General features: G+C 46.9%; 47 protein-coding genes (2 of these 47 running past the window's edge). 32 read left to right on the top strand and 15 right to left on the bottom strand.

Going from position 1 to position 57,671, the window contains the following annotated elements:
• The 6 genes from MHH93_RS05485 to infC form a co-directional block, all read left to right on the top strand.
• Nucleotides 1-1,629 carry the 3' portion of an LTA synthase family protein gene (locus tag MHH93_RS05485; protein WP_500053146.1) on the top strand. 309 nt of this gene lie to the left of the window's left edge, so 1,629 of the gene's 1,938 nt are visible here — the last part of the coding sequence; the start codon falls outside the window, past its left edge; it ends in the stop codon at nt 1,627-1,629.
• 247 nt (nt 1,630-1,876) lie between these two features.
• Nucleotides 1,877-2,884, top strand: coding sequence for an LLM class flavin-dependent oxidoreductase (locus tag MHH93_RS05480; RefSeq protein ID WP_500053145.1), 1,008 nt, complete (start codon nt 1,877-1,879; stop codon nt 2,882-2,884).
• 99 nt (nt 2,885-2,983) lie between these two features.
• Complete coding sequence (locus tag MHH93_RS05475) at nt 2,984-3,736, top strand: metallophosphoesterase family protein (protein ID WP_500053144.1); 753 nt, start codon at nt 2,984-2,986, stop codon at nt 3,734-3,736.
• Nucleotides 3,737-3,837: 101 nt separating this feature from the next.
• Nucleotides 3,838-4,161, top strand: coding sequence for a (2Fe-2S) ferredoxin domain-containing protein (locus MHH93_RS05470; RefSeq protein ID WP_500053143.1), 324 nt, complete (start codon nt 3,838-3,840; stop codon nt 4,159-4,161).
• A gap of 169 nt (nt 4,162-4,330) precedes the next feature.
• Nucleotides 4,331-5,263, top strand: coding sequence for a manganese-dependent inorganic pyrophosphatase (locus MHH93_RS05465; RefSeq protein WP_500053142.1), 933 nt, complete (start codon nt 4,331-4,333; stop codon nt 5,261-5,263).
• A gap of 118 nt (nt 5,264-5,381) precedes the next feature.
• A complete protein-coding gene (gene infC, locus MHH93_RS05460; protein WP_500053141.1) occupies nt 5,382-5,873 on the top strand; it encodes a translation initiation factor IF-3 in 492 nt (163 codons plus the stop codon).
• Between the two features lie 186 nt (nt 5,874-6,059).
• Here infC and tgl read toward each other — a convergent pair whose 3' ends face one another.
• Nucleotides 6,060-6,884: a spore coat transglutaminase TGL gene (gene tgl, locus MHH93_RS05455; RefSeq protein WP_500053140.1), complete on the bottom strand. Its 825-nt coding sequence runs from the start codon at nt 6,882-6,884 to the stop codon at nt 6,060-6,062.
• A 279-nt stretch (nt 6,885-7,163) separates the two neighbouring features.
• Here tgl and MHH93_RS05450 point away from each other — a divergent pair, with 279 nt between their 5' ends.
• A complete protein-coding gene (locus MHH93_RS05450) occupies nt 7,164-9,911 on the top strand; it encodes a PAS domain-containing hybrid sensor histidine kinase/response regulator (RefSeq protein ID WP_500053139.1) in 2,748 nt (915 codons plus the stop codon).
• An 83-nt stretch (nt 9,912-9,994) separates the two neighbouring features.
• Here MHH93_RS05450 and MHH93_RS05445 read toward each other — a convergent pair whose 3' ends face one another.
• Together MHH93_RS05445 and MHH93_RS05440 are read right to left on the bottom strand one after the other, a co-directional pair.
• A complete protein-coding gene (locus MHH93_RS05445; RefSeq protein WP_017688899.1) occupies nt 9,995-10,207 on the bottom strand; it encodes a cation:proton antiporter regulatory subunit in 213 nt (70 codons plus the stop codon).
• Between the two features lie 118 nt (nt 10,208-10,325).
• A complete protein-coding gene (locus MHH93_RS05440; RefSeq protein ID WP_500053138.1) occupies nt 10,326-11,078 on the bottom strand; it encodes an LPXTG cell wall anchor domain-containing protein in 753 nt (250 codons plus the stop codon).
• Between the two features lie 603 nt (nt 11,079-11,681).
• Here MHH93_RS05440 and MHH93_RS05435 point away from each other — a divergent pair.
• From MHH93_RS05435 to MHH93_RS05365, 15 genes are all read left to right on the top strand, one after another.
• Nucleotides 11,682-13,376 carry a M3 family oligoendopeptidase gene (locus tag MHH93_RS05435; protein ID WP_500053137.1) on the top strand — a complete coding sequence of 565 codons (1,695 nt, stop codon included), beginning with the start codon at nt 11,682-11,684 and terminating at the stop codon, nt 13,374-13,376.
• A 245-nt stretch (nt 13,377-13,621) separates the two neighbouring features.
• Complete coding sequence (locus tag MHH93_RS05430; RefSeq protein ID WP_500053136.1) at nt 13,622-14,773, top strand: iron-containing alcohol dehydrogenase; 1,152 nt, start codon at nt 13,622-13,624, stop codon at nt 14,771-14,773.
• A 577-nt stretch (nt 14,774-15,350) separates the two neighbouring features.
• Nucleotides 15,351-16,520, top strand: a complete 1,170-nt coding sequence (locus MHH93_RS05425; RefSeq protein ID WP_500053336.1) for a glucose-1-phosphate adenylyltransferase — start codon at nt 15,351-15,353, stop codon at nt 16,518-16,520.
• A gap of 26 nt (nt 16,521-16,546) precedes the next feature.
• Nucleotides 16,547-17,650 (top strand): glucose-1-phosphate adenylyltransferase subunit GlgD, encoded by a 1,104-nt coding sequence (gene glgD, locus MHH93_RS05420; RefSeq protein ID WP_500053135.1) that lies wholly within the window; start codon nt 16,547-16,549, stop codon nt 17,648-17,650.
• A 313-nt stretch (nt 17,651-17,963) separates the two neighbouring features.
• Nucleotides 17,964-20,396: a glycogen/starch/alpha-glucan phosphorylase gene (locus tag MHH93_RS05415; RefSeq protein WP_500053134.1), complete on the top strand. Its 2,433-nt coding sequence runs from the start codon at nt 17,964-17,966 to the stop codon at nt 20,394-20,396.
• 266 nt (nt 20,397-20,662) lie between these two features.
• The gene (locus MHH93_RS05410; RefSeq protein WP_500053133.1) at nt 20,663-21,532 is read left to right on the top strand and encodes an AraC family transcriptional regulator; all 870 of its coding nucleotides are present in this window, start codon (nt 20,663-20,665) and stop codon (nt 21,530-21,532) included.
• Between the two features lie 41 nt (nt 21,533-21,573).
• The gene (locus MHH93_RS05405; protein ID WP_500053132.1) at nt 21,574-22,032 is read left to right on the top strand and encodes a VanZ family protein; all 459 of its coding nucleotides are present in this window, start codon (nt 21,574-21,576) and stop codon (nt 22,030-22,032) included.
• A gap of 366 nt (nt 22,033-22,398) precedes the next feature.
• Nucleotides 22,399-24,090, top strand: a complete 1,692-nt coding sequence (locus MHH93_RS05400; protein WP_500053131.1) for a glycoside hydrolase family 13 protein — start codon at nt 22,399-22,401, stop codon at nt 24,088-24,090.
• A 98-nt stretch (nt 24,091-24,188) separates the two neighbouring features.
• A complete protein-coding gene (locus tag MHH93_RS05395; RefSeq protein WP_017688878.1) occupies nt 24,189-24,881 on the top strand; it encodes a metal-dependent hydrolase in 693 nt (230 codons plus the stop codon).
• A gap of 239 nt (nt 24,882-25,120) precedes the next feature.
• The gene (gene dctA, locus MHH93_RS05390) at nt 25,121-26,476 is read left to right on the top strand and encodes a C4-dicarboxylate transporter DctA (RefSeq protein WP_145147170.1); all 1,356 of its coding nucleotides are present in this window, start codon (nt 25,121-25,123) and stop codon (nt 26,474-26,476) included.
• Between the two features lie 386 nt (nt 26,477-26,862).
• Nucleotides 26,863-28,584 (top strand): alpha,alpha-phosphotrehalase, encoded by a 1,722-nt coding sequence (gene treC / locus MHH93_RS05385; RefSeq protein WP_500053130.1) that lies wholly within the window; start codon nt 26,863-26,865, stop codon nt 28,582-28,584.
• A gap of 28 nt (nt 28,585-28,612) precedes the next feature.
• Nucleotides 28,613-30,631 carry a PTS system trehalose-specific EIIBC component gene (gene treP, locus MHH93_RS05380; protein ID WP_500053129.1) on the top strand — a complete coding sequence of 673 codons (2,019 nt, stop codon included), beginning with the start codon at nt 28,613-28,615 and terminating at the stop codon, nt 30,629-30,631.
• Between the two features lie 437 nt (nt 30,632-31,068).
• Nucleotides 31,069-31,920, top strand: a complete 852-nt coding sequence (locus MHH93_RS05375; RefSeq protein WP_500053128.1) for a chemotaxis protein — start codon at nt 31,069-31,071, stop codon at nt 31,918-31,920.
• A gap of 92 nt (nt 31,921-32,012) precedes the next feature.
• A complete protein-coding gene (locus tag MHH93_RS05370) occupies nt 32,013-32,291 on the top strand; it encodes a YkgJ family cysteine cluster protein (RefSeq protein WP_500053127.1) in 279 nt (92 codons plus the stop codon).
• Nucleotides 32,292-32,366: 75 nt separating this feature from the next.
• Nucleotides 32,367-32,570: a hypothetical protein gene (locus MHH93_RS05365; protein WP_215075203.1), complete on the top strand. Its 204-nt coding sequence runs from the start codon at nt 32,367-32,369 to the stop codon at nt 32,568-32,570.
• A gap of 132 nt (nt 32,571-32,702) precedes the next feature.
• On the opposite strand, the gene MHH93_RS05360 is transcribed toward MHH93_RS05365, so the two are convergent.
• The 3 genes from MHH93_RS05360 to MHH93_RS05350 form a co-directional block, all read right to left on the bottom strand.
• Nucleotides 32,703-33,815, bottom strand: coding sequence for an AbrB family transcriptional regulator (locus MHH93_RS05360; RefSeq protein WP_500053125.1), 1,113 nt, complete (start codon nt 33,813-33,815; stop codon nt 32,703-32,705).
• A gap of 153 nt (nt 33,816-33,968) precedes the next feature.
• A complete protein-coding gene (locus MHH93_RS05355; RefSeq protein WP_500053124.1) occupies nt 33,969-35,276 on the bottom strand; it encodes an MFS transporter in 1,308 nt (435 codons plus the stop codon).
• 93 nt (nt 35,277-35,369) lie between these two features.
• The gene (locus tag MHH93_RS05350; protein ID WP_500053122.1) at nt 35,370-36,059 is read right to left on the bottom strand and encodes an O-methyltransferase; all 690 of its coding nucleotides are present in this window, start codon (nt 36,057-36,059) and stop codon (nt 35,370-35,372) included.
• A gap of 140 nt (nt 36,060-36,199) precedes the next feature.
• On the opposite strand from MHH93_RS05350, the gene MHH93_RS05345 reads away from it, so the two are divergent.
• Nucleotides 36,200-37,096 carry a LysR family transcriptional regulator gene (locus MHH93_RS05345; RefSeq protein WP_500053121.1) on the top strand — a complete coding sequence of 299 codons (897 nt, stop codon included), beginning with the start codon at nt 36,200-36,202 and terminating at the stop codon, nt 37,094-37,096.
• Nucleotides 37,097-37,157: 61 nt separating this feature from the next.
• Here MHH93_RS05345 and MHH93_RS05340 read toward each other — a convergent pair whose 3' ends face one another.
• Together MHH93_RS05340 and MHH93_RS05335 are read right to left on the bottom strand one after the other, a co-directional pair.
• Entirely contained in the window at nt 37,158-37,880 is a 723-nt protein-coding gene (locus MHH93_RS05340; RefSeq protein WP_500053120.1) for a YoaK family protein, read from the bottom strand.
• An 82-nt stretch (nt 37,881-37,962) separates the two neighbouring features.
• Nucleotides 37,963-38,763 carry an alpha/beta hydrolase family protein gene (locus MHH93_RS05335; RefSeq protein ID WP_500053119.1) on the bottom strand — a complete coding sequence of 267 codons (801 nt, stop codon included), beginning with the start codon at nt 38,761-38,763 and terminating at the stop codon, nt 37,963-37,965.
• Between the two features lie 263 nt (nt 38,764-39,026).
• Between MHH93_RS05335 and MHH93_RS05330 the strand changes: the two genes are divergently transcribed.
• Together MHH93_RS05330 and MHH93_RS05325 are read left to right on the top strand one after the other, a co-directional pair.
• The gene (locus MHH93_RS05330) at nt 39,027-39,770 is read left to right on the top strand and encodes a GTP pyrophosphokinase (protein ID WP_036608962.1); all 744 of its coding nucleotides are present in this window, start codon (nt 39,027-39,029) and stop codon (nt 39,768-39,770) included.
• Between the two features lie 6 nt (nt 39,771-39,776).
• Complete coding sequence (locus MHH93_RS05325) at nt 39,777-41,006, top strand: multidrug effflux MFS transporter (protein ID WP_500053118.1); 1,230 nt, start codon at nt 39,777-39,779, stop codon at nt 41,004-41,006.
• A gap of 144 nt (nt 41,007-41,150) precedes the next feature.
• Here MHH93_RS05325 and MHH93_RS05320 read toward each other — a convergent pair whose 3' ends face one another.
• On the bottom strand, nt 41,151-41,801 hold the full coding sequence (locus tag MHH93_RS05320; RefSeq protein WP_500053117.1) for a hypothetical protein: 651 nt from the start codon (nt 41,799-41,801) through the stop codon (nt 41,151-41,153).
• 452 nt (nt 41,802-42,253) lie between these two features.
• Here MHH93_RS05320 and MHH93_RS05315 point away from each other — a divergent pair, with 452 nt between their 5' ends.
• The 6 genes from MHH93_RS05315 (at nt 42,254) to MHH93_RS05290 (ending at nt 50,142) form a co-directional block, all read left to right on the top strand.
• A complete protein-coding gene (locus MHH93_RS05315; RefSeq protein ID WP_500053116.1) occupies nt 42,254-43,246 on the top strand; it encodes an iron-hydroxamate ABC transporter substrate-binding protein in 993 nt (330 codons plus the stop codon).
• Between the two features lie 168 nt (nt 43,247-43,414).
• Nucleotides 43,415-44,035 carry a flavin reductase family protein gene (locus MHH93_RS05310; protein WP_500053115.1) on the top strand — a complete coding sequence of 207 codons (621 nt, stop codon included), beginning with the start codon at nt 43,415-43,417 and terminating at the stop codon, nt 44,033-44,035.
• A gap of 233 nt (nt 44,036-44,268) precedes the next feature.
• Nucleotides 44,269-45,423 (top strand): type III polyketide synthase, encoded by a 1,155-nt coding sequence (locus MHH93_RS05305; RefSeq protein ID WP_500053114.1) that lies wholly within the window; start codon nt 44,269-44,271, stop codon nt 45,421-45,423.
• Nucleotides 45,424-45,464: 41 nt separating this feature from the next.
• On the top strand, nt 45,465-47,711 hold the full coding sequence (locus MHH93_RS05300) for an MMPL family transporter (RefSeq protein WP_500053113.1): 2,247 nt from the start codon (nt 45,465-45,467) through the stop codon (nt 47,709-47,711).
• A 187-nt stretch (nt 47,712-47,898) separates the two neighbouring features.
• Nucleotides 47,899-48,918: a dienelactone hydrolase family protein gene (locus MHH93_RS05295; RefSeq protein WP_500053112.1), complete on the top strand. Its 1,020-nt coding sequence runs from the start codon at nt 47,899-47,901 to the stop codon at nt 48,916-48,918.
• A 51-nt stretch (nt 48,919-48,969) separates the two neighbouring features.
• A complete protein-coding gene (locus MHH93_RS05290; protein ID WP_500053111.1) occupies nt 48,970-50,142 on the top strand; it encodes a rhamnogalacturonan acetylesterase in 1,173 nt (390 codons plus the stop codon).
• A 135-nt stretch (nt 50,143-50,277) separates the two neighbouring features.
• Here MHH93_RS05290 and mnhG read toward each other — a convergent pair whose 3' ends face one another.
• The 6 genes from mnhG to MHH93_RS05260 are packed head-to-tail and all read right to left on the bottom strand — an operon-like array spanning nt 50,278 to nt 56,186.
• A complete protein-coding gene (gene mnhG / locus MHH93_RS05285; protein ID WP_076249568.1) occupies nt 50,278-50,670 on the bottom strand; it encodes a monovalent cation/H(+) antiporter subunit G in 393 nt (130 codons plus the stop codon).
• Nucleotides 50,654-50,938 (bottom strand): Na(+)/H(+) antiporter subunit F1, encoded by a 285-nt coding sequence (locus MHH93_RS05280; protein ID WP_017688855.1) that lies wholly within the window; start codon nt 50,936-50,938, stop codon nt 50,654-50,656. Before MHH93_RS05280 ends, mnhG begins: the two co-directional genes overlap by 17 nt.
• On the bottom strand, nt 50,938-51,414 hold the full coding sequence (locus tag MHH93_RS05275) for a Na+/H+ antiporter subunit E (protein ID WP_500053110.1): 477 nt from the start codon (nt 51,412-51,414) through the stop codon (nt 50,938-50,940). Before MHH93_RS05275 ends, MHH93_RS05280 begins: the two co-directional genes overlap by 1 nt.
• A 6-nt stretch (nt 51,415-51,420) precedes the next feature.
• The gene (locus MHH93_RS05270) at nt 51,421-52,899 is read right to left on the bottom strand and encodes a Na+/H+ antiporter subunit D (RefSeq protein ID WP_500053109.1); all 1,479 of its coding nucleotides are present in this window, start codon (nt 52,897-52,899) and stop codon (nt 51,421-51,423) included.
• Nucleotides 52,892-53,230, bottom strand: coding sequence for a Na(+)/H(+) antiporter subunit C (locus MHH93_RS05265; RefSeq protein ID WP_036670645.1), 339 nt, complete (start codon nt 53,228-53,230; stop codon nt 52,892-52,894). The genes MHH93_RS05270 and MHH93_RS05265 overlap by 8 nt, the downstream gene beginning before the upstream one ends.
• Before the next feature lies 1 nt (nt 53,231).
• On the bottom strand, nt 53,232-56,186 hold the full coding sequence (locus MHH93_RS05260) for a Na+/H+ antiporter subunit A (protein ID WP_500053335.1): 2,955 nt from the start codon (nt 56,184-56,186) through the stop codon (nt 53,232-53,234).
• A 459-nt stretch (nt 56,187-56,645) separates the two neighbouring features.
• On the opposite strand from MHH93_RS05260, the gene MHH93_RS05255 reads away from it, so the two are divergent.
• Nucleotides 56,646-57,671, top strand: the 5' portion of a protein-coding gene (locus tag MHH93_RS05255) for a PDC sensor domain-containing protein (protein ID WP_500053108.1). The gene runs 615 nt beyond the window's last position; 1,026 of the gene's 1,641 nt are visible here — the first part of the coding sequence; the start codon lies at nt 56,646-56,648; its stop codon lies off the right edge, out of view.

The following is a 57,671-nucleotide window of genomic DNA, read 5'->3' as shown; positions in this document are numbered from 1 at the left end:
CAAGTTGCGCAAGTACGGGGCAGTATCGGACCGCTGGTACGACCGGAGCACTTTCTGTTTTTTGCAGACATCGTATTGGCATTGCCAATTTGGTTGATGATTCGCAGACGTGCTGGTGGCCGTAACCACAGCAGTTATCGCGATAGCGGTTTGACGTTCGGCAGAATTCGCAGACGTTACTGGGGCAAGCTCGGCGTTGCGCTTACCGCTGCATTCTGCATCGTGCTGTCAGGCAGTTTTATTGTCAAAGGTGAAACGATTGATAACGAATTAGTTCGTGCTGAGAATCTCGGTTTCCTGAACTATCAAGTATCGTCGGCCATTCTGACGAGCAAAGAGAATGAGGCCATTGCGAATGGCAACATTAACGAAACCATTTCCAAGATCAATGAGCTGGTTAGCCGGTATCCGTATCAGGATAAGCCAAGAGACGGCACAGCCGTGAAGGCCAAATATTTTGGTCAAGCGAAGGGCAGCAATCTGATTGTATTGCAATTGGAGTCCTTTCAGAATTTCCCGATTAATGCTTCATTGGATGGTCAGGAGTTAACGCCGGTATTGAATAATCTGGCCAAAGAAAGCTATTATTTCTCTCATTTCTTCCAACAGATCGGACAGGGAAATACTTCGGACGCTGAGTTCATGTCCAACACGTCTATCTATCCAACCGGAGTTGTTCCCATGTCAGCAGGGTACAGTGACCGTGAACTGCCGAGTCTTCCCAAGTTATTAGGAAAAGAGGGATATGAGTCCGAGACGTACCACGTCAATGACGTCACCTTCTGGAACCGGAACAAAATGTATCCGGCACTCGGATTCACTCGTTATTTCGACAAGCCCAGCTTCGAGAATGACAGATTCAATGACTTTGGACCATCGGATGAAGAGTTGTACCGTGTAGGTGTGGAAAAAATGACTGCGCATCAGGCTGCAAACCAGCCATTCTATGCTCAGTTCATTACGGCATCAAGTCACTCGCCGTTTACGGTTCCCGCTGATCGTGCACGAATCGCGATTCCAGCGACCATCACAAATAAACTGCTTCACGACTATCTGCAAGCAATCAACTATACCGACTATGCCATCGGTCAACTCATTAATGAATTGAAGGCGAATGGATTGTGGGATAACACAACCTTAGTGCTCTACGGGGACCACTTCGGTCTGCCTGCTGACGAAGAGATTACACAGCAGATTCAGGCTAATCTGGGCGTCCCTTATGACGGTAAAGTAAGTCGATTCAACATTCCGTTAATGATTCACACACCGAAACAGACCAAAGGGCAAGTCATTGAGCAGCCAGGCGGTCAGCTGGATATGCTGCCAACCATTATGAATTTAATGGGCGTTTCGCTCCAGGATGAGAAGTTCACTGCTTTCGGGCACGATTTGCTCAACATGGATCATAATGCCTTCGGAATCCGGTATTACTTGCCGACGGGGTCATTTGTCAACAATGACATCATGTTTATTCCGGGTGCAGGGTTTGATGATGGAACAGCTTACTCACTCAAAACGTATGAGCCGGTAACGGATTTGGAACCTTATCGTGCCGACTATGAACATGTGCTCAGCCTGATGAAACTATCTGACGAGTATGTGAAGTTGTTACCGAAACGTGCGCCATAACTGAGTTTTTCTGCAAGAGATTAGATCTCAACGCTAGATCCAAACGTCACCAGTTCATAACTGGTGGCGTTTTTTGCATGTTTCTCGCACAACTGTGGTAACAAAAGAGGATAACTAAAGTTTGAAACTGTAATAATTAATGTTACAATGGAACAAGCAAGAATGAAGTGAGTCATAGCGTGCAACATCCGCAAGAACTCATATTCACAGAACTCATGAACCTAACAGACGAGAGGATTGAATATATATGAAACTGAGTGTACTCGAACATGGACATATCAATGAAGGCCGAAGTGTACAGGATACGTTGCAGGAAACGGTGAAACTCGCACAACATGCGGATCAATTGGGATACTCCCGTTTCTGGATGTCGGAACATCACGGAAGCGGTGCGTTGTCTTTCTCCAGTCCTGAAGTGATGATTGCACATGTAGCTGCACATACGGATCGGATTCGGGTAGGTTCCGGCGGTGTCATGCTGCCTCATTATAGTGCCTACAAGGTTGCGGAGAATTTCCGTCTGCTGGAAGCTCTGCATCCGGGGCGGATTGACCTTGGGATTGGCAGAGCACCAGGCGGCATGCCGATTGCCAGCAGAGCGCTGAACGAAGGCAAATCATCGAATGTACAATTCTTCCCACAGCAGATTGCAGATCTGGGTGGATACTTCCACGAGCAATTGCCTGAGGATCATCGGTTCGCCTCTCTTGTAGCCGGACCATCGGTTCCAACCGTTCCTGAAGTATGGTTGCTGGGTTCCAGTTCCGAGGGTGCGAGAATTGCTGCGGCGCAAGGGACATCGTATGCGTTTGCCCAATTCTTCGGAACACCAGGCGGTGAAGAAGCGATGAAGCATTACCGCAGACATTTCAAGCCGTCCATCCTGAATGACAAACCACATTCCATGATCGCTGTCTCGGCATTCTGCGCGGAGACAGAGGAAGAAGCAGCTGACCTCGCGCGCAGCAACGAACTTTTCTTCTTGCGTCTCGGACGAGGTCTTGAACAAAGTTCATTCCCATCCCTGGAGACGGTGAACAACTATCCATTCACAGCGATGGAGATGGAACAGATCCGTCAACGCCGTTCTTTTTCCATCGTGGGTACACCGGATCAGGTGAAAGATAAAATTACCGCAATGGCTGAACGGCATGAAGCAGATGAAGTTATTATCGCGTCAGCGGTTCATTCGTTTGAAGCACGGCTGCGCTCATTCGGCTTGATTGCAGAAGCCTTTGGACTCAAGCAGGACTAATGGTGGGCAAGCGGGAATAACTACTCTGAACAGACTGGAATCTTGGTCTTGCAAGGTTCCGGTTATACTCTTGCGTGATCAGGGAGAGGAGAGATTCACATGCGCAGATGTGTGATTAGTGATATTCATGGCTGCTACGATGAATTTAATGCACTGCTTAAGCTTGCAGACTATAATCCTTTGCAGGATGAATTGATTTTGCTGGGTGATTATGTGGATCGCGGTCCAAGCAGCAAACAGGTCATCGAACAGATTATGCAGCTTCAGCAACAGCACCATATTATGGTGATCAAAGGCAATCACGATGCCATGATGGTTAAAGCGCTAACCCAGGATGTAGAGCAATATGATCAACACTGGATTCGTAATGGCGGATTACAGACGATGGCCAGTTATCTGGATCTGGAGCTTACTTATGATGAGCAACAGATCGATTGGGAAGCTTATGCTGAAGCCAAACAGTGGATACGTAGACACTATGAACATCATCTTCGTTTTCTGGATCAGCTTCCGCTGGTGTACGAAATTCCGGGGTATATTTTTGTGCATGCCGGAATCAACCCGGATATCGAGGATTGGAGAAGCCAGTCTGAGCGGGACTTCATTTGGATTCGGGAATCATTCTATTCCAGACCAACGTCGATTAGAGAGACGGTCGTATTTGGACACACACCCGTGAAGCATTTGCATGACGAGACAGGCATTTGGTTTGACCCAAGCGGAGACAAAATCGGCATTGATGGTGGCTGTGCCTATGGAGCACAATTGAACCTGCTGGAGATTAGCGAGGCGGGCAGTCTACAGACCTTTTTTGTACGGCAAGGGCAGAGCGCGGAAGAGCCCGAGATTTAATATTTTCGTTGCGTATCAGGAATTCATATGCTAATTTATAAGGTTGTACGATGGAATAAATAGGATACATATCATATCGACTTGAGGGGAATGAACCAAGTTTGGCTATCTATAATCTGGATCAACTGCAACATCACATTTTACTCTGTAATGGTGGAACATGCATGCGTAACGATGGGGAAGAAGTAACTCAGGCGGTACGTGACGAGATTGTTAAACAGCAGGCGGGAGGATTCATCCATACGACTCGTACCAAATGTAATGGTCAGTGTGACAATGCATGCGTGACGATTGTGTATCCACAGGGTGACTGGTATGGCCAAATGACACCGGATTCAGGCAGAGCGCTGGTACAGGCCTTGTGTGAAGGCGAAAAATTGGAGAAACACCTGATTGCTAATGTGGCCAAGACCTCTGTGAATTAGAATTACAGGGAGGATATTATTTTTTCTAAGATGACTTACCTGAGAATGATTTGCAATTAATTCGCTGTAACGGGATTGGAATTAAGCCTTATTAGCGCTATAATCAGTAGGGTATGATTAAAATATGACATGTATTATTCTAAATGACAATTGACGGAGGGCTATAAATATGGAAAAAGCGTTAATCTTCGGTCACAAAAATCCCGACACGGATACGATCTGTTCAGCGATTGCCTATGCAGATTTGAAAACAAAATTGGGTCAGGACGTTGAAGCTGTTCGTCTCGGCGAAGTCAATGGTGAAACCCAGTTTGCACTGGATCAATTCAAAATCGCAGCACCACGTCTGATTAAAACAGCTGCAAATGAAGTGAACAAGGTTATTCTGGTTGACCACAACGAGCGTCAGCAAAGTGTAAGCGATATTGAGGAAGTGACTGTCGTTGAAGTTATCGACCATCACCGTATTGCTAACTTTGAGACAAGCGGACCTGTGTATTTCCGTGCAGAGCCTGTAGGTTGTACAGCAACCATTTTGAATAAAATGTACAAAGAAAACGGCATCGAAGTGAGTGCGCCGATTGCTGGTCTGATGCTGTCTGCTATTATTTCTGATTCCTTGTTGTTCAAATCCCCGACTTGTACAGATCAGGATGTAGCCGCTGCGCGTGAACTGGCTGCCATTGCTGGTGTAGATGCAGACAGCTATGGTCTGGACATGCTGAAAGCCGGCGCGGATCTGAGCCAAAAAACAATTGCTGAGCTGATCTCCCTGGATGCCAAAGAATTCGTAATGGGTCAATCCAAAGTGGAAATTGCACAGGTTAACGCAGTTGACGTGAATGATGTGCTCGTGAAGCAACCTGAGCTTGAAGCAGCTATTGAAGCAATTATTTCAAGTAAAGGTCTCGACCTGTTCGTATTTGTCGTAACAGACATTCTGAACAACGATTCCGTTGCTCTGGCATATGGTACATCCACCAAAGCTGTGGAGAAAGCCTACAATGTGACGCTGTCTGATAGCAGAGCACTTTTGAAAGGCGTAGTATCACGCAAATCACAAATTGTACCGGTTCTGACGGAAGCATTCAACACGCTATAAATCGGACGGATTGGCGTATTCGTACGCTGATATGTATTACAAATCGTAGCAACACCATCCTAGCCTGCTCTGATCCGTAAATGGTCAGGCAGGCTTTTGATGTAGAGGAGGAAGAATCATGATCAAAAATGAAAAAATCAAAGCAGCCGAAGTGCAGCTTACCGGATTGAACGGTGAAGATCTGGGCGTGATGTCCACGCAGGAAGCTCTTCAACTTGCGAAGCAGCATAAAGTAGATCTGGTGTGCTTATCCTTGATGACAAGTCCGCCGCCATGCAAGCTGATTGGCGCGGGAGCAGCCAAAGCGGAAGCGCAGCAGGCGAAGAAAAAAGCGAGTAAATCCCCTGATAAACGGAAAGTAAAAGAAATTCGATTGAACCTTGCGATGGAGGATCATGACCGGGATACCAAGCAGTCTCAGGCGGAACGCATCCTGAAGAAGGGTGATTCGGTAAAACTCGTCATCCAGGTGCATGGAGCCAAAGAGGGCGCTGCTGGCAAGGAATGGGCAGAGCAACTGAGCAAATCGCTGGCTGAATTCGGTAGTAAAACGACGGGTGTTCAGGTAAGTGGTAAACAGGTTGTTGTGCAACTGGACCCGAACGCGTAAATTTCCAGAAGATTATTGAGGTAGCACATGGGTAATGCCAATGTGGATGCAGTAATGATTATTTGAATGTGAGGAAAGCCCAATGAGATGGCAGGCTAACTGCTGCTTTCACTGGGCTTTTTTATCATTATTCGGGGATGCAGAACTAATCGAGTTCAAAGCACAAGATGGCTCTGTTCCAGTAATTCAGCTGCGTAAATAACGACTGCCACCAAGGCGTACATATAACTGTCCGGGTAATACAGGCGTAGAACCAGCGGCTACATTATTCTCGCTGTTCTTGGCGAATCGAGATAAATAAAAGAAGTCCGGATAGATCACCATATCCATTAAGTATGCGGAGACCCGGCTACCTGGAGCGCGAAACTGATTCAGTGTACGTATAATATCTTCACCGCGTGCAATACCAATGCCATGTCCGTAATACCAGTTCTCGCGCAGCATAATCGTATTCTCTCCCTGCCATTCGGGAGTTTCGGGAGAAACATCCGGATTTTTAAAATACAGCACATCTCCTGGAAGTGCGGTTTCACTACCATTTTTTTCAGTCAATCGCAGGTCGCTGTCATAATGCCAGTCAAAGAGTAACAGATTTCGAAACAGCGAATTAAAAGCATCTTCGCGAATGCTTCCCAGCACGCCACCATACAGAACAATGACAGTGGCTGTTGCACATTCAAAGGCATATAAGTGCCCATTCCTCCAGATATCCCGGATTCCGTCGGCGGGTGTCACGTTCGATTTCAACTCGAACCCACCCTCTGCATTACGATTCCAGTAAGCAGGATTACATCTGGATTTTTCAAAGGATGCAAAACTGACGCCGCTTCGATCCAGTCCTTCTGCTGCATCCACGAGCGAGCCTCTCAAATCCCATTCAAATCGAAGATGATCCATGGATTGGTAAACATATCTCGTTGGACGATTCTGAAGTTGCTGTAACCAATACCATTCAAAATCAGACCAGTCCGAGCGGTTCAGCAGGGCAGGTTGATTTGCAACAATGATCATAATTCATAACCTCCGTTCCTATTCGAATATTCAACATTGTATAATCAGGGGAGCACGAGTATTGTGTAGTATATGACGTGATGTGTTCGAATTGGTATGTACACATTGAACGTTCTCAGCTTCCAAGATTAAAAATGCAATTCATAAGGACATTTTGTCTTTTTGTCTGATCTCGTTTATAAATCATGGCATTTGGGGTAGTACTCTATAGATGAAGTTATGTTCAGGTGGATATATTCATACGGAATACATTCAGATTCTCATAAAGGAGGACATGTAATGTCGAAATCCATTACAGAGAGCCGATCTCTGTTCGAACAATTGTATACGCACGCACCAATCGGCATTGCTGTCGCATCGCATGTAAATGGACGTTGGTTGCAGCTTAATCCTGCTTTTTGCGAGATGCTTGCTTACAGCGAAGATGAACTGATCGATACTTCGGTCGTACATATGATCCATGAAGAAGATCTGCACATGGAAGAATTCCGCAGCAAGTTCTGGGAAATGACCCATGATACACGCCAGATGTACGAGACGGAGTTTCGTTTGAAACGAAAAGACGGTTCATTGTTATGGGCAACGATCAGAGCTTGCATCGTCAGGGATGAAACGAATGGCGAGCCTTTATATCTGTTGGTACAAGCCGCTGATATTACCAAACAAAAGGAGGCAGAGGAACGCCTTATTATACAGCGTAAGCAATTGGAAGAGAGCAGTCGCATTTCCCGTCTGCTGGCGGAGTCATCACTGGATCTGATTGCAATACATGATGCCGATTCTAGTCGTACATTTAAATATGTATCGAATGCATGTAAGAGCATGCTCGGCTATGAGTTGGAAGAAGTCGTAGGTAAGCCGGGAACATTCGTTATCTATCCAGAGGATGTTCCTTTGGTTGAAGCTTACGTGGAAGAGCAGAGAAAGGGTCTGGCTCCCAAACGGATCAGTTATCGTCTTTTGCATAAGGACGGATCTACGGTGTGGGCAGATACCATCACACATTATGTTTATGACAGTGCAGGTGAACTGATAGAGCTCGTCGCTGTAACCCGGGATATCACAGCCAGCCAGCAACAACAGCTAAGCATGCAGGAGTACAGATCGTTATTCGACTGTAATCCCCTGGGTGTGGCTTCTCTTGATCTGGAAGGCAATCTGCTGAAAGCCAATGTGGGTCAGGAACAATTGACAGGACACACCAAGGATGAGCTGCTGAGTCGATCTTTTGATCACCTCATTGATCCTGTGGATCTGGAGAAGACTCGACATCATTTTGAGGAAACGGTGAAGGGCACCGCACAGAGCTACGAGATAGGCTTAATTCACAAAAATGGGCAGCGAATTGAAACAAATGTGATTAATGTTCCTATTATACTTGAGGACAAAGTTGTTGGAGTCTACGGGATTACCAGTGACATTACAGAGTCCAAACGTTACGTCGAGGAAATCGAGAACCTTAGTTATGAACGGGCATTGATTTTGAATGGCATGTCTGAGGGGGTTATCGGACTGGACCTCGAGGGGAATCTGAACTTTGCCAATCCGGCCGCTGCGGAGATCATGAACTTCTGTCCAAGTGAAATGAACGGCAAACCCCTTGAACAGATGATGATCCAAATGCAGAGCGAAGGCATCCCTTATCCATCCAAGGATACACCTATTCTGCAGGCTGTTCGTGAGGGACGACGTCTGCCGCGTACCGAATCTGTTTTTTGGAGGCAGGATGGGTCCAGTTTCCTGGCGGAGTTCCAATTGAAGCCGATTATGGATCAGGGTAGAACCCGAGGGGCAGTTTTGGTTTTCCGTGATATGACATCTGTGAAGGACATCATACGTGCCAAGGAAGCAGCAGAGCATGCAGACCGAGCGAAGTCCGAGTTTCTAGCTATTATGAGTCATGAGCTTCGTACACCATTGAATGGCATCATGGGCATGGCCCATCTATTAATGGAAACCGAGCTGGATGATGAACAGAAAGGCTTTGCGGAAATCATGATTGATAGCGGCGAATCTCTTTTGTACATTTTGAATGAAATCCTGGATTTCAGCAAAATCGAAGCAGGCAAAATGGATCTTGAGCGCGCACCTGTAGATATTAAGGCGATGCTGGGTGGAGTGATCGAGCTGTTTGCACTAAAGGCCTCAGAGAAAAATATTGAACTTTATTATGAAGTGTCGGATCATATTCCTGAGCGCGTTCAAGGGGATGAGACACGTATCCGGCAGATTTTGATTAATCTGGTGGGTAACGCTGTTAAATTCACAGAGCATGGCCGTATTAAGGTTAGCGTAGGAGCTGATTTCTCAGATGAGCACGGTCGGGACAACCTGATGTTGACCTTTAAGGTGAGAGATACGGGAATCGGTATTCCAATAGAAAAGCAGCATGAGCTGTTCCAATCCTTCTCACAGCTTGATCCAGCCATCAATCGCAAATTTGGCGGGACAGGTCTGGGGCTTGCGATCAGCAAGAAACTGGTGGAGTTGATGGGCGGAGCAATAGGGGTACAGAGCGAGATCGGTGAGGGGGCTGAATTCCAGTTCACCCTCTTAGTTGAGCGGTGGCTAGAGGAAAGCAGCGACTCCATCGAAATCACCACCAATGATGAACAGCAATTGGATCGAGTTAGTCTTGCCCGTGACATCAAAATTTTGATTGCTGAAGATCAAGCGGTCAACAGTCATCTGTTGGAGGAAATGCTACGCAAATTTGGCGGGGTATGTGACATCGTTGAGAATGGTGCACAGGCCATTGATTTCTTGAACAAGGTTCAATACGATTTGGTGTTTATGGATATTCAAATGCCCGTTATGGATGGGATTGAAGCGACCTGTCGAATCAGACAGACGCACCCGGAAATACCGGTTATTGCAGCGATTACAGCTTTTGCAGGCGCCGGTGACCGTGAGGAGTGTCTGAAATGCGGGATGCAAGACTTTATTAGCAAACCTTTCCATTCCACGGAGATTAGCCGCGTACTAAATACATGGGTTCCATATATTCGCTCTCAAAAGGTAACGTAACAGATAAATAACCTGTACCTTGAAATTCAAGGCACAGGTTATTCTGTCATTTGCTCAAATTAGCAGGCACCTGAGAATGAGAATCAGGACCAGCCTCCGATTAAACCGGAGAGGGTTACGCATTCGTCATCTTCCAAATCTGCAATCAGAGTGAGTTCTTCGTTATCTTGTGGATCAACGGAGAATAATTCACGGCGTCCGTCTTCATGTACAATAATGACTAACTGATGGCCGCCCTTTGTATCAAACTGGTACTTAACTCCGATACCAGGTAGTGGGCATTCGCGGATATTCATGAAACCTGTCACCTCTTTAGCTTTGCTTAATAAAAAATTAACCGTTCACACAGTACGGATGTATTCTACTATCCATAACACCGTTTGGCAAGTCACAAATAAAATTGGTGTGAAAGAATTAATCTTTTCCGCGATCTGTGCCTGCACTATGGCGCTGTCTGGCCCGTCTGCGGCGAACAAAAAACCAAATGAGAAGAGCTGCGATTAATAATAGGCCAATGACTGCAATGATGATGTTCCGGATATTGGGAACCTGTACAGTCAGATCCAGTTTATTCATCTGGAGGGGGGAAACGTGCCAAATGAGCGTTTTTCCGCCATCCTCTACCTGATCTGCATTGGATTCGGCTGCCTTGATGGGCAAAGACAGTTTGAAGTCAAAGTTAACATCTTTTAACAAGAGGTTTTTAAGAAAGTTAGGCACCTTGTTAATCTGATTTTTGATCTCACCATCGGGCATGGACTCCATGAGGTCGGCTTCTGCTGTAATATGCATCTTGGAAGTGAAGAAGCCAGGCGTACTGGTTTGTTCAACCTTGATTCCTTCTGGTAAATCGGATGTGTCAAAGCTGGTCGTATTGCTTTTTTCATAATGGGTTGTCGCTGTGAGTTGCTGCTGATCTCCCTGTTCAGAGACTTCAGCCTGGAAGTTATTTCGATTGAGCGCATCTGCGATCAGAGGCATGAGATTGTCTTGTCCAATCTTTCCAAGAGCAGAGTTCTTGACGTTGAGATTGAGATCCAGATCCGTTGATCCATCCATATTCACCGTAAGATGGGCTTCTCCATCCGCACAGGCGGATAAAACAGATAACATAAGGGCAAGTAAAACAATAAGAAATAGCTGACGTAAGGGGATGCGAGTCGACATGTCTTTCAACCTTTCTGCGTAAAAATCCAGATTCCATTTCATAGAAATATAGTATACACCGTAAGCATGGCAGATGAAACTTTGAACCGTTCAATGAGGAAAGTATGATTAAGTGTGCTTGGGGAAATAATCTATATATTAAAATTAAAGATTTCGTATTTTTGTCAATGTTCGGTCAATTCAAACGGCGCTTCACCGTGTACACTAGTAGTAGTGTGATGAATATACGGGAGCAGGGAGGTTACATTCATGACATATATCATTATTATGGCTGTTATTATGGTCGTGGGCATGGTCGGAATGGGCTGGTTCTATCAGATTATGGATAAAGACCAAAGCTAGTATTTTCTAAATGTGAAAAGAAATGACAACCTATAAGCTGGCTTCGCTAACGCGAGGCGGGCTTATTTGTGTAGGGAAATTTTCGAGACAGTGACCTCACATTAGCGCGTAATATATGTAACTATTCATGTTGTACAATTTGACCGATGGACAAATATTTTTCGTAAAGATGGGATTTTTTAGCTGCTCTTTTGTATAATAGGGGGTAGTTTCACTCGGGATACTCCCGAAATTCTGCCAAACAGGAAAGGGTGTACATAAATGAAATTTAGTGAGTATACGTATACACGTCCGAATCTGGAACTTATCAAGACATCTTTCCATGAGCTATTGACCAGTTTTGAAGCTGCGGCAACGGTTGAGGAACAGAGTGGGGTTATGGATCAGATTAACGCGCTGCGCAGTGATTTTGAGACGCAAGCCCAATTGGTCTATATCCGTCATTCCATTGATACCAATGATGAATTTTACAAGGCAGAGAACGAATTTCTGGATGAGAATGCACCGGTTGTGCAGGAATATATTACGGATTTTTACCGTGCACTGGTTAACTCGAAATTCCGCAATGAATTGGAACAAAAATGGGGTTCACAGCTGTTCCAGCTGGCGGATCTTTCACTGAAAACATTCAGCCCGGAAATTATTGAAGAACTCCAGAAGGAGAACAAACTTTCCACCGAATATAATCAGTTGATCGCTTCGGCCAAAATTCCATTCGAAGGTGAAGAGCGCACGTTGCCACAGCTTCATCCATTTGAACTATCCACGGATCGCTCCATGCGGGAGCGTGCTTCGGAAGCCAGATATACGTTCATGGCTGAACATGAGGCTGAATTCGATCGCATTTACGATGAGCTGGTTAAAGTACGTACACAGATCGCGAAGAAACTGGGCTATCCAAGCTACGTGGAACTCGGCTATGATCGCATGAACCGTACGGATTACAACGCAGAGATGGTAGCCAACTTCCGGGCACAAGTTCGTGATTATATTGTACCTGTAGCGACCAAGCTCAGAGAGCGCCAGCGTAATCGGATTGATGTGGATACGCTGTATTACTATGATCAGGGTTTCAGCTTCAAGACGGGTAACCCGACACCGAAGGGTGATGCGGACTGGATTATTAATAATGGTAAGAAAATGTACGCTGAATTATCACCAGAGACGGATGCATTTTTCCAGATGATGACCGAGAACGAACTTATGGATCTGGTCAGCAAAAAAGGCAAACAGGGCGGCGGATATTGTACATTCCTGAACGATTACAAAGTGCCGTTTATCTTCTCCAACTTCAACGGTACATCGGGTGATATTGATGTATTGACACATGAAGCAGGTCATGCTTTCCAAGTGTATGAGAGCCGTGATTTTGCAGTGCCTGAGTACAACTGGCCGACGTATGAATCGGCTGAGATTCATTCCATGAGCATGGAGTTCTTCACATGGCCGTGGATGCAGTTGTTCTTTGAGGAAGATACGGACAAGTATAAGTTCGATCACTTGTCTTCCGGTCTGTTGTTCATTCCTTATGGCGTAGCCGTGGATGAATTCCAGCATTTTGTGTATGCGAATCCGGATGCAACACCAGCGGAGCGCAAACAGGCATGGCGCAACATTGAGAAGACCTATCTGCCACACATCAATTACAAAGACAATGCGTATCTGGAGCAAGGTGGCTTCTGGCATAAACAGGGTCACATTTTCTCATCGCCGTTCTATTACATTGACTATACGCTTGCTCAAATCTGTGCATTCCAGTTCTGGAAACGCAGCAATGAGGACATGAAGTCCGCATGGGCCGACTATCTGACATTGTGCAAAGCGGGAGGAAGCCTATCCTTCACCGGATTGGTGGAACTGGCTGGATTGAACTCACCATTTGAGGACGGTTGTGTTTCCTCAGTAATTGGCGATATTGAGGCATGGCTTGATGGGGTGAACGATAAGGCTCTGTAAGCCTCTGTAAGGATGCTTTTAGTGAAAGTACCTTTGGTAAGATATAAGTAGTGGATATAGCTTTAACATCGATAGGAGAGACGGCTCGGATACCTTTGGGTGTCTGGGGCGTCTTTTTCATTACAGGTAAAAATCAACCTCAGTGTAACATTTATCGTGTTCATTGTGATTTATTTCACTATATCTGAAAACGGATTCAGTTACAATGTAGATAGTAAATCAGGGCTTACAGGAGGCTGGTTCAAATGGCAACACATGCATATTATGTTCCGCCCGTGAACTTGATGGGTAGAGGGTGTTTACAGGAAGCAGGCCAGATGATCGAACAGATGGGTATTCGCAAAGCACTCGTGGTAAGTGATCGTTACTTGATTACTTCAGGTGTTGCAGAGCAGGTACTGTCTATATTAAGAAAATCAGGGTTAGACTATGTTGTATATGATGAGGTTCAGCCTAATCCAACATGTCAGAATGTACATGACGGACTTCGAGTATTCCAGGATCATGGCTGTGACGCCATTATATCGATAGGCGGAGGTTCACCACAGGATGCTGCCAAAGGCATTGGCATTGTAGCTACGAACGGTGGACATATCCGTGAATATGAAGGATTGCATCAATCGAAACATAAGTCCGTGCCACTTGTGGCCTTTAACACAACGGCTGGCACATCGAGCGAGGTGACAATAAACTACGTGATTACAGATGAGGAACGTAAAGTGAAGATGGTGATGGTGGACCGCAACAGTCTGGTCTCCCTGTCGGTTAATGATCCGGAGCTGATGCTCAGCAAACCTGCAAGTCTCACAGCGGCTACAGGAATGGATGCGTTGACCCATGCCGTGGAAGCGATGGTTACACCTGGAGGATTTACAGTGACAAGTGCGACAGCTGCTGCAGCTGTTGAACTGATCTTTGAATATTTACCAAGAGCCGTGAGAGACGGCAGTGATCTGGAAGCGCGGGAACATATGACGTACGCGTGTTTCCTTGGCGGTATTGCTTTTAACAATGCGGGCCTGGGTTATGTCCATGCGATGGCGCATCAACTGGGTGGCGTATATGATCTGCCGCATGGTGTATGTAACGCCATGTTACTCCCCTATGTAGAGGAGCTGAATGCCAAGCATGTACCGGGCAAATTCCGTCATATTGCCAAAGCAATCGGCATGGATGTAAAGGGTAGAAGTGATGAGGAGTGTTCGCATTACGTGATTGAGGCCATACGTCAGCTATCGAAGGAAGTAGGTATCCCCGAGAAATTGTCTGAACTGGGTGTGAAAGATCCGGATGTGGAATTGCTTGCCGATAATGCAATGAAAGATGCATGTGCACCAGGCAACCCCTATCAACCATCCAAAGATGAAGTGATGGAGCTGTTCCGCAAAATTATATAAACCATTTTAGGAGCGGATACCAACATGAAATAGAGTACAGTATGAACCTGTTAAACTAGAGGAGCATGGGAACCGAGCAGGGGCCATAGAATAAACAGACAAAATGAGCCGGGAGGGGAAGTCGGCTTTTTTGTCATGTTGTTTTTTACTTATTTTCCCACTTAATAATTGTGCAAGAACTAAAGGATTTTGCTTTGTCACTATCGAATACACTATAAATAACAGTGGCACGAGAGAGGTTAATCTGAGCCTCAACTTGCTGTCGATGCTTTTCAGTAAGATTCCCCAGTCCGTTTCGTGTTTAATGTTAAATAGGAGTAGTCTATTTCATTGTTCACGAGCTACACCCTAAGTTCTGCAGCTAACATTCACCTCTGTAAGTCAGTTCGGGCGATTCTACACCAGCAACATCTCTATTTCAGGCTTCACATTCCAAGAAGTTCAACCGCAATATTATTCATCCGGTTACACATCTGTACAGCATGCTCCTAATCAAGACAACAGTGTCCACACAACAGAATATCGATTATGGGCTCTGAAATGAACAGAACGAATGCATGTGGAGGAGGCTGTAATGATGGCGAAAAAAGAAGTTGTAGCGATGCTGCTTGCCGGAGGGCAAGGTAAGAGGTTAAAAGGATTAACCAAATCACTGGCTAAGCCAGCTGTATATTTTGGGGGCACATACCGAATCATTGATTTTCCGTTGAGTAACTGCTCTAATTCTGGCATTGATACAGTGGGTGTATTGACTCAATATGAACCACTTGTCTTACATTCCTATATTGGCATTGGCAGTGACTGGGATTTGGATCGTAAAAACGGTGGGGTATATGTACTTCCTCCACATGAACGTGAAGACGGAAGCAACTGGTACCGTGGCACAGCAGATGCCATCTTCCGCAACCTGAACTTTATTGAACAATTCGATCCTGAGCATGTGCTCATTCTGTCAGGGGATCATATTTATAAGATGGACTACGAAAAAATGCTTCAGTATCACAAAGAAAAAGATGCGGATTGCACCATATCCGTTATTGATGTCACATTGGAAGAAGCCAGCCGCTTCGGCGTGCTGAACACCAACGATGACTATAGCATCTATGAATTCGAAGAAAAACCTCCTGAGCCCAAGAGCACACTCGCTTCCATGGGTATCTATCTCTTCAAGTGGGATGTACTGAAACGTTTCCTGATTCAGGATGAACAACAGGCATCCACCTCCTATGACTTTGGTAAAGATATTATTCCTTTGTTGCTTGAAAATGAAAAATCCCTATATGCATATCCATTCGAAGGTTACTGGAAAGACGTAGGTACCATTCGCAGTCTGTGGGAATCCAATATGGACCTGTTGGACGAAGACACACCGTTTAATCTGAATGATCCGGACTGGCGTATCTTTACACGTAATCCGAACCAACCTGCACAATATATCTCGCCTTCGGCCAAGGTGCGGAATTGTATTATCAGTGAAGGCAGTGTTGTGCATGGGGAGGTCAATCATTCTGTACTTTTTTATGGAATTGAAGTGGGTGAGAACAGCGCCGTTATCGATTCGGTCATCATGCCAAGGGTGAAGATTGGGCAAAATGTGCGCATTCATCGAGCGATTATCTCCGAAGGATTGGTTATTCCGGATGGAACACAGATTTCGCCTGCACCAGGAGATGAAAGTGATATATTGCTCGTGGATCAGGAAGAACTGGAACGTCAGCTTCGCCAAGGAATAACCAGCAAGGCCTAATTGAAGCCAAAAGGACGGTGCATGCGATGAAACCATTGATCGGAGTTATTAACCTTGACCATGAACTTGAAGAATTGAAGGAATTGACGTACTTTCGCTGCGGGGCCGCTGTGCCTTATGCCGGGCGTTACCGTCTGATCGATTTTGTTCTATCCAATATGATGAATGCCGGAATTGAAAGTATAGGTGTGTTTGTCCGGCGCAAGTATCGCTCTCTGATGGACCATCTCGGTGACGGTAAGCCGTGGGATCTGGATCGCAAACATGGAGGTATGTTTATTTTGCCGCCAGACTGGAACGATCCAACAGATACGTCACAAGGGGACTTGCAGCATTTTCATAACAATTTGGACTTTTTCCATAGAGGATCAGGTCAATACGTCGTGCACGCAGGCAGTCGTCATGTGACCAAAGCAGACCTTCAGGATGTCTACAGGTATCACATCAGCAAAGGAGCAGATGTCACACTGGTCTGCAAAAAAGTGGATCAACTCCTGCCTGAGCATGACGCCTGTGTCAAAATTGACCATGACGGGGACGGTAACGTGGTGGACATTCACCAAAGCGCTAATCACCCGAATATATATACAGAAATTTTCATTATGGAAAAGGAATTGTTCCTGCGCCAGGTGCAGCGCTGCATCGATCATGGCGAGAGCCATTTCTTCCGGGATGTCATTCAAAAAAATCCGGATGGATTGAATATCGCTGCGTATGCATATGATGGCTATCACGCAGTTATCAATTCGATCAACAGCTATTATCGCAATAGCATGGAACTGCTTAACACAGGACAATATGAACAACTGTTCAAGGAAGATCCGATCCAGACGAAAATTAAATACGAAGCGCCTGCCAAATACTTGGATACCGCCGATGTTAAACATTCACTTCTGGCCAATGGCTGCATTGTAGCTGGAGAGGTGGAAGACAGCATTTTATTCCGGGGCGTACAGGTTGCCAAAGGTGCCAAAATCAAAGGTTCCATCATCATGCAGAAATGTTATATTGGTGAGGGGACGGTACTTGAGAACGTCATTCTGGATAAAGACGTGAAGCTAACCGGAGGACAGACCTTGATCGGTGCCCCGTCGAATCCATACATTTTAGCAAAAAGTACTATTATCTAATTCCCGCACGTAACCGATATCTTCTATAAATATATATAAAATAAAAATCCTGCAGGATGGATTTCAGGTTCATACAAGAAACTTGTTTGGCTAAGAGCGTAGCAGTAAGTGAAGGAGACGAAATCGATTCTGAAGAAGCGTAGCGGTCGCCTTTATCACTGTATTTTCACATCTAAATAATAATTCAAGAAAATACAGGGATAACAGCGATCATAAGAACGATTCGTAACCGTAACGGGCGCATGCTCAAACCAAAATGTTGAGTGTATGAACCGCCACCATCCTGCAGGATTTCCCCGGGAGGAACCTACTTTTGTTTGACAACAAGGAAACGTTCAAGAGTATCTTTACACGGAATCTGGTCAGCAAATTGGGCAAACCGATTGAAGAAGCAACGCAGGAAGACGTATACCATGTACTGGGAAGCATGATTCGTGAATATGCAGGCCAGGATTGGGCAGCGTCGAATCAGGGGTTTAAGCAGCGCCAGGATAAACAGGTCTATTACTTCTCGCTGGAATTCCTGATTGGACGTCTGCTCGGCAACAATCTGTTGAATGTAAATGAATTGGAACTCGTCCGTGATAGTCTGGCGGAACTGGGCTTCTCCTTGGAAGAGGTAGAAGAACAGGAGGCGGATGCAGGACTCGGTAACGGAGGGCTGGGACGACTCGCTGCCTGTTTCCTGGATTCACTCGCATCCCTCGGATATGCAGGACATGGCTGCGGCATTCGCTATAAATACGGGTTGTTTGAACAAAAAATCATCAATGGCAATCAGGTCGAGTTGCCTGACAATTGGCTGGATAAAGGCAATGAATGGGAAGTCCGCCGCCCTGACAAAAAGGTGGAGGTCCAGTTCTGGGGCCGGGTTGAAGCTCACGAGCAGGATGGACATTATCAATTTGTTACAAAAGATGCCGAATCGGTTGTAGCGATCCCCTATGACGTGCCTGTCATCGGTTATGGTCAAACGCATGTGAACACATTGCGTCTATGGAGTGCCGAGCCGAAGCGCGAGACTTCACTCGATACACCTTCGAACTACTACGGCTATCTGGATTATAGCCGTTCGGTGGAATCAATCTCGGAATTCCTGTATCCCGATGATTCCCAGTACGAAGGAAAGCTGTTGCGATTGAAGCAGCAATATTTCATGTGTTCAGCAGGCGTGCAGAGTGCGTTGCGTACGTTCAACAAGCTGGAGCTGCCGTATGATCGTTTGCCAGATAAAGTGGCCTTCCACATTAACGACACGCATCCAACCCTGGTGATTCCAGAACTGATGCGCATCCTGATTGATGTGAAGGGTTATGGCTGGGATGAAGCATGGGATATCACAACCCGTACTGTATCGTATACCAATCATACAACGCTAAGTGAGGCGCTTGAAAAATGGCCTGTAGCCATGATCAGCAAGCTGCTGCCACGGATCTACATGATCATCGAAGAGATCAACAAACGCTTCTGTGGCATGCTGCTGGACCGGTATCTAGGAGATCAGGACCGCATAGGGCATCTGGCGATTATTGCGAATGATCAGGTACGGATGGCGCACCTGGCTATTGTAGGCAGTCACAGCGTGAATGGTGTTGCCGCATTGCATACTGAGATTTTGAAAGAGCGCGAGATGGCTCCGTTCTATGCACTGTATCCAGAGCGTTTCAATAACAAAACGAATGGTATTACTCATCGCCGCTGGTTGATGCATGCCAATCCGAAACTGTCGGATCTGATTACGGATACGATCGGTAACGAATGGATAACAGAGCCGGGCAAGCTGGACCAGTTGGCTGACTTTGCGGATAGTGCATCATTCCAGGAGCAGTTCCGTTTGATTAAGCGGGATAACAAAGAGCGGCTTGCTTCGTACATTCTGGATCATACCGGGACGCCAGTGAATCCGGACTCCATCTTTGATGTGCAAGTGAAGAGATTGCATGGGTACAAAAGGCAACTGTTGAACATTCTGCATGTCATGCATTTGTATAACCGGCTTAAGAATGATGCTTCGTTTGATATGGTGCCACGTACGTTCATCTTTGGTGCCAAGGCAGCGCCGAGTTATTATTTTGCCAAGAAAATTATCAAGCTGATCAACACTGTGGCTGACACGGTGAATCGGGATACGGCTGTAAATGATCGACTGAAGGTATTTTTCCTCGAGAACTATTCCGTCTCTCTTGCAGAGAAAATCATTCCTGCTGCGGATGTTAGTGAGCAGATCTCGACAGCAGGTAAAGAAGCTTCCGGTACGGGCAACATGAAGTTTATGATGAACGGTGCTTTGACGATTGGCACGATGGATGGAGCCAATGTGGAGATGGCGGAGCAGGTCGGAGAAGAGAATATGTTCATCTATGGTCTGCGTGCAGACGAAGTGCTTGAGTATTATCGTTCTGGCAATTATCGTCCAAATGAGATTGTGCAGCATGATGATCGCATTCGCGAGGTCGTGGAGCAATTGGTGCATCCAGGTGCATTCTGTTATCGTGACGGGGAGTTCTGGGATATTTATGACTCACTGCTTGCCCATGGTGACGAATACTTTGTATTGCGTGATTTTGCTGCTTATGCAGACGCGCATGCTGCCATTGACCAGGCATATCGGGATATTCCGGGCTGGACTCGAAAAGCGATATTAAATACGGCGCATTCCGGTATATTCTCCAGCGACCGTACCATTAGTGAGTATGCTACGGATATCTGGGGTATTCATCCCGTGTCCGGGAACTGGAAAGGTTGAGCATAGATTTATAGAAATACAGATCCCCTTGTTCACAAGAGTGATCTCTACTGGATAATCAATCAGAGTAGAGAGCATCTTCTGGTAGAACAAGGGGATTTTGGCTTAAAGTGAATCATAGTGACATTCAAAAATGAATTGAAGTGCAATTCACGTATCTTTCATCATACAAGTTCGCACACAAAATCAAAAAAGTGAACTTGATCTCAGTCATACTACATAAGAAATCGTTGGATATTTCGAATTGAGATAGGGGAGCCGTCACTATGGATCATTACACACGAATTCAGCTTGCGATTGAGTATCTGGAGCAGCATTTGCAGGAAAACTTTAATATTAGAGAGACGTCTGCTGCTGCAAGTTTTTCGGCGTTTCATTTTCAACGTTTATTCCAGGCGATCACCGGATTCACGGTACTGGAATATGTGCGCAGACGGAGATTAACGGAAGCTGCAAGGATGTTGCGGGACACATCGGAAGGCATATTGGGCATTGCGATGAACTTTGGTTATCAATCACAGGAGGCATTTACCCGTGCGTTTTCAGCCTACTTTGGAATGACACCTGCGAAGCTGCGCAAGCTGGAAGCAAATCAGTTGTCTCTATTGAAGATGCAACAGAGCATTAATTTTAATGACTATCGCACTTCACTTGATGGAACATTCCACATGAACACACCTCGTCTGATCACAAGGGAACCGAACTGGATTGTCGGCTATGAATATAAGACCAACCTGAATGAAAATCAGCATTATGCTGAAATACCCGGATTTTATCACGATTTTGGGTTGGAACAGAGATTTATGGCGATCCCGGAGAGATCACGTCCTGATATGGCTTATGGTGTGGCCTGTCATTTTGAAGAGGATGGAGCATTTTCTTTTATTGTGGGTGAAGAGAGCAGTGGAGCATCTCACGTACTTGATCCCGGTTTTACCTCGATTGAAATTCCGGGCGGCTTGTATGCAGAGTTCAGCGTGGAGGGCTCCGGGCAGGATATCCGGAAAATGATCTATGGCAGTTGGCTACCGCAGTCGAACTATGAACGGAGGGAAGGGCCAGACTTTGAAGTGACGGATGTGTGGAAATCGACACCTGAACAATTGGACATGAAGATCTATATCCCGTTAAAATAGACCTACCGCTTCGCGGAAAACAAGGTCGGAGGATAGAAGGAATGAATGAAAAGTCGTGGCTTCACTCCAAGTTTATGTTCTTAATAGTTGCTTGTATGGCAGTGCTTTACACATTGATCATGGGCAATTTACTGTTTGTCAGTGGACGAACGGCAGGCATGTATTATCAATATAATCTCATCCCCTTTGAGACCATTCGGCCCCTTCTATTGGAGAGGGAGAGGTACCATACAGATGCCTGGGTCAAGAATTTGTTCGGCAATATCGTATTGTTCATTCCGCTGGGGATCTGGATTCCATGGTTGTTTCGGAGATGTCATTCTTTCCTGACCTTCACATCTACTGTTGTTTTGCTCCTGTTGGGCGTTGAAGTCACCCAATTAATTACCCGTGTAGGTTCGTTCGATGTGGATGACATTATTCTGAACACAATCGGTGCCTGGATCGGTTACGCCGGATTTAAGCTATTCTTATTCTCACCAGGAAAGACTCGGAATTGAGCCGCAGATCGCGGTCCATGACCGGGTCTTTTTGCATAAGAACCCTTTCTAATGTTTACAAGGGAATCATTTCGGATAAAACATATTAACGGCTTAATATAGTGAACAGAGATTATATATAAATTGAACTAAACATTTACACGAAACGGAGAGGACAGAAATAATCAGAGAAAGCGAAAGCGTTCGCCTAAAAGATTTCTGAAAGAAAGCTGCATCGGAAGCATAGGCTATCCCCGGATTTTCCCCTTATAAGGGGAATTCATAAAATCTGGGGATAACAGCGATCGTAAGGTTATTCTGTCATCGGAGTGTCCAGTGTAAATATGCTTTAGTTCAATTTATATATTGGACAAAGATGAGAGCGAGGTGGGCGATATCGTTTGGTGGAAAGAGAGTGTGGTATACCAGATTTACCCGAACAGCTTCAAGGATTCGGACGGAGATGGATATGGCGACTTGCAGGGGATCTGCGAGAAGCTTGATTATTTGGAAAATTTGGGCGTGGATGTGATCTGGCTCTGTCCCATCTACGATTCACCGGGACATGATAACGGATACGATATCCGTGATTATTACGCCATTCTGCGCAGATATGGCACGATGGAGGATTTTGATCGATTATTGGCAGAGGCACATAAGCGTGGCCTCAAGATCATGATGGATTTGGTGTTGAATCATACATCGGATGAACATGCGTGGTTTGCCGAATCACGATCTTCAAAGATGAATCCAAAACGGGATTATTATATTTGGCGTTCAGGCAAAAATGGGCAGGTGCCGAATAATTGGGAATCCTATTTTGGAGGTTCAGTGTGGAAGCATGATGCCGAAACGAATGAGTATTATCTTCATCTGTACTCGGAACAGCAACCCGATCTCAACTGGAACAATGAACAGATGGCGGAAGAGATGTATGAGATGGTGCATTGGTGGCTGGAAAAAGGGGTAGACGGATTCCGTTTTGATGCAGTGGCGCATATCGCCAAGGCAGAGGGCCTGCCAAGTGCCCACAATCCGGATAATCTGCCAGTGGTTCCGGCATATCAGCTCTTTTCCAACCTGGAACAAGTCCACTCGATTCTGAAAAAGCTGAATAACATGATCCTGAAACCTTATGGACCGATGACGGTTGGCGAGACTTCCGGACTTGGGCCTGAGCAGGCGCTGGCTTATGTGGGGACTGATCGCGATGAACTTAATATGGTATTCCAGTTTGAGCATATGTTCATCGATGCCAAATCTTCCGGAATTGGAAAGTGGAACTATAAGGAATGGAAATTGACAGATCTCAAAGAAATTATGAGTCGGTGGCAAACGGTTCTGCATGGTAGAGGGTGGAACGCCAATTATATGGGCAACCATGATCAGCCCCGCCCGGTTTCCCGTTTTGGAGATGACGGTAAGTATAGGGTGCGTTCTGCTCAGATGCTGGCCACGTGGATGCTTACACTCGAAGGAACACCTTATATCTATCAAGGGGAAGAGATCGGCATGACCAATGTCGCCTTTCCGAATATCGAGCAATACCGGGACATCGAGACGAAAAATTATTACAATCATTACATTGGTCAAGGGAAGTCGAAGCATGAAGTCATGCAGGCGATCTGGCTGAAGAGTCGCGACAATGCTCGCACGCCGATGCAATGGGATGACACGGAACATGCAGGTTTTACCCAAGGTCAGCCCTGGATACAGGTGAATGATAATTATCCTGAGATTAATGTAGCCGATGCCGAAAGTGATCCGCGATCCATTTTGCATTATTACAGGAAGTTAATTGCGCTTCGCAAACAACATAAAGTGCTTATCTATGGTGCGTATGAACTGCTGCTGCCGGATGATCCGGATATCTATGCCTATACCCGAACGCTGGATGAGGAGCAGATGTTGGTCATTCTGAATTTCCGTGGGCATGAACCCGAGATGGAGTGGCCGGAGGACTGGGATTCCGAGCATGCCAAGCTGATGATCAGCAATGTAAGCAGACGATATTCTACCGATGAAGGTGCGATTCAGCTTCAGCCGTTCGAAACAAGGGTGTATCGTAAGCAGCGCTGAGATGGATAATCGCGAATTTTGCGTTGGTGAAGAGCTATGATTTATAATAAATAAAGTGGTTTTAAAATAATCAAAACATATGTCGGGAGGAATCCAAGTTGTTGAATATTACGTTCCACGGTCACTCCAGTGTACAGCTGGGCACAGAAGAAAAGTCACTGATCATTGATCCCTTCCTGCGTGGCAACGAGCTTGCCGTCACTAAGCCAGAAGATATCAAGACCGATGTTGTGTTGCTGACACATGCACATATGGATCACATCCTCGATGCTGAACCGATTGCCAAAGCGAATAACGCCAAAGTTGTGGCGATTGTAGAGCTGGCTACATATATGTCCTGGAAAGGTCTGGACACGCTCGGAATGAACATGGGCGGAACGGTAGATCTTGATTTTGCTCAAGCCAAAATGATCCAGGCGTTCCATACTTCCGGGATCGTGTTGGAAGAAGAACAACGGATCATGTATGCAGGTTTGCCTGCTGGATATATCATTAATATTGGTGGCAAAACCATTTTGCATGCCGGAGATACAAGTCTCTTCGGGGATATGAAGATGATTGGTGATCGCCATGATATCGATGTAGCTTTCTTGCCTATTGGTGGACATTTCACAATGGGACCTGAGGATGCGCTGCAAGCGGCCGAATGGTTTAATGCCAAACTGACCATCCCGGTTCATTATGATACATTCCCTGTGATTCGTCAGGATGCGGAACACTTCGTACAGCAGCTGGCTGCTAAAGGTTTGGAAGGCCGTGTGCTGGCCCCAGGGGAATCCATTACCCTGTGATGCACATTTAACCCCTGTTCAATAATAAATGGATTGATAGATAAAGACGAATATCACGTCAAGATAACTGACGCGATATTCGTCTTTTTTCGGTTTCAGGTTCAATTTTCACAGATAGAGTTGGTACAAATGACAAAAAGATTGAAATTCCATTGTTGAACTCCGTTTCGGAATGATATAAAAAGTTACACGGAAACCAACCGAAAATCCGAATTGACCGCAAAACAGGGGGAGCGTTTATGTCATTTGTGAAATCATTATTCTTTCAGATTATTGTAGCGGTAATTATCGGGATTGGCGTAGGCATCCTGTGGCCGGATCTGGGCAGTTTGCTGCAACCGCTCGGAACAGGCTTCATCAAATTAATCAAAATGATCATCGCACCACTGATATTCATGGTGATTGTGACAGGTATTGCCAAGATCGGTGATCTGAAGTCCGTAGGACGCATTGGATTGAAAGCCATCGTGTGGTTCGAAATTGCAACTACTGTGGCGCTGGTACTCGGATTGGGAACAGCCAATCTGCTTCGTCCTGGTGCCGGAATGAACGTGGACCCTTCTACCATAGACGCAAGTGGCATCGAAGCGAAAACGAATGGTTCCGAGTTGCCACATACGGTGGACTTTATCATGAATATTATTCCGACAAGTGTTGTGGATGCCTTTGCACAAAATGCACTTCTGCAAGTACTGCTCGTAGCATGCTTATTCGGGGTTGCGCTGGCAGCAACGGAGAGTAAGGCGAAAGAGAATGTATTGACGCTGATTGAGAACCTGCTCGGAATTGTGTTCCGCATCATTGGTTATATCATGAAACTCGCGCCAATTGGTGCATTTGGAGCCATGGCCTATACGGTAGGTGCTTATGGAGCTTCCACGTTGTCGTCCTTTGGTCTGCTTATTCTGGCCTGTTACGGTGCAGCGCTGCTGTTTCTCGTTATGTTGGCACTCGCTGCCTGGTGGATCACCGGGCTGAATTTCCTGCAATTTGTGAAGTATACCCGTTCTGAAGTGATGCTGGCGATTGGAACCGGATCATCGGAAGTGGTGATGCCACGCATGATGGACAAACTCACCAAGGCAGGTTGTGATCGTGCCGTTGTGGGGCTTGTGGTGCCGACAGGTTACTCGTTCAATCTGGATGGAGCTTCGATCTATTTATCGTTGGCAACGGTCTTTGTGGCTCAGGCCGTAGGGATTGAACTGACGTTTGTACAACAGATTACGATTTTGCTGGTGTTGATGTTAAGTTCCAAAGGCATGGCAGGTGTACCTGGCTCCGCATTCTTGGCTCTGTCCGCGACGGCGGTAGCCGTCAATGCCTTCCCGGTAGCAGCGGTTGCTCTGCTGCTTGGTGCAGATCGCTTTATGGATACAATGCGTGTATTCACCAACCTGATGGGAAACTGTGTCGCAGCGTTCGTAGTCGCAAAATGGGAAGGTCTGCTGGATCAGAAGCGAATGCGTGCAGTACTATCAGGCGAGATTAGTGCTGCTGAACTGGAAAGGGAAGAACAGGCTGCGCTAGCCTTAATAAAGCTAAATATGCAGGAAAAACAAGGGAAAGCTGTAGTTTCACCGGAGATGTCGTAAGAAGTGTGTCCCCTTTGTGGGGACTAAGTCAACTGACAGTACTTTAAAATAACAATCCATTACAACAGTAATAAACAGTAAAATACATTTAAGAAGTTCAACCAAGTTCAACCAAGTTCAACCAAAAGAAACCGTCTGTTACCCACTCCAATCGTGGGAAGAACAGGCGTTTTTTTTGTTTTACCAATACAGATATCATGGGGTTTACGAACGCAGGTTCCAAAATAAATGTTACAGAGGAAAGATTAATGGGGAATGTGTAGAAGAGACGAAGAATATACATATTATAGTTTCAACTTGTATATACATGTTTACTTATGTAATATAGATATGAAGTTAGCCGAGAACATCACATAAGAGCATTACAATTTATTGGAGGCGTTAACATGAGTTCTAATAACACAACTCCCTCATCTTGGTGGAAGACATCAACGGTGTATCAGGTATATCCAAAGAGTTTTAATGATACAACCGGATCGGGTACGGGAGATATTCGTGGATTAACCGAGAAGCTTGATTATTTGCAGCATCTGGGTATCGATATTGTGTGGTTGCAGCCGGTATATGTATCCCCCCAGCATGATAATGGGTATGACGTAGCGGACTATTATCGGATTAATCCGGATTATGGAACGATGGAGGACTTTGACGAACTGTTGAAAGGTCTGAAGGCTCGTGACATGAAACTGATGATTGATATCGTGGTGAATCACTCCTCGACCGATCATGAGTGGTTCCAGCAATCCCGTTCTTCCAAGGATAATCCGTACCGGGATTATTATATTTGGAAAGATCCTGCGCCGGACGGCGGTGTGCCAAACAACTGGCAATCCAAGTTCGGTGGACCAGCTTGGCAATATGATGAACAGACGGGACAATATTTCCTGACTTTATTTGATAAAACGCAGGCTGATCTGAATTGGGAGAATGAAGAAGTACGCAAAGCTGTACGGGATATGATCAAGTTCTGGGCCGAAAAAGGTGTAGATGGTTTCCGTATGGACGTGATCAACCTGATCTCGAAAGACCAGCGTTTCCCGGATGACGATGGTAGCGTGTCACCTGGTGATGGACGCAAGTACTACACGGATGGACCGCGTGTGCATGAGTATATCACCGAGATGTACGATGAAGTATTCGGGCCTCACAACATGGTGACGGTAGGCGAGATGTCCTCCACCACACTGGAGCATTGTATCCAATATTCGAATCCGGCTTCCCGGGAGTTTTCAATGACGTTTAACTTCCACCACCTGAAAGTGGATTATCCGAATGGTCAGAAATGGGAACTGATGCCGTATGATTTTGAAGCGATGAAGCAGCTCTTTAGTGAGTGGCAGACAGGCATGCAGGCCGGTGGAGGCTGGAACGCACTGTTCCTGAATAACCATGATCAGCCGCGGGCGCTGTCCCGATTCGCCGATGATAGTGACTATCGTGCCGAAAGTGCGAAGATGCTTGCAACAACGATACACGGAATGCAAGGTACGCCTTATGTCTACCAGGGGGAAGAAATCGGAATGCCGAATCCGGTCTGGAATGACGTCAGCGAGTTCCGCGATATCGAATCGACGAACATGTACCGATTGCTCCAGGAAGAACGAGGCAAATCCGCTGAAGAAGCTTTCAACATTGTAAAAGAGCGTTCCCGGGACAACTCCCGAACACCGATGCAGTGGAATGGAAGTAAGAACGCAGGATTTACTACCGGAACACCTTGGCTGAAGGTGGATGAAAGGTATCCGTCCATTCACGTGGAGCAGCAGCTGGCTGACCCGGATTCAATCTACTACCACTACCGCAAATTGATTGCCCTGCGTAAACAGGTTAACGTGCTGACTGACGGTCTGTATGAACGCCTCGACGATGCACATCCGGACGTATTCGCGTACGCACGTACCAATGGAAGTGAAACCCTGATTGTTGTATCCAACTTCAGTAAACGAGACGTCACGTTCTCGCTTCCGGAAGCGGTGTGGAATGATCATATTACAAATAAATCAGTAGAGTTACTCATTGGAAATACAGAGGTAGCGCCTGTACTGACACAGGAAATCTCTCTCAGTCCGTATGCATCCTATATGTGGCTTGTGCCACAACAGGACTAATCACAATTTATAAATAGGAAGTGACACTATGGCAATCGATAAAAAACAGGTTGAGGAGATCGTCCGGGCAGTCGGAGGCAAAGAGAATATTGAAGCTGCAACACACTGTGTTACACGACTCCGTTTTGCCTTGTACGATGAGAGTAAAGTGGATACCGAAAGTCTGGATCAGAATGATCTGGTCAAAGGACAGTTCTCTTCCCAAGGACAATTCCAGGTCGTTATCGGGCCTGGTCTGGTGGATAAGGTCTATGATGAGATGATTCAGATCACCGGGGGAGATCGTTCTTCCAAGGATGATGTAAAGGCGGTCGCTGGTAAAAAGCAAAATCCAATTCAGCGAGCGATTAAAACGCTCTCGGATATTTTTATTCCGATTTTGCCTGCGATCATTACGGCAGGTCTTTTGCTCGGGATTAACAATATTCTGACAGGTCCAGGTATTTTCTTTGATGGAAAATCACTGGTGGATGTCTATCCAGCCTGGAAGGATCTTGCGTCCATCATTAATACGATCGCGAGTACAGCCTTTACGTTCCTGCCGGCTTTAATTGGTTGGGCAGCTGTAAAAAGGTTCGGCGGCAGTCCGCTGCTCGGGATCGTGCTGGGTCTTATTCTCGTACATCCCGATCTGCTGAGTGCATATGGTTACGCTGATGCCGTGAATAATGGCACGGTGCCAACATGGAATCTGTTCGGTTGGGAGATTGAGAAGATCGGTTATCAAGGGCAGGTTCTGCCGGTACTGGTATCGGCCTATCTGCTTGCCAAGATGGAGATTTTCCTGAACAAAAGGGTACATGACTCCATTAAACTGCTGGTCGTTGCACCAGTCACGTTATTGATTACCGGATTCTTGGCATTTACGATTATTGGTCCAGTGACATTTGCCATCGCGAATGCAATCACTTCTGGCTTGATCTATGTTTACGATTCCTACGCGGCGCTGGGCGGTCTGATCTACGGTGGTTTGTACGCTTTGCTGGTTATCACTGGTATGCATCACACGTTCCTTGCGGTGGATGTTCAGCTCATTGGTAGTCAGGGCGGCACGTTCCTGTGGCCGATGCTGGCATTGTCCAATATTGCACAGGGTTCAGCGGCACTTGCGATGATGCTTGTCCTGCGTGAGAAGAAAATGAGAGGACTTGCGGCAACATCCTCAGTATCGGCCTTCCTCGGGGTAACCGAGCCGGCGATCTTCGGAGTGAATATCCGTTACCGTTATCCGTTTATCTTTGGTATGATCGGTTCCGCGATTGGTGGTGTGCTGCTGACGATGAATAATGTTCAGGCAACCTCCATTGGTGTAGGTGGCGTACCTGGATTCCTGTCGATTTTCCCTAACAAGTGGGGCGTCTTCTTCATCGGCATGGCGATTGTCCTGGTTGTACCGTTTGTACTGACCGTTATTTTTGGTAGAGCCAAACTGAGAAAAGAAGATCGTAATGAAAGTAATGAAACCGTTGCTGAGCCTAAAGCAGCTACATCACAGTCTGCTTCGGGCGTTACCTCTTCGGCTGCAAATACAGATCCGAACCAGCGCACTCGCAGTGCGGCTCAAGTCGGGGATGAAGCCGTGAATACACTGGAAATCATGGCGCCATTAACAGGCCAGGCCGTTTCACTGGAGCAAGTACCTGATCCGGCTTTTGCCGAGAAACAAATGGGTGAGGGTGTAGCGATTGAACCTTCCGGCAACGTGGTAGTTGCCCCATTTGATGCTCAGGTAGCTCATGTAATCAAAAGCAAACATGCGGTAATTCTTGAACATGCGAGTGGTTTACAGGTACTGATCCATGTTGGGATTAATACGGTATCCCTCAAGGGTGAAGGTTTCAATATGCATGTCGAAGCTGGCGAGCATGTAAAGGCTGGACAAAAGCTGTTGGAATTCGATCGTAAGGTGATTGAAGATGCGGGATACCCGCTGATTACACCGATTATCATTCCAGATGGTCAGGATATGGTTGAACGGGTGGAAGTCACGACAGGTGATGTTACATCCAATCAAAATGGTGTGCTGAAGGTTCATCTGAAAGGTTAATTGAGATAACAACAGGATGGGGGCTGCATGATGTGCAGCTCCCTTTTTGTTGTGAGATCGTTATTTTTATGACCATCATGGTAAACTGTATATAAAATGGAAGAATCACATTTTAGAAATACAGGTTCCTATAAAAATTGAACTAAACATTTACACAAAACGGAGAGGACAGAAAGGACCTGAAGAAGCGGAGCTAAAAGCTTTCTGCAAGAAAGCTACATCGGGAGCATATGCTATCCCCGGCTTTACCCTTTATAAAACGAATAAAAAAATCTGGGGATAACAGTGATCAGAAGGTTGTTCTGTCATCGGAGTGTGCAGTGTAAATATTCTTTAGCTCATTTTATATCGTATGATTTTCTAATAAAACAAGCTTCAGGCATGTTCGAGTGGTGGCGTTCATATGGTGGAGAAAGAGTTCCTAGAGGAGGAGAGCCATGACACGTATTGCGGTGATGGTCATTCATGGGCTGGGTATGCGAAAGGATGGGTACGCGGACAAGCTTATTGCTTGTTTGCATAAGGAATTAGACAAGGTGATGGTCTTGCCTGGAGCCTCCAAACAGATGCTGGATATTGAGCCCGTATATTGGGCGGATGTATTTGAGGAGCGGGAAGAGGCACTGTTTCAACAGCTCGTCAGCGCTCCGGGATTGAATTACCAGGCACTGCGACGATTTGTCATCCATTACTTGGCTGACGCGGTTGCATATCAACCTGTGGAAAATCAAGGCCATAACTATGATGCCGTACATCGAACGTTGAATCAGGCGATGCATACCCTTGCACAGCGTAACGGACCCGAAGCTCCGCTCTGTGTGGTTGCTCATAGTTTGGGTGCCGTAATTGCGAGTAACTTCTTCTACGATCTGCAATATCCCTCGAGTCGTGTTCCTGAGGTTGTGGATGTGAACTCGGCTCTGGAGCGGGGGGACACACTGACCCATTTTTACTCTTTTGGTACAACCCTGCCCTTATGGAGTTTACGTTACCATGACTTTAGTCGCCCGATTCAGGTTCCCTCTTCCCATGTGAATCGGTATTATGCCGGACTGGAAGGGGAATGGGTGAATTTCTACGATCGGGATGATATTTTGGGTTATCCGTTACGCCCCATTGATCCTGCCTATGAGAGAGCAGTTAAAGAAGACATTGAAGTGAACTCTGGCGGCGTGGCTATGAGTTGGAATCCGCTAAGTCACGGGGGATATTTTTCGAATCGAAGCATGAATCAGAGAATAGCGCAGGGGCTCGCACGAACCTGGACCTGGATAAATCGTTCAGTATAAGAGATTATTGCTTCATCCCATCCTCATTGGTACTGAAAACCGGTCTTTTTGAACATGTATTGTAAGTGTATTGAAATTAGGAGGGAATACGTATGGAATGCAGGACAGGCTGTGCCGCATGTTGTATCGCGATTTCCATATCATCACCGATACCGGGCATGGCTCATGGCAAGCCGGCAGGTGTACGTTGTGTGCAGCTTACGGATGACAATCGCTGCGGAATTTTTGGCCAAAAAGAGCGTCCCGCGGTATGCAGTGGATTACAGGCGGAAGAAGAGATGTGTGGCCGCACCGATCAGGAAGCATTTGATATTCTAACTTCGATGGAGCGAGAAACTGCACCGACCGTAATTGCACCGAAAGTTGTTTAAGTGACTTGTTTTAATTAAATAGGATAATTATACTTAATATGGAAGAAGGTCGATCTAGAGAGGAGATGCGAATATATGGGGCTTGTTAAACGTTTTGTATTGGTTGTTGTGAATATGATCGGGGAGTTATGGATGGGATTTTACCGACGTAACTCGGATTATTATGACCATCAGACTTCGGAGTCCAAGAGCAAGATGGGGTATTATGCATTTATCATCGGGGCAACGGTAGTTACGGTGGGCATTGTGGGCTGGATGTACAACCGAATTTATTCATAAGTCTTCATTTTGCTTAAAATGGAATGGGGGCAGTATGCTAAAGTGGTGTTTGGACAAATAAAAGAGAGTATCCGCAGGATGTGATATCAAGAGGATACTCTCTTTGGCATGGAAATAAACTGAGTATGATCATTAAAGTGAGGGATCAGCTTTCTTCGTTTTCAACATATGTACGAGAATCATCTTCAGTACGGAAGAGACGATGAAGAAAATAAACAAGATGCGGAACAGTTGATACCCGGATACAACCGAAAGGTCGGCATTCACTTCATGTGCCATGATACTCATCTGATCCATCCCGCCAGGCGCCATACTGAGTAGTGAGGTAGCCGCCGAGAGAGAGAACACATTCATTAACAGATAACTCAATCCAAGCGCTCCTGCAATGAGCAATACACTGCTAATCACGGCTAGCGTGATGGTCTGTGCCTTGCGTTGCAACTGCTCTGGCTTGAGCATCAGTCCAACGTGACTGCCAATCATCAATTGCGATACGTTCAGCAGGGAAGCAGGAAGACTGGGTGTGTGCAGTGCTGTACTTAATTGAATAACACACATGACGATCATGGGGCCCAGCATAAAGGCTGTTGGAAACCGAAGTTTGCGTGCAATCCACGCACCAGCTACACAGAGCGGAGCATAAATGAGAATTTCGGGGAAAAGGGCACCCCATGTCGCTAATTCAATGAAAGGCTGATCCACTCCACCACCTGCTGTACCTCCAATCCAAGGACTGAATAGCAGGAAAGGCACACAGAAGACAATCATGATCAGCCGAGTCACCTGCAAAAAGGTAACCAGCGTCAGATTGATGGATTTCATCTCTTCTGCAAGGGAAACCATCTGGGATAGTCCACCCGGGATGCTGCCAACCAGCAGGGACGGGAAATCAAAGTGGGTCACCTTAGAAGCGATGTAGGCCGTAATCACACACAAGCTGATTAACAGCAAGGTCATCAGCAACATCATGGGAAGTTGTTGCAGAATGCCATGCAGTGCCTCTTCTGTTAAGGTGAGACCTATTGAATAACCCACAATCAGTATGCCATAGTCCCGAATGGAGGCAGGCCACATGAGTGGCCATTTGGCAACTTGTGAACCAAGCAGCATGAATACCATGGGCCCGAGCAACCACGGGATCGGTGTATGAATGACTGTGAACAGCCATCCGCCAAGAACTGAGACACCCAGACTAAGAAAAAACCGAAAGACAACGTAGGAACCAAGATTACGCATCAGTTCCATCCGTTTAGCCTACCGGTTGAATGAGGTAGTATGAGATTCAGGTATGCATTCAGGTGGTTCGATGAAGGATTCATGTTCATGTGTGATCACTCCTGATGATGAGTTACGTTGCGTTATCTGTGGAACAACAAGGCAACTACTGCCTGCTCATGCTTATCTTGCGAGAGCGGCAGCGGAAGGCTTGGTTTCTCTGAACATTACATAGTACATCAGTGATGAAATGACGTATAAACTGCCTGTGATGCTGAATGTGATTGCGTAACCCCAATACGTTCCGTACGTGGTGACCAGATAAGATTGGACAGGTCCCATGGTAGCCCAGCCGATCATGAAAGCTGTTTGCATCAGTGAATTGGCGATCCCGCGGCGCTTGTCCGAGATGCGATCCACCAGAATGGCTGAATGTATGGGATTGGCTGCATTCATCAAGGCTTGTCTGAATAAGAAACTGAGCGAAGCGATAAACAGCAGGTTGGTGAAGCCGGTTAATAGAAGGAAGGGCAGCGACATAACCTGGAAAATGACAACGGCCCGGACGCTTCCGACCCTTGCAGCCAGAGTAGGACCAATCAGCATGGATACAATCGTCATAATCTGACCAAGCGCAATGAGCAGACTCATCCCACTCAGAGATACAGAGAAGCGATTGGTGAAATACAGATTCAGATAGGGTACAACCAGTCCTGAACCTAATCCGATTAATAATTGGGTGACAACAAACTGACCAATCAGTCGGGAATCTTTTTTCTTGGTGATCGAATCATTCGTGTTGGCGGTATTCGTCAAACTTTCTTTCAGATTTGCATTGGGTTGAAGATTTGATTGCGCCGGAATGGGTGTCTGCGAAGCAACCTTGTCTTCAGTTACAAATAATAGAGGTATAAATGCAGCCAGCGTGGCTGCACCGCCGACAAACAAAACGGTCTGCAATCCGGTCACTTTGGCGAGTCCTGCCGTATGTAACAAATCTGCAAATACACCGCCACCCAGGCTACCAAGCACCTGGGAGGCGAGCACAAGGGATGAATAATAGCTAAACATCTTCAGCCGCTGGCTTTTCTTGACGTTTTCCGCCAGATAAGGAATGGCCAGTACTTGGAATACACCAGCGAAAAGGCCAGAAAATACTGCGAACCAGATCAGTCCTGTAGCCGAATAGTCGAAGGAGCGTCCGATCAGGAAGATTCCGCTGAACAACGCCCCGGTAATGAGCAGCCGCTTGCGGCTGAACAGATCACCGCATAGACCGATAGGAACAAACATTATGGCTGTTGCGAGTGATTGAATACTTACGATCTGGCCGTTCATTGTATCATTATAGCCGAGCCCCTGAATGTACAGATTGTACAAGACAGAGAACATGCCATTTCCGATCTGATACAGAATGCTTGCCAGGAAAAAAAGTTGAATATTGCGGGACCAGCCGCGAATTTCAGCATGAATCTGTTGTAAAACTCTCAAGTGGTTCCCTCCAGTCTGCCTGTGCAGTCATTCCAGTTTAACAGGAAAGGAGAATTTGCGGAAGAATTGACCACTGTTTATTTTGGTTCAGGGTTAATCCAATACACGAGCAATGACGAATCCATCGTAACCTTTGCTACCGACCGTTTGCAGTGCTGTAGCTTCAAGGCGGGGGTTATCCGCGATCAACTGCAGGAATGAACGAACGCCTTGAACTCTGGGGTCCGTGCTGTTCGTACGGATCACTTCACCATCTCTGACGATATTGTCACCGATAATAAGACTCCCCGGACGAGTCAGTCTCAGGGCCCATCTCAGATAATCGGGATTACTCGGTTTGTCAGCATCAATGAAAATCATATCAAAAGGTTCTCTATATTCTTCCTGAACATCGGGAAGGGTGATCAGGGCAGGACCAACTCTCAGGTCAACTTTGTGCATAAGTCCTGCACGTGTGAGATTGGTTCGCGCCAAGTCCGCATGGCGTGATTCCGATTCAAGAGAGACGATGCGTCCCTGTTCAGGCAGCGCTCTTGCCATCCAGATGGTACTATATCCTCCCAGTGTGCCGATTTCAAGCACGCGTGATGCGCCTTGAATTTGCAGCAGGAGCTGAAGTAACTTCCCTTGATTTGGTGTTACATCATGAGCGGGCAGTCCAGCTTCGGCATTGGTTTGCAATGTTTGCACCAGCAGGGTGTCCGAGGGAATCAGTAGATCATTCATGTAGTCGTCGACTTGGGTCCAGGTATGCTGGAGATCGGTTGAATTTGTATTTTTCATCTGTACATGTTCCTTTCTTTGGTTCTTGTATTGGATTTCATAGTTCAACTATAGATGGACTGGAAATATAAATAAAATATATATTATGTATGTTAATATAACTTTAGGTTATGAATTTCGGCGTGGGAGAGGTGTAATATATGAATTTGCATGGATTACGATTATTTCATGCCATCGTGAGATATGGCGGGGTCACTCGTGCCGCAGAGGAACTGAATATTAGTCAGCCAGCGGTATCTTCCCAGGTGAAGAAGTTTGAACGTGAATTGGGAATCCAGCTTTTTGTTTCGGAGGGGAGAAGGCTGGTGCTTACGGATGCGGGGGTACAATTAACAGGTTATGCAGAACGTCTATTCTTGCTGGAGCAGGATGTCGAGAATTTTGTGCAGGATTTTCGGGAGGGTAAAAAAGGACTGATCCGTCTTACGGCAACCTACTTGCCTTCTAATTTTCTATTGCCGGGCTGGATTGCGCGGTTCAAGCAAATGCACGAGGATGTGGAGATTATTGTGAGCACAACCAACACCAGGTTGGCATTTGACCAGTTACTTCGCTATGAGGCAGAGATTGCAGTGTATGGTGGAAGTGGAATTACACATGCGGGTGTCCAATGGGATGAATTGTTTGACGATGAGATGTGGTTTGTTGTACATCCAGACCATCCATATGCGGGCAAAGAAATTGAGCTGCATGAGATGATGGCAGAGCCGTTCATCATGCGCGAAGAAGGCAGTGCCACACGCGAGAGACTTGTCTCCCTTTGCACAACAAATAACTTGACCGCTCCCCGCATTGCGCTTCAGTTCAACGGGCTGAATGAAACAATCAGTGCAGTGAAGGCAGGTTATGGGGCCAACTTTATATCTTCTTTGGTTGTGAAGGATGATGTACAGCAAGGCAGGCTGGCCCGTGTATACGTTCGAGGTGTACAGTTGAGAAATACGGTTGCCGTATGTACACGAGCCGGAGAGGTGTTGTCGCCTGCTGCACAGCATCTCGTCCAGCTTATCCGCCAAGAGGCGTCTTTGATGAAATAAAAAGTGCGATTGGAAAATGTGTTCGAAGGAAACAAACTACCGCAAGCAAATCCTTTTTCGGCTATTTGCCTTCACTGTGCTGTGAACTTCCCCATGCATGCAACCGGGCGTATAGGGTTACACCGCCAATACTCAGGACAGGAATCCAGACGGCGATCATGGGCACACGGTGGAATAGCAATGCAGCTACAATGACGCCGACCAGATAGATGACAACCGCACCTGCTCGAAGATAGGAATCGGTAGACAGGGCTTTGGCCAGTGTTCGGATATTGACATGTCGCAGCCTTCTGACAATGCTTACGGTATCCTCTACCACAGCGGCCAAATTATTGGTCAGCACGGTTGTGGAGATGCCTGCAATTCCAATGCGGCGTGCCGCCGTTGTCTGCATCCCCATTGCAACGGCCAGGATGACAATTAACAGATAGGACAGATGTTCGGCGTACGGACTGATCATGGCGATCGCGAATAGCAGGAGCAGTATGCTCTCAACAGTGAATACGGATGTAACCCGAGAGGACCAGCCACTTTTGGTATGCACATGCCCGATCATGTGTGCGGCAATGGCATTGCCAGCAACAAAGCCGATAAGGGCCAAGAGGGAACGCAGCACGACAAATTCCTGGGCACGGGCAATGGCAATTCCCAATAATACAATATTTCCTGTCATATTGGCTGTGAGCACATGTCCCAGTCCCAGATATCCAATCAGATCGACCATCCCCGCAGACATACATAGAAGGAGCATCGAGTACTTTTGGAGGGTGTTTTGATTCATCATATCCGTCCTTTCAAAAAAACGTAACCCCTCCAGTATACAGCCATATCGCATGATTCTTCAAAATGAAATTCATGGCGCGGCACTATGGTGCTGTAAGCCAATCGAACATATTGTTCACCGCTACCTCATGTATCCTCTCGTGAAAATGATGATCCTGCCCTCCATAGGCGTGAAACGTAACGTTCGCACCTCTGCGCCTCAGCCAGTGATACATTCGGGTACCATGGCTGTAGTTCACCTGTGTATCTGATGTACCATGCATGATCAGAACGGGACAAGATAGTTTGTTCGCTTTTGATAAGGGAGATCGGGCGAGATAAGCTTCTGGAACTGCGCGTGGGGAACCTCCCAGCACCCGTTTCAATGTGCGCCTCAGGTCCGTTCGCTCATGATATGTTCGTTCGACATCGGAGACACCGCTCCAAAGGACTAACTTATGTACTTTATCCGGTCCCTCATTGTAGGCGGTTGCCGTATCTACAGCATTAATGGCTCCACGGGAAAACCCCATTAACGATATCCGGGCCGGATCGACGAAAGGTAAACGCTGTACCAAACGATAAGCAGCATGCACATCTTCTGTATCTTTCCCTCCATACTCGTCACGACCTTCACCGCCTTCGTTGCCACGATAGGATGGAGCGAACACAATATAACCTTGCTGTACAAATTGCTCAAGCCAAATGGTATTCACTCCGCCATAGCTGCCGAGCCCACCGCGACAATAGATCAACACCGGCCACTGTTCCTGTATGGGAGCAATATCATGCATATTTGCAGCAGGGTAGTGGCTGGCGAGCGGTTGCAAATGTAGAGACTGATGTATGGAAGCGTATAACGAACAACCTCGTGGCAGGAATAAATAAGCTTTAACCTGAAGCATATTGGATGAATACGTCACTTGATAGAGCAGGGCGATCCACCTCTTTTACTTCGTAATGACGGGTCAAATGACAGGTTGCTTCTATATGATGCGCGTAAAACAAGTTCCCATACCTTCGAGGCTGAATCGCCAGCCTGAATGTTAGAAATTCGTTTATTGGCTTCAGATGATTTATAATGGTTCAGGAGACATGTGGATTGACCGCTTGTCCTCATATTCATAAAACTAACTTTAGTGTGCAGAAAGAAAGGAAGAAAGCCATGATGAACGCTCCACATCCAATCGATCAGTTCAAAAAATTTAAATATGAAATTACGAGATTTATGATGATCTATAAATTTGCTCTGGATCAAATGGAGACCAAGATTGAAGTATTGAAAGAAGAATTCCAGTCTCTGCATGATTACAGTCCAATAGAGCATACGAAGTCCAGGCTCAAGTCCCCTGAGAGCATAATGAACAAGATGTTCCGCAAAAACCATGAGTTAACGTTTGAGAGCATTAAGCAAAATATCAAGGATATTGCCGGGGTACGGATTACATGTTCCTTTATCTCGGATATTTATCGCATTAAGGATATGCTGTGCAACCAGAGTGACCTGCGTGTTCTGGAGGTCAAGGACTACATCGAGAATCCGAAGCCAAACGGCTACCAAAGCCTTCACCTTCTCGTGGAAGTGCCTGTGTACATGTCCAATGGCGAGGAACGAGCATGTGTAGAGATTCAGATCCGTACGATCGCAATGGATTTCTGGGCGAGTCTGGAGCATAAAATTTTTTATAAATACAACAAGGATGTTCCCGAGCATTTGACGAGAGAGTTAAAGAGTGCGGCAGATTCGGCAAATGCGCTGGATCAACAGATGGAGCGACTTCACCGGGAGATCCAGGAGATCAAGGATGCGGATAACGAGCGGGATGAAGAAGAACTGCGTCGTATTATCATTAACAATCAACAGTTCACACTGCCGTCCAACCTGCTCAAGCTGCTGGGTAGCGGGGAGTAGTTCTCGATGAAAAGTACAACAGTTCCATTGAACACGAACGCTACATCGCGTGTGCGAATGGCATTAATTTTGGGGACGCTGTCGGCCTTCGGGCCCTTGTCCCTGGATATGTATTTGCCCGCATTGCCCACGCTGGCCGATGAGTTCGGTTCATCAACTTCGTATGCTCAACTCAGTCTGACGGCCTGTATGATTGGACTTGCGGTGGGACAGTTGCTTGCCGGACCTCTAAGTGATGTACGTGGTCGACGAACACCGCTCATTGCAGGACTTGTGCTCTATACCATTGCTTCCATACTCTGCCTGGTCAGCCCTACGATGGGCTCTTTTGTTGTGCTGCGGTTCATTCAGGGTGTAGCCGGAGCGGCAGGGATCGTCATCTCTCGGGCAATCGTTAGAGACGTATATTCGGGCCCGGAACTTACACGGTTCTTCTCCCTGTTAATGTTGATCAACGGTGTCGCCCCGATTGCTGCTCCGATTATTGGCGGACAATTGTTGACGTACACGTCGTGGCGCGGCGTATTTATTTTGCTCAGTCTCATCGGCATATTGACGCTGTTTGCTGTCATTTTCGGTCTTGGAGAGACATTGCCTTCCAACCGCAGATCAAGCGGGGGATTGAAACAGACCTTGATTACGTTTCGCCAGATCGCAGGCGATCGTCAGTTTATGGGGTATGCGTTGACCCAGGGCTTCGTAGCAGCTGGCATGTTTGCCTACATATCCGGTTCACCGTTTGTGCTTCAGAAAATATACGGGGTATCCCCGCAAATGTTTAGTGTCTGCTTTGCCATAAACGGGCTTGGCATTATTCTGGCTAGTCAGGTTGCAGGCAGACTTGCAGGAAAAGTATCGGAGACTCGACTGTTAATCGCAGGACTCTTAACCGCAGCGGTTGGAGGAACCTCACTGCTCATCGCCATTCTGGCAGGAGGCAATCTAATCTCTGTGCTGATTCCATTATTCCTGGTGGTATCCAGTGTCGGGCTGGTTAATACTGCATCCTTTGCCCTGGCAATGGCTAATCAGGAGAAGTCGGCAGGCAGTGCGTCTGCACTTATTGGTGTGATGACGTTCCTGTTCGGTGGTATTGTCGCTCCGCTTGTTGGTCTCGGCGGAGAAGGTACAGCTGTGCCAATGGGAATCGTTATCGCGTGTGCTGATCTCGGTGCCTTGGTAATTTATTTCCTAATGGTCAGTAGGGGCAGGAAGCGTCAGATGGATCAGCTGTGAAGTTAAAGATACGGATTGTGCACACTTTATTTGTTTGGAGTCTTGATGGTGTACAGTTCCTTTGGGTTAAAAGAACAAAAAAAGAGCCTCACTTGGAAGGGAATGTGCTTCCAAATGAGGCTCTTGCTGTAGGTAAGGACAAGTTTAGCAAAGCGCAAACAAAATCTGTGTATTGGACAGTATCCCTGGCGTGAGGAATGGATAGAAGTACCCCACCACAAAACCAAACAGATTAATGGCAGGCCACATCAGGTACACATCATTATATGTGAAGACAAGGGACCAACGGTTGTAGCAAAAATTGGGCAGTGCACGTTGTTCGTTATCTCGAGGTGCCGCTGTACCCGTCTGTGCAAATTGCACAGCTTGAGTGAGACTTTGCGGCTGTTGCTGAAGGAAGAGCGGAAGCAGACCGGGGCTGCTTTTGATCAGGTTATACAGAAAAAGCATCTCTGCGGGAGGCTGACCTACCGGCCGCGGATAGGCGCTAAGCAACGTCGGCAGATTGCCTTGTGCCAGTTGCGCAGGTACGCCAGTTGCTGTACCCGGAATTGTACCGGGAATGCCACCGGGGATATATGGACCTGGTCCTCCGCCTGGAATGAAGGGTGGATAGGTCCCTTGACCGCCAGGTGTGCCCGGAAACGTCTGACCACCTGGTATACCGCCACCGCTACCTCCTGGGAACAGTGGAGGCAATTGAAAGGAACGGTCTTCTCCATAACTTATATAAGGGTTATAGTCGTAATACATGTACAGAACATCCTTCCTGTCGTGGTATTCTGCATTCAGCATATGGCGGCATCCGCCTATAGGTGAATGCCACCAAGACGATTTTGTATGATCTATATAGTTGAACTAATCATTTACACAAAACGGAGAGGATAGAAAAAACCTGAAAAAGCGAAGCGTTCGCCTAAAAGCTTTCTGAAAGAAAGCTGCATCGGAAGCATACGCTATCCCCGGATTTTCCCATAGAGCCATGGAATCGAAAAAATCTGGGGATAACAGCGATTGGAAGGTTGTTGTATCATCGTAGTGTCAGTGTAAATAATCTGTAGTTCAACTTTATAGCGCAGAGGATAATCGAATTGACAATTGAACTGATAACAATTATCATTGTCAATGGAATTGGACAAATGTACATACAGATATGATATGCATCAATAATAGTATCCATATTTTTGAACGTTGATATCTGTCCCAATAAAGCCAATAAGGTTTCCATATTGAAAGGGGATAATAAAGTGTTTAAGAGAAATAGAAAGATGATCATGCTTCTGATTACGGTGATGGTCATGTCCATCTGGTTGGCCGCGTGTGGGGCGAAGCCGGCAGAGAACGACACAGCAGGAGAGAACGATACAACAACGGAGACAGAAACGCAAACAGAAGCCGCTACAGAGCGAACAATGACAGATGCAATGGGACATGAAGTGAAAATCCCGGCGAATCCGGAGCGTATTATCGCTTCTTATCTGGAAGATAATCTGGTAACACTAGGTGTTAAGCCAGCAGCACAGTGGTCCGTAGCAAACGGCATTCAGGAATATCTGCAAAAAGATCTGAATGGTATTCCAACGATTGCCTTCGATCTGCCTTTTGAAGCGGTAGCGAGCTTCAACCCGGATCTGATCATTATCGGTTCCGAAAGCTTGGTGGAAGGTGAGAAATATGAACAGTACAGTAAAATTGCACCTACTTATGTACTCGGGGATGAGATTAATAGTGACTGGCGCAAAACACTGCTAAAAATCGGAGAAGTTCTGAATAAGAGTGCTGAAGCACAGAAAGCACTGGATGATTACGAACTTAAAGCTACAGAAATCAAGGAAAAGATCAACACGGTTACAGGTGGAACAAAATCGGCAGCGGCCATTTGGTTGGTTAGTGGCAAGTTCTTTATCGTAAGTGATAACGTATCGAGTGGAGAAGTAATGTACAAAGAGCTTGGACTTCAAGAGCCTGAGGTTGTAAAAGAAATCTCTGCCAATGCAACAGGCAACTGGTCTTCCATCTCTATGGAGAAGCTGGCGGAAATGGATGTAGACTACTTGTTCTTTGTGAATAGTGATGAAGGTACTGGGGCTGAAGCACTGAAAGATCCAGTGTGGCAAAGCATTCCGGCTGTGAAAAATGGTAATTTGTTTGAATTTACCCGTTCCAGCAGCTGGTTGTATAGTGGAGTTCAAGCGAACCTTCAAATTATGGAAGACATTCAGAACAGCATTGTTAAATAAAAAATAGTCGATATGAAAAAGCATATTTCTACTTCCTGGTGTAATGGGCACCAGGGAGTTTTTTTGTTAATTCAGCATTTTACGTTATATAATAAATATGAGTGTTGAATCGTGTCTTGAAGTGAAATTGACACTTGGTTACATGAGCAGAGAAGGGGATATTTACATATGTATACATTGGATCCACGTGAAATAACGGGAAGAGACAACTATAAACTGATGAGTGGTTCAGTGGTGCCGCGTCCAATTGCTTTTGTGACGACACGTTCAGATGAGTATGGTGTGATCAACGCAGCGCCTTTCAGTTTCTTCAATGTGGTTAGTTCGGACCCGCCGCTGTTATCCATATCCATTGCACGTAAAGATGGCATGATGAAGGATACCGCACGTAATGTGATTGCTCATAAAGAGCTGGTCGTGCATATATGTGATGAGGCAATCATAGAAGAAGTGAACGAGACAGCAGCTATACTTGAACCCCATGAAAGTGAGCTTGAGCGGACGAAACTCACTACAGTGCCAAGTACAAAAGTCACCGTGCCAGGAATAAAGGAAGCACTTATTCGGATGGAGTGTGAGCTGTACCAGCACATTCCTATTAATAACGATGATGGCAAACCGATGAGTGATCTGCTGCTGGTACGCATAGTGCAGTATCATTTCAGCGAAGAAGTCTATAATCCGGACAAAGGGTATATCCTGATGGATCATTTGAAACCAGTCAGCCGACTTGCGGGTAATGATTATGCCAAGCTCGGAGAGAGATTTACCATAATACGCCCTGAATAGGTATGAAAGATCCTATATGTAATTTGTGAAAGGGTATAACCCTGTAGATAAAGGCGGACAACACGTGCGAAACTCGCATATGTTGTCCGCCTTTGCTTGTTAATATGAACATAAACAGGACAGGTAGTGAATAGACTTGTACTATATCTTGCACATTTCATATGAACCTATTTTATATATGGGTTGTTTGGAAAACTTACTTTTGAACATGTACGATATAGGAGGTTAAACCGATGAACCAGCTTGAGGCAACTACCGGGGCCAGTATTATGGGAATAGGAACGGCGTGGCCTGCCCACAGAATTGAGCAAAAAGATGTATCTGCCCGTCTCGCACAAGCGCTGGAACATGAGCCAGATGCGAGAAGGTGGGCGAAACGAATCTTTAATCAGTGCGGTGTGGAAACTCGTTATACGTGTGAACCGAATCTGCTTGAGCCTGTTGATTCTTGCCGATATTTACCTTTCACCAGTACGGAGGTGGTTCCGACTACATCCGAGCGTATGGGGAAATACAAAGCTGCAGCCGTTCCATTAGGTCTGGAAGCGGCCGAAAAGGCGCTTCAGGATGCAGACATAACTTCGTCGGAAATTACACACCTCATTACAGTGAGTTGCACAGGGCAATTTCTGCCCGGACTTGATGTTCGGCTGATCCAGCAGCTTGAACTGTCACCGCAGATCAATCGGATACCACTGGTGTTTCAAGGATGTGCAGCTGGTCTGAAGGCGATACAACTGGCCAATTCCATTGTAACGACAGATCAGAAGGCTACGGTTCTCATTGTGTGTGTGGAGCTGTGCACGCTTCATTTTCAGCCATCTGCCAAACGGGACGACCTGTATGCCGCATCGTTCTTCGGTGACGGTGCCTCGGCCTGTGTTATTGGTGCGTCCGGAACAGGTCGCAATGAATGTTTTCAATTGGGCCGTGGGCACTCAACGCTCCTCCCGGATTGTGCAGAAGAAATGATCTGGGAAGTGGGCAATACAGGCTTTGATCTCTACCTGTCACCACAGATTCCGAAGCTGCTTGGTTTGCATCTCGGTCCAGAGGTAGAACGAATGCTCGAGGGGAGCAGTTTACCTGAAATATGGGCGATCCATCCGGGAGGCAGAGGTATCGTGGATGCCGTTCAGAAGCTGTATCAGTTAACCGATGAGCAGGTCTCCTACAGCCGTAACATCCTGCGAGATTATGGGAACCTGTCGTCCGTGACGATTCTTTTTGTTCTTCAAGCCATCCGTGAGGATTACAGACAGAACGAAGATCCTTCCAGCGGGATAGCGCTGGCCTTCGGCCCGGGACTAACAGCAGAATTACTTCCTTTTACCTACATCCCTGCCCGCATAGCAAACAGAACGCCCGTGAATCATAGCATCCAATGAACATACTCGAATGACTAATCTGATTGCAGAGGAGCTTAGGTATGGCTTATCGCAGACTTGCTGCCTTCATCAGCCGATATCCGCGGTTCATTATTCTCTGCTGGGTATTTATCATCGGGATGTCAGCGATCTGGGCGTGGAGGTTGCCTGATATTGTTCAGGATCACGGATTGAAACGGGTTGACGGGGATGCGCATGCGGTTGAGCGTGTTCTGGAGCATGAATTCAATTCTCCTGCTGATCCGGTTATTCTGGTTTTTGAGAAAAAGGAAAATACCTCGACATTAGCGTTCCGGCAGTGGATCAGGGATAGTCTGACACAGGTTCAATTGTTACCTGCGGTAACCTCTATCACGTCACCTCTGGATGCTGGCGACAGGGTGACGCTGCAAGACCATAGGGCATATGTCTTTGTGAAAATGAATGTGCCCCCGCATCAGATGGGTCCTCCCCTGGAGCAGTTGCGCGCCGTGCTGGCAGCAGATGGTCCGGGTACGGTGCAATTGACGGGAAAGGCAGTCGTGCAGCAGGATGTCAATCATCTGAGCTTTCGTGACCTGGAGCGGGCAGAGATGGTGGGGCTGCCGATTGCCCTGATCGTTTTGTGCTTCGCATTCAGGGGGCTATATGCCGCATTGATCGCGGTCATGATGGGGATCAGTGCTGTGATTACAGCGATGGGAGTCACGACTCTCCTTGGTAATCATCTGGAATTGTCCAACTTTATCATTAACGTTATTCCCATGGTGGGCATGGCACTGAGTATAGACTTTGCCCTCATCATTCTGAGCAGGTACAGGGAAGAACTTCAGCGTGCCTATGAAGATGAAGGTGAAGCTCACGTTACAGGCAGAAGTCTGGATATGCAGAGCGATGTTCTGCGCAGCGATATTCTTCAGCGAACCCTACGTACAGCAGGCAGAGCGGTGTTATTCTCGGCAGCTTGCGTGCTCCTTGGGCTTCTGGGTCTGCTTTGGATCAGACTGCCTATGTTTCTAAGTGTCTCCTTGGGGGCCATGATTGTTCTGCTCGTATCGCTAATGTTGAATGTTACACTGCTGCCAGCCCTGCTGTCACTGTCTGCAGATCGGATCTTCAGGCGAAAGGTCGTCCATCCATTACCCAGACGCTCGGTCTGGCATAGATGGTCAGCCATGGTCATGAAACGGCCCGTCAGCATGGCCATTGGAGGTACGGTTGTGCTGCTCCTGTGTGTCTATCCAGTGACCCGGCTGGAGCTGTCGGTCCCGGATGCCTCTTCACTGCCAGCCAGAATGGAGTCCCGCCAGGCAGCGGAGCAGTTGCAGCATGATTTGGGTCAAAAGAAGACCTCCACCATCGAGATCCTGATTGCCGGACAGCAGGAACGGTTGACTGCCTCGCACTGGCAGATGGCCCACAACAAAACACGTCAACTATTGCAGGACTCGGACGTATGGAGCATTGTGACACCATGGGGCCTTTTACAGCCGAACCAAAATGGCACGCAAAGCCTTTTTAAAAGTTCACCGCCGTCCCTCACTTCATCCATAGAAGACAAGGAGTCAACAAGGGCGGCATGGCTGCGTTCAACGGTAACTGATCATTCCATTCGATTGATTGCCACCGTGCAGGGGGAGCCGGGTTCGGAACAGGTGGCAGACTGGCTGGAACGAATGAGGAAGAGTGATTATACACTTGGTTCCACCAACATAAGACTGCGTTATGGCGGGGAAGCTGCCGAGCAGGTTGAAATCATGCAGGAAGTCACAAGTCAACTGCCCAAAGTGCTAGTATTTGTAGTGGTATCGAATTATCTTGTGTTACTGGCGGCATTCAGATCTCTGCTCATTCCAATCAAGGCAATTGTGATGAATCTGCTTAGCTTAGCGGCTTCATTTGGCATATTGGTGTGGGTGTTTAATGAAGGACATTTGGGGATGGAGCCGTCAGCCATTGCCATTATGATTCCTGTATTCATTGCAGGATTGGTGTTCGGCATATCCATGGATTATGGTGTTTTTATGCTGAGCCGTATTCAGGAGATGTATAGACGAACCGGAGACAGTGATATGGCTGTCCAACAGGGCTTGGCTTCTACAGGTCGTCTGGTTACCTCCGCAGCAGCAATACTGCTTGCGGTGACCGTACCGTTTGCTTTTGCTGAAGTCGCAGGTGTGAGGCAGTTAGGGATCGGAATCACGGCTGCGGTGTTGATTGACGTTACGTTGATCCGGCTAATACTTGTACCTGCGTTAATGAAATTAATGGGCAGGTGGAACTGGTGGCTGCCAGGTCAGATGAAATGAAGGATATTTCGTAACCTGTTTTCAGGTTGGAGATATCCTTTTTTGGCTAGAAATCGTGTGATTCCATTCAAAGCTGGCAAACATGTTCAATTCATGAGTGACATCAATGTTCTATAATGGATGGGATTCATTCCATATGATATTTTCATCTACGTTATCCTACGAAAAACAGGAGGGACACAAGCCCATGTCTGATATTGAAGCCTATCTACAACAACAAACGAATCTTCGTGGTCGTTCCGCGTATCATGCGGATCAACCCCTGGAATTATGGCGCAGTCAGTTACGCATTCGCATGAAAGAACGGCTGGGCGGTTTTCCAACCATGGTAGCAGCACTGGATCCTGTCTTACTCGAGCGCATTCCATGTGACGGATATATTCGGGAGCGGGTTGAGATCACGACCTATACAGGACTCCGTATGCCTGTGTATGTATTGATTCCAGGTGATGGAAGCACTACCGAGGTGAGAAGACCTGCTATCGTTGCTTGTCATGGTCACGGGTACGGTAGCCGGGAGATCTCTGGTATGGAACCTGATGGATCGCCACGGACAAGAGAGACTGGACTACACAAGGATTTTGCAGTAGCTCTTGTGAAGCGTGGATATGTGGTTGCGGCTCCAGAGCTGCTCGGATTTGGTGATCGAAGACTTGAAGAGGACCGCGATGCGCCTCCAGGGGCAAGTTCCTGTACAAAGATTGCAGCGCATCTGCTCATGGTGGGGAAGACTCTCGCCGGGCATCGGGTGTATGAAACAACTAGAGTACTGGATTATATATTGACCCGACCCGAAGTGGATTCGGAGCGAATTGGAAGCATGGGTATTTCGGGCGGTGGTCTGGTGACCGCATTTACAGCCGCGCTGGATGAACGCTTCCGTGCAGTTGTAGTAAGTGGCTATGCAAGTACATTCCAGGGTAGCATACTGGATCGGAACCATTGTCTGGACAATTATGTTCCAGGTATCCTGCGTGAAGCGGAGTTGCCTGATCTGATTGGCCTGATTGTACCTAGACCGCTCTTTATTGAAGCCGGAAGTGATGACCAAGTATTTCCGCTCGATGCAGCAACAGAAGCCTATAAGCGATTGACATACATCTATGAACAAGCGGGAGCAGCAGAATCACTGGATGCGGATTTCTTTACAGGTGGACATGAGATTAGCGGAGCGAAGGCCTATGACTGGCTTGATCAAGTTCTGTGAGGTTGTGGATCATGCAGCAATTTAATTCTATAACGAGAGGAGAATTTAGTGATGAAATGGTCAGCATCGGTAAAATTTTTATTCTGTCTGGTTCTGTTTGCAAGTACGATAAGCATCGGTCCGGGAAGCAGTGGAGGGCAAGTCGCCGAAGCAGCAACGGACAATTACAGATTTGATTTTGGTTCGGGTCCGGTTGAGAGCGGTTACACAGGCGTGTCCGCAGGAGATGCTTACACTGCTACCAAAGGTTATGGGTTCAATACACCTGCCAATATGCGAAATGTGTCTGCCTCTGGAAGCGGAGTGATGAGTGACGCCGTACAATTTCTGACGTTTGGCACGAAGAGCACTAATACTTTCAATGTGAACCTGTCCAATGGCCTATACGAGGTCAAAGTGGTTCTGGGCAATACAGCCAGAGCAAGTGTGGCGGCAGAAGGTGTGTACCAGATCATCAACATGACGGGGAACGGGGCGACGGATCAATTTCAAATTCCGATAACCGACGGGCAACTAAATCTGCTCATTACGGAAGGAAAGACAGGCACTGCATTTACACTCAGCGCACTCGAGATCCGGAAGATATCCAATCAGACCGTAACCAACCGCACGATTTATATTGGTGGGGATTCAACAGTTTGCAATTATTATCCGCTTGGCAGTAGTGTACAAGGAGGGTGGGGACAGCTGTTTCCGTCCTATGTGAACAATGCTACATTCCAGGTTCGCAATATGGCTGCAAGTGGTCAGTTTGCGAGAGGATTCCGCGATGATGGTCAGATGGAGGCCATTCTCAAGTATATCAAGCCGGGAGATTATTTTATTCTGCAATTCGGAATTAATGACACCAATGCCAAGAACAATACGACGGAGGCGCAGTTTAAAGAGATCATGCGGGATATGGTGCGCCAGGCGAAGAACAAAGGAGCAACGGTCATACTTTCCACGCCACAAGGCCGGGCAACAGACTTTAATACTTCCAATGTACATCAAGCGGAGAACCGCTGGTACAATCCATCCACTCGTGCACTCGCTCAGGAAGAGGGGGTCACCCTGGTTGAATTGAATAAGTTGAGTTCGGCCTATTTCACTTCCATAGGTCCGGCGGCAACACTTGCTCTGTATATGACAGGGGACAGTCTGCATCCGAATCGTCAAGGTGCTGCGGAGCTTGCTCGCATTGTGGCTGCGGATCTGAGAAGACAGGGACTGAATGGATTCTGATGTGCAATTTAATCGGCCTGCATGACCCGGATTTGATATGATCAGTGTGTGAGAAATAAAAAAATACCCCTGGGGAACAACCCGCGAAACGGGCGGCTGATCCTCGGGGGTATTCACTATGCCTGAAATGGGGGATTACTCCATCATGTCCTTGGCTTCATGGTTTACCTTTTTACCTTTTAACAACGGTTCCAGTTCATCTTGAACGCTCTGCTCCCAGAGCGGCACATCTGTGCGATAGGCAGCCCGTCCGTTCAGATGTCCGGCGACCGGAGCCGTGATGAATACAAACAGGATACCTAGCAACAACCGGGCACTGATATAGTTATCGAAGTACCAGAAGTAGAAAAACGTAGCGCTTAGTACACAGAAAACACCCAATGTCATACTTTTGGTTGCGGCATGAGCTCGCAGATATACATCGGGCAGACGAATAAGTCCGAACGCACTGAGGGCACTAAGTAGTGCACCAAGCAGTACGAGTAAACCTATAGCTGTTTCGGCGGTTACCTTAACGATCTCCATCATTTTTGAATACCGCCCCCCGTTCAATATAACGTGCAAATGCCACCGTACTTAGAAAAGCCAGAATACCAATCAGCAAGATGATATCCAGATAGGCCTGAGTTTGCAGCATCATCGACAGAACGGCGACGATGGCAATTACATTGATCCCGATGGTATCCAATGCGGTAATCCGGTCAGCCATGGATGGTCCCCGAAGCACCCTGTACAGGCAACCTAGTATGGCTAGGGAGAGAATGAGCAATGAGATGAACAACAGTGAGGATAACATTAACGCGTCACCTCCATAATTGCTTTTTCGAATGTGTTTTGAATATCATCTCTCATTTTTTGTTCATCCTTTATATCCAGCGCATGGATAAACAATTTTCGCTGATTACCTGAGATCTCAAGTGGCAGAGAACCTGGTGTTAAGGATATAAGCAGACAGAGAAGAGTAACCTCCCAATCTGAGGACAATTGAGTTTTATACGTAAAAATACCTGGCCTTATGTCGAGCTTGGGCTTGATAATCTGGCGTATAACCTCAACGCTGGCTCGCACCAGTTCCTTGAAGAGCAGTGCAATCAATTTGAAGATGGCCCAGACTCGAACAATATAGAAGCGCTGGGGGAAGAATCTGCGCATTCCCCCGATGAGAAGCAGCCCGAGCAGGTAACCTATGAGAAAACCAATACCATTCCAGGCATTGTTCAGAAACATCCATACAAAAGCAATGATAAGATTCAGTACGATCTGAAAGGCCATAGACATCTACTCCTTCAATACGGCATCAATATAAATATTGGGATGCAGTAGAATATCGCCTGCGCGGGAGGTCAATTGGAACATGCCTTCAGCCCCCACACCCATTACGATGATGAAAACAAACAGAATTCCGGCAGGAATCAGCAGACCGTTCACCGCGTAAGGGCGTCTTGTAACCCCGGCAGGCGGTTCGCCCCAGAACGCTTGTATGAAGATGCGCAGTACCGAATATAACATCAACAAGCTCGAAAGCACCGCAATTCCGGTAAGACCATACAAGCCTGCCTGCAAGCCTCCTTCAAAGAGAAGCAACTTTCCCGGAAATCCACTGAATGGCGGCAAACCTGCCAAGGCAAGTGCGCTGATGAAGAACATCCAGCCGAGCAGCGGATAGCGATAGATCAGGCCGCCCATGTTATCGAGCTTGGATGTTCCTGCAACAGCGATTAAGGCACCGCCGAGCAGGAACAATAATGTTTTGATTAACATGTCATGCAGCATATAGAAGAGCAGACCTTCCAGTGCAGGACGACTCGCTGCAGCCATACCGAAAGCAACAAATCCTACACCTGCGACTACGTTATAGATGAGGATCTTGTTTACATCGCGGTATGAGATCGCACCGATGACACCAAGAACCATTGTTGCACCTGCCATCCATCCGATCAGTGCATGGAAGAAATCTGGATCATGATAGAAGATCAGTGTGAATGTTCGCACAATGGCGTACAAACCAACCTTGGTGAGCAACCCTGCGAACAATGCAGTGACAACAGCAGGTGGTGCGGCATAAGAGCCCGACAACCAGAAGAACAGGAACAGTCCGGCCTTGATACTGAATACGATCAGGAAGAGAACAGCAATTAAGGTTATGACACCGCTCTGTCCCACTTCAGCAATTTTTACGGACAAGTCTGCCATGTTCAGTGTGCCAGTAATGGAGTAGAGGAAGCCAATGGAAGCGACAAACAGGGCTGAAGAAACGATATTAATCAAGACATATTTGATCGTTTCACGAAGCTGTCTTTCCGTACTACCCAATACAATCAGTGCATAGGAAGAGATGAGCATCAGTTCAAAGCAGACAAACAAATTGAACAAATCTCCGGTTAGGAATGAACCGTTAACTCCTGCGATCAGAAAATGAAAGAACGGATAGAAGTGATGTTCTTCTCTCTCTTTGTTTACACTGCGGAATGCATATAGCAGACAAGCCAGTGCAATGATGGAAGCGGCGACGACAAGTAGCGCCGATACCATGTCAGCAACAAGCACAATACCATAGGGAGGTGCCCATCCGCCCATATTAAGCGTTAGAACGCCAGACTGAGCTACCCGCGTAATGAGTATCGTTGAGACCGCTGCTGTAAACAAAAGTCCGATGACACTAATGATCCGCTGGATATTTGTTTTTCGGAAAAAGAGCAAAGCCAGAACACCTGTGATTAAAGGCAATAGAATCGGGAGGACGACGAGATTATTCATATGGGCGCCCCCTTACTTCTTCCATATCGTCTGTTTTCAATTTCAGATAGGAGCGATAGGAGAGAACGAAGAAAAAGGCAGTGAGCCCGAAATTAATAACAATTGACGTTAATATTAATGCCTGAGGAAGCGGATCGACATAGCGTTCAGCCATCTCCCCAAGCAGAGGTGGTGCCCCGGTTTTGAGACGTGACATGGTGATCAAAAGCAGATGTACACCATGGGTTAGTATGGACATGCCAAGTACGATTCGGAGCAGGCTCCGCGACAAGATTAGAAAGACGGCAACCGCAAACAGAATGCCCACGGCTACACACATCAATATTTCCATATCAGCGATCCTCCCCGATCTGTAGAATGATGGTCATGGTGACACCCAGCACAGCGAGATACACGCCAAGATCAAACAGCATGGCCGTGGCGAGTTCGGTCTCTCCCAGCAAAGGAAGTTCGAAATATCCGAAGGTCTGACTTAGGAACGGAACTCCGAATATAAATGAACCCGCACCAGTCAGTAACGCTATACCCAATCCGATTCCTGTAAGGACACGGAAGTCAACGGGTAACGCTTTGCGTATCGTATCCGTACTGAATGCCAGGGCAATTAATACGAGCGCTGCCGCTGTGACCAAGCCGCCGATGAAACCTCCGCCCGGATTGTGGTGTCCTGCAAAGAACAGGTGCATGGCAAACGTCAGAATGATGAACACAACGACTTTGGTGGTCGTTTGCAGCAATACATCATTACTCTGCAAGGGTACAGTATCCCAGGAGGATGAGCTGCGTTCCCGGTTACCATATTTTTTCGTATTGTCCGCTTCATCATCCACATCAGGTTCGGACTCCTGTTTTTCTTCCTTCTTGCGGAACTTCAAGCGGGCTCCGAGATCTTTGGCTTCGAGGTTCAGATTAATCATGGAGTAGATGGACAACGAAGCAACGCCTAGTACCATAATCTCCAATAACGTATCGAATCCACGGAAATCAACCAATAACACGTTTACGACATTTTTACCGCCGGCCGAGTCATACGCTTCCTGAAGGAAGAACGTAGATATGCTGTCGAGTGATGCAGTTCCGCTTGCAGCCAGTGCAACAAAAGTCATCACGACACCTACTGCAATCGCTACGATCATATTGACCGTGAGATAACTGCGGCTTGATTTGCCTCGTTGCAGTTCGGGCAGATGGTAGAAACAGAGCAGGAACAACGCAACGGATACCGTTTCAACAATCATCTGCGTCAACGCCAGATCGGGCGCCCGGAAGAGTACGAACAGCAGGGTTACGAGATAACCAACTGCTCCGGTCATAATGACTGCCGACAGTCTGTTCTTGGCAAATGGAATCGAAACCGCGGCACCAATTAGGGTGACTAGCAGGACGACTTCATAGAATGAGAAGGGCGCATTGCCCTGCAGATTCCAGGTAATATTTTCACCTGAACGGAAGAAGGCATAGACCAGTAAAGCAACTGTGAATGAGAAAATATAAACGAGATAACTACGAACCGAGCCATTCATGTAGGCTTCCGTCCATTTGCGTGCATAATGCTGAAGATTATCCAGAACGACATGGTACATATTGTTAATCGTTAATCCTTGTGGATAATGCTCATAAATATTCCTCCATCGTGGCAACAGCTTGTAGAGAGTGATTCCGAGAATCACGACTCCGATCGTCATAATCAGTTCCGGAGTCCATCCATGCCACAGAGAGAAATGTACATCGAAGCGTTCGTTCCCATTCAATAGGGAAGGAAGCACAGCGGCCATTGCCGGTTCGATCAGTGTTCCGGCCAGCAGGTTCGGAAAGAGTCCGAAGATGATGACAAGAATACCGAGAACAACGGGCGGAATGAGCATACCGGCGGGCGCTTCGTGCAGCTTCTCGGCAGGAATATCGCTTTGGCTACGACCGAGGAATGTTTTGAACACGATAATAAGCGCATAGATCAAGGTAAACACACTTGCAAGCCAAGCGAATACCGGCAGTAGAACACTCCAGGACCCAAGTCCAAAGATTCGCAGATGCGTGACTTCGACCATCGCCTGGAAGAATAGCTCCTTGCTCAGGAATCCGTTGAACGGCGGAATACCCGCCATGGCAAGTGAGCCGATCAGTGCTACGGTGAAAGTGATTGGCATGAATGATGCAAGTCCACCGAGCTTCCGAATGTCACGTGTACCCGTCTCATGATCGACAATGCCTACGACCATGAACAGAGCGGCCTTGAAGGTCGCATGATTAAACAGGTGAAGCAGCGCAGCGGTTATCGCCACGGTGTACATCGCAGAGGACTCGCCATATCCGAAGTAGAGAGCAGCAGATCCAACCCCGAACAGGGACATGATCAGACCAAGTTGAGAGATGGTCGAATAGGCGAGAATCGCTTTGAGATCGTTTTTTTTCACCGCCAGGAATGATCCATAACACAGAGTCAGAAGACCAACGCCGGTGACCAGCCAGAACCAAAGTCCCTGTCCACCGAAGATCGGTGTGAACCTTGCCACAACGTACAGTCCAGCCTTAACCATCGTGGCGGAGTGCAGATAGGCACTCACTGGTGTAGGAGCTTCCATGGCATCCGGCAACCAGATATGGAACGGGAATTGGGCTGACTTGGTGAAAGCTCCAATCAGGATCAAGACAAGCGCTGGCAGAAATAGTGCGCTTTCCTGAAACTGTCCCAAACCAGCAATAGTGGCACGAATACTGAACGTTCCGGTAATAAGATACATCATCATGAATCCGGTAAGCATGGCGAAACCGCCAAATACCGTAATCAGGAAGGACTTTTGTGCTCCTGAAGTCGAGGCTTTACGTTTGTAATGAAATGCAATCAACAGGAATGACGTAATACTGGTCAATTCCCAGAATCCGTATAGCACGATCATATTATCAGACAGCACCACGCCCAACATGGCTCCCATAAACATCAACAGATACAGGTAGAAGCGGTTTAGCGCTTCTTTCATATCCATGTAGAAGATGGAGTAGAGAACAACGAGGACACCGATTCCGGTGATTAGCAGTGTCAGCATGAGGCTCAGACCGTCCAGATACAGGTTGAATCCAATGTCCAGTGAAGGAATCCATGGGATATTTCCGGATACGGTATTGCGCTGTGACACAGCGGGAACGAGACTCGCAAAGTATACAAATAATAGTGCCGGGACAAGGAGAACCGGCCATCCCAAATGGATTTTACGGAAAAAACGATGCAGCATGGCAAGAAAAATGCCAGCAGCAAAAGGCAGAATAACAGCAACATGAAGCAGGCTCAACATTACACCCCCAATGTTTAGTATTTCGACTACTCTCTGTGACATACAGGCGCATAATCCTCAAAAGGTTATGCTTGCTCTCTATATTCATAACCCAAGTATGTATATACAGAATCGTGTCTATTCTTTGAATGGAAGAAACACGGTGAAGATTTCAGTATAATATTGTATGGGCATGTATAATAAAAAAACACACAAGTTCCGATAAATATGAAAACGATTAGGGCGTGTCTGAAACTCCGAAGAAGCAGATTTTGCCGAATTTTCGTTCCAAGCCAGGAAGTTTTCCGCAGGCGTGCCGGGGCACGTCAAAGGAAAGTGACGCAGCAGGGGGCGAAAAGGCGGTAAAAGATGCACTTCAGCGAGTTTTGAGACACGTCCGAGGTGACATTCCGTGTACTCTTTGCAGCATAGTTATGTTGAGAAGCAAGATGGTTTCACCGTGTAATGGAGGAAATAATGTCATTCAAAATTAGAACTGTGCTTACAGTCATCTTCGCTGTGTTATCCCTGCTGGTTACCTTGACGATTGGGTCTATTTTTAGCCAAAAGTCATTCGGTGCGGTCGAGACTGAGATTGGTCACTCGCTTACAGGCACGGCCTCACAGGCTTCGGATAAGCTCGATCGGTTCATGGCCGCGCGCGCGGGGGAACTCGACCTGCTGGGCCGAATGGCTTCGCTCGAAGATGGATTCCAACCTGATGAGATTCAGATGCTCCTGGATCAGCTACAAGATAGCTTTCCCTCATTCTCCTGGGTTGGATTCATGGACCCCAAGGGAAAAGTGTTAGCTGCGACAGATGGCATCTTACTGGGGGAAAATTTATCAGAGCGACCTGTGTATCAGGAGGGAATCAAGGGTAAGTTCATTGGAGATGTGCATAACGCAGTACTTCTAGCCAAGCTGCTGCCGAATCCAACGGGAGAGCCGTTGCAATTTGTCGATATCAGTTTTCCGCTGAAGGATAGCAAAGGACATATTCAGGGTGTGCTTGCTGCACATTTAAGCTGGGAATGGGCAAAGGAAGTCGAAGAATCAGTGCTTGCTCCATTGAAAAGAGAAGAAAAGGATATTGAGTTCTTCATTGTGAGCAAAAAAGAACATACCGTCCTGCTGGGGCCCAAGGAATGGATTGGTAAACCACTCATTTTGCCTGGTATCGCAGAGGCTCAGCGCAACAAAAGCAGCTGGTCCATTGAAGAGTGGCCTGATGGTAAGGAATATGTGACAGGGTTTGCCTACAGCCAAGGTCATCTGGATTATCCTGGATTAGGCTGGAGCGTAGTCATTCGACAAGTCAAGTCGACTGCTTTTGCTTCCGTGTTTGACTTGATGTGGTTTAATGTGTGGGCAGGACTTGCCGTTACCGTGCTGTTTGCACTAATTGGCTGGTTTGTCTCGCGTCTGATCTCTGCCCCAATTGTGCGTCTTACCAGGGTAGCCAATCGACTGCGAGTAGGAGAAGATCTGGAGATTCCCGAA

This window comes from Priestia sp. FSL H7-0729 (assembly GCF_038005685.1).
Taxonomy (GTDB): domain Bacteria; phylum Bacillota; class Bacilli; order Paenibacillales; family Paenibacillaceae; genus Paenibacillus.
This window is presented reverse-complemented; position numbering and strand designations above follow the sequence as displayed.

Coding starts and splice junctions, on each gene's coding strand:
- glgD (WP_500053135.1), top strand. CDS start 16,547: ATGAAACCATTGATCGGAGTTATTAACCTTGACCATGAACTTGAAGAA.
- MHH93_RS05410 (WP_500053133.1), top strand. CDS start 20,663: ATGGATCATTACACACGAATTCAGCTTGCGATTGAGTATCTGGAGCAG.
- MHH93_RS05435 (WP_500053137.1), top strand. CDS start 11,682: ATGAAATTTAGTGAGTATACGTATACACGTCCGAATCTGGAACTTATC.
- MHH93_RS05310 (WP_500053115.1), top strand. CDS start 43,415: ATGTATACATTGGATCCACGTGAAATAACGGGAAGAGACAACTATAAA.
- MHH93_RS05450 (WP_500053139.1), top strand. CDS start 7,164: ATGTCGAAATCCATTACAGAGAGCCGATCTCTGTTCGAACAATTGTAT.
- infC (WP_500053141.1), top strand. CDS start 5,382: ATGATCAAAAATGAAAAAATCAAAGCAGCCGAAGTGCAGCTTACCGGA.
- MHH93_RS05325 (WP_500053118.1), top strand. CDS start 39,777: ATGAAAAGTACAACAGTTCCATTGAACACGAACGCTACATCGCGTGTG.
- MHH93_RS05305 (WP_500053114.1), top strand. CDS start 44,269: ATGAACCAGCTTGAGGCAACTACCGGGGCCAGTATTATGGGAATAGGA.
- MHH93_RS05300 (WP_500053113.1), top strand. CDS start 45,465: ATGGCTTATCGCAGACTTGCTGCCTTCATCAGCCGATATCCGCGGTTC.
- MHH93_RS05265 (WP_036670645.1), bottom strand. CDS start 53,230: ATGGAAATATTGATGTGTGTAGCCGTGGGCATTCTGTTTGCGGTTGCC.
- dctA (WP_145147170.1), top strand. CDS start 25,121: ATGTCATTTGTGAAATCATTATTCTTTCAGATTATTGTAGCGGTAATT.
- MHH93_RS05280 (WP_017688855.1), bottom strand. CDS start 50,938: ATGTTATCCTCACTGTTGTTCATCTCATTGCTCATTCTCTCCCTAGCC.
- MHH93_RS05440 (WP_500053138.1), bottom strand. CDS start 11,078: ATGTCGACTCGCATCCCCTTACGTCAGCTATTTCTTATTGTTTTACTT.
- MHH93_RS05370 (WP_500053127.1), top strand. CDS start 32,013: ATGGAATGCAGGACAGGCTGTGCCGCATGTTGTATCGCGATTTCCATA.
- MHH93_RS05360 (WP_500053125.1), bottom strand. CDS start 33,815: ATGGAACTGATGCGTAATCTTGGTTCCTACGTTGTCTTTCGGTTTTTT.
- MHH93_RS05350 (WP_500053122.1), bottom strand. CDS start 36,059: ATGAAAAATACAAATTCAACCGATCTCCAGCATACCTGGACCCAAGTC.
- tgl (WP_500053140.1), bottom strand. CDS start 6,884: ATGATCATTGTTGCAAATCAACCTGCCCTGCTGAACCGCTCGGACTGG.
- MHH93_RS05340 (WP_500053120.1), bottom strand. CDS start 37,880: ATGATGAATCAAAACACCCTCCAAAAGTACTCGATGCTCCTTCTATGT.
- treP (WP_500053129.1), top strand. CDS start 28,613: ATGGCAATCGATAAAAAACAGGTTGAGGAGATCGTCCGGGCAGTCGGA.
- MHH93_RS05465 (WP_500053142.1), top strand. CDS start 4,331: ATGGAAAAAGCGTTAATCTTCGGTCACAAAAATCCCGACACGGATACG.
- MHH93_RS05270 (WP_500053109.1), bottom strand. CDS start 52,899: ATGAATAATCTCGTCGTCCTCCCGATTCTATTGCCTTTAATCACAGGT.
- MHH93_RS05445 (WP_017688899.1), bottom strand. CDS start 10,207: ATGAATATCCGCGAATGCCCACTACCTGGTATCGGAGTTAAGTACCAG.
- MHH93_RS05405 (WP_500053132.1), top strand. CDS start 21,574: ATGAATGAAAAGTCGTGGCTTCACTCCAAGTTTATGTTCTTAATAGTT.
- mnhG (WP_076249568.1), bottom strand. CDS start 50,670: ATGATGGAGATCGTTAAGGTAACCGCCGAAACAGCTATAGGTTTACTC.
- MHH93_RS05425 (WP_500053336.1), top strand. CDS start 15,351: ATGGCGAAAAAAGAAGTTGTAGCGATGCTGCTTGCCGGAGGGCAAGGT.
- MHH93_RS05335 (WP_500053119.1), bottom strand. CDS start 38,763: ATGCTTCAGGTTAAAGCTTATTTATTCCTGCCACGAGGTTGTTCGTTA.
- MHH93_RS05345 (WP_500053121.1), top strand. CDS start 36,200: ATGAATTTGCATGGATTACGATTATTTCATGCCATCGTGAGATATGGC.
- MHH93_RS05365 (WP_215075203.1), top strand. CDS start 32,367: ATGGGGCTTGTTAAACGTTTTGTATTGGTTGTTGTGAATATGATCGGG.
- treC (WP_500053130.1), top strand. CDS start 26,863: ATGAGTTCTAATAACACAACTCCCTCATCTTGGTGGAAGACATCAACG.
- MHH93_RS05320 (WP_500053117.1), bottom strand. CDS start 41,801: ATGCTGAATGCAGAATACCACGACAGGAAGGATGTTCTGTACATGTAT.
- MHH93_RS05375 (WP_500053128.1), top strand. CDS start 31,069: ATGACACGTATTGCGGTGATGGTCATTCATGGGCTGGGTATGCGAAAG.
- MHH93_RS05430 (WP_500053136.1), top strand. CDS start 13,622: ATGGCAACACATGCATATTATGTTCCGCCCGTGAACTTGATGGGTAGA.
- MHH93_RS05290 (WP_500053111.1), top strand. CDS start 48,970: ATGAAATGGTCAGCATCGGTAAAATTTTTATTCTGTCTGGTTCTGTTT.
- MHH93_RS05275 (WP_500053110.1), bottom strand. CDS start 51,414: ATGGCCTTTCAGATCGTACTGAATCTTATCATTGCTTTTGTATGGATG.
- MHH93_RS05330 (WP_036608962.1), top strand. CDS start 39,027: ATGAACGCTCCACATCCAATCGATCAGTTCAAAAAATTTAAATATGAA.
- MHH93_RS05475 (WP_500053144.1), top strand. CDS start 2,984: ATGCGCAGATGTGTGATTAGTGATATTCATGGCTGCTACGATGAATTT.
- MHH93_RS05295 (WP_500053112.1), top strand. CDS start 47,899: ATGTCTGATATTGAAGCCTATCTACAACAACAAACGAATCTTCGTGGT.
- MHH93_RS05480 (WP_500053145.1), top strand. CDS start 1,877: ATGAAACTGAGTGTACTCGAACATGGACATATCAATGAAGGCCGAAGT.